Source organism: Cupriavidus sp. GW821-FHT02F09 (genome assembly GCF_059421605.1).
The window spans coordinates 1-56,926 of the sequence record NZ_JBWKVH010000024.1 but is presented as its reverse complement, the minus strand read 5'-3'; the positions used below and the strand labels follow the sequence as shown (position 1 = coordinate 56,926).

52 protein-coding genes and 2 pseudogenes (1 of these 54 cut by a window edge) are annotated in these 56,926 nt (G+C 64.5%); 22 read left to right on the top strand and 32 right to left on the bottom strand.

Annotation, left to right across the window (positions count from 1 at the left end):
* The 4 genes in view from pqqB to pqqE are tightly spaced (at most 23 nt apart) and all read left to right on the top strand, a layout consistent with a single transcriptional unit that may run on beyond the window.
* Window positions 1-331, top strand: the 3' portion of a protein-coding gene (gene pqqB, locus AC07XB_RS24035) for a pyrroloquinoline quinone biosynthesis protein PqqB (protein WP_492830120.1). Its footprint begins 584 nt before the window's first position; 331 of the gene's 915 nt are visible here — the last part of the coding sequence; its start codon lies off the left edge, out of view; the stop codon is at window positions 329-331.
* Window positions 332-354: 23 nt separating this feature from the next.
* Complete coding sequence (gene pqqC / locus AC07XB_RS24030) at window positions 355-1,053, top strand: pyrroloquinoline-quinone synthase PqqC (protein ID WP_492830199.1); 699 nt, start codon at window positions 355-357, stop codon at window positions 1,051-1,053.
* Complete coding sequence (gene pqqD, locus AC07XB_RS24025) at window positions 1,050-1,331, top strand: pyrroloquinoline quinone biosynthesis peptide chaperone PqqD (RefSeq protein ID WP_253932673.1); 282 nt, start codon at window positions 1,050-1,052, stop codon at window positions 1,329-1,331. The genes pqqC and pqqD overlap by 4 nt, the downstream gene beginning before the upstream one ends.
* Window positions 1,303-2,484 (top strand): pyrroloquinoline quinone biosynthesis protein PqqE, encoded by a 1,182-nt coding sequence (gene pqqE / locus AC07XB_RS24020; protein ID WP_492830197.1) that lies wholly within the window; start codon window positions 1,303-1,305, stop codon window positions 2,482-2,484. The genes pqqD and pqqE overlap by 29 nt, the downstream gene beginning before the upstream one ends.
* On the opposite strand, the gene AC07XB_RS24015 is transcribed toward pqqE, so the two are convergent.
* The 9 genes from AC07XB_RS24015 to AC07XB_RS23975 form a co-directional block, all read right to left on the bottom strand.
* Entirely contained in the window at window positions 2,465-3,289 is an 825-nt protein-coding gene (locus tag AC07XB_RS24015) for an ABC transporter permease (RefSeq protein WP_492830118.1), read from the bottom strand. The two genes, pqqE and AC07XB_RS24015, sit on opposite strands and share 20 nt — an antisense overlap.
* Before the next feature lie 19 nt (window positions 3,290-3,308).
* On the bottom strand, window positions 3,309-4,502 hold the full coding sequence (locus AC07XB_RS24010) for an ABC transporter substrate-binding protein (RefSeq protein WP_492830116.1): 1,194 nt from the start codon (window positions 4,500-4,502) through the stop codon (window positions 3,309-3,311).
* Between the two features lie 14 nt (window positions 4,503-4,516).
* Window positions 4,517-5,473: a PQQ-dependent catabolism-associated beta-propeller protein gene (locus tag AC07XB_RS24005; RefSeq protein WP_309408508.1), complete on the bottom strand. Its 957-nt coding sequence runs from the start codon at window positions 5,471-5,473 to the stop codon at window positions 4,517-4,519.
* A gap of 35 nt (window positions 5,474-5,508) precedes the next feature.
* A complete protein-coding gene (locus AC07XB_RS24000) occupies window positions 5,509-6,282 on the bottom strand; it encodes an ABC transporter ATP-binding protein (RefSeq protein WP_492830114.1) in 774 nt (257 codons plus the stop codon).
* Window positions 6,279-7,226 (bottom strand): tripartite tricarboxylate transporter substrate binding protein, encoded by a 948-nt coding sequence (locus AC07XB_RS23995; protein WP_493688098.1) that lies wholly within the window; start codon window positions 7,224-7,226, stop codon window positions 6,279-6,281. The genes AC07XB_RS24000 and AC07XB_RS23995 overlap by 4 nt, the downstream gene beginning before the upstream one ends.
* Window positions 7,227-7,324: 98 nt before the next feature.
* On the bottom strand, window positions 7,325-7,975 hold the full coding sequence (locus AC07XB_RS23990; RefSeq protein ID WP_492830110.1) for a hypothetical protein: 651 nt from the start codon (window positions 7,973-7,975) through the stop codon (window positions 7,325-7,327).
* A 34-nt stretch (window positions 7,976-8,009) separates the two neighbouring features.
* Window positions 8,010-8,903, bottom strand: coding sequence for a substrate-binding domain-containing protein (locus AC07XB_RS23985; RefSeq protein ID WP_492830108.1), 894 nt, complete (start codon window positions 8,901-8,903; stop codon window positions 8,010-8,012).
* A gap of 29 nt (window positions 8,904-8,932) precedes the next feature.
* On the bottom strand, window positions 8,933-9,340 hold the full coding sequence (locus tag AC07XB_RS23980; protein ID WP_492830106.1) for a c-type cytochrome: 408 nt from the start codon (window positions 9,338-9,340) through the stop codon (window positions 8,933-8,935).
* A gap of 102 nt (window positions 9,341-9,442) precedes the next feature.
* Entirely contained in the window at window positions 9,443-11,251 is a 1,809-nt protein-coding gene (locus tag AC07XB_RS23975; RefSeq protein ID WP_492830103.1) for a methanol/ethanol family PQQ-dependent dehydrogenase, read from the bottom strand.
* Between the two features lie 427 nt (window positions 11,252-11,678).
* On the opposite strand from AC07XB_RS23975, the gene AC07XB_RS23970 reads away from it, so the two are divergent.
* From AC07XB_RS23970 to fae, 4 genes are all read left to right on the top strand, one after another.
* On the top strand, window positions 11,679-12,077 hold the full coding sequence (locus AC07XB_RS23970) for a hypothetical protein (protein ID WP_309408468.1): 399 nt from the start codon (window positions 11,679-11,681) through the stop codon (window positions 12,075-12,077).
* 226 nt (window positions 12,078-12,303) lie between these two features.
* Entirely contained in the window at window positions 12,304-14,343 is a 2,040-nt protein-coding gene (locus AC07XB_RS23965; protein WP_492830101.1) for a sigma-54-dependent Fis family transcriptional regulator, read from the top strand.
* Between the two features lie 268 nt (window positions 14,344-14,611).
* On the top strand, window positions 14,612-15,880 hold the full coding sequence (locus AC07XB_RS23960) for an ATP-grasp domain-containing protein (RefSeq protein ID WP_492830100.1): 1,269 nt from the start codon (window positions 14,612-14,614) through the stop codon (window positions 15,878-15,880).
* 390 nt (window positions 15,881-16,270) lie between these two features.
* Window positions 16,271-16,783, top strand: coding sequence for a formaldehyde-activating enzyme (gene fae, locus AC07XB_RS23955; RefSeq protein WP_253932662.1), 513 nt, complete (start codon window positions 16,271-16,273; stop codon window positions 16,781-16,783).
* 60 nt (window positions 16,784-16,843) lie between these two features.
* Here fae and AC07XB_RS23950 read toward each other — a convergent pair whose 3' ends face one another.
* The 13 genes and pseudogenes from AC07XB_RS23950 to AC07XB_RS23890 all read right to left on the bottom strand — a co-directional run bounded on the left by AC07XB_RS23950 (window position 16,844) and on the right by AC07XB_RS23890 (window position 29,551).
* A complete protein-coding gene (locus AC07XB_RS23950; RefSeq protein ID WP_253932661.1) occupies window positions 16,844-17,443 on the bottom strand; it encodes an amino acid kinase family protein in 600 nt (199 codons plus the stop codon).
* Between the two features lie 240 nt (window positions 17,444-17,683).
* Window positions 17,684-18,721 carry a class II fructose-bisphosphate aldolase gene (fba, locus tag AC07XB_RS23945; RefSeq protein ID WP_492830097.1) on the bottom strand — a complete coding sequence of 346 codons (1,038 nt, stop codon included), beginning with the start codon at window positions 18,719-18,721 and terminating at the stop codon, window positions 17,684-17,686.
* Window positions 18,722-18,795: 74 nt separating this feature from the next.
* Window positions 18,796-20,004, bottom strand: coding sequence for a phosphoglycerate kinase (locus tag AC07XB_RS23940; protein ID WP_492830095.1), 1,209 nt, complete (start codon window positions 20,002-20,004; stop codon window positions 18,796-18,798).
* A 10-nt stretch (window positions 20,005-20,014) separates the two neighbouring features.
* Window positions 20,015-20,158 (bottom strand): annotated as a pseudogene (locus AC07XB_RS23935) (erythrose-4-phosphate dehydrogenase); the annotation flags it as partial.
* A 248-nt stretch (window positions 20,159-20,406) separates the two neighbouring features.
* Window positions 20,407-21,099, bottom strand: a complete 693-nt coding sequence (gene gph / locus AC07XB_RS23930; protein ID WP_492830194.1) for a phosphoglycolate phosphatase — start codon at window positions 21,097-21,099, stop codon at window positions 20,407-20,409.
* Complete coding sequence (tkt, locus tag AC07XB_RS23925) at window positions 21,099-23,111, bottom strand: transketolase (protein WP_492830093.1); 2,013 nt, start codon at window positions 23,109-23,111, stop codon at window positions 21,099-21,101. The genes gph and tkt overlap by 1 nt, the downstream gene beginning before the upstream one ends.
* 10 nt (window positions 23,112-23,121) lie before the next feature.
* Complete coding sequence (locus AC07XB_RS23920) at window positions 23,122-24,000, bottom strand: phosphoribulokinase (RefSeq protein ID WP_492830092.1); 879 nt, start codon at window positions 23,998-24,000, stop codon at window positions 23,122-23,124.
* Between the two features lie 11 nt (window positions 24,001-24,011).
* The gene (locus tag AC07XB_RS23915) at window positions 24,012-25,097 is read right to left on the bottom strand and encodes a class 1 fructose-bisphosphatase (protein WP_492830090.1); all 1,086 of its coding nucleotides are present in this window, start codon (window positions 25,095-25,097) and stop codon (window positions 24,012-24,014) included.
* Between the two features lie 51 nt (window positions 25,098-25,148).
* Window positions 25,149-25,865 carry a ribulose-phosphate 3-epimerase gene (gene rpe / locus AC07XB_RS23910; protein WP_416048521.1) on the bottom strand — a complete coding sequence of 239 codons (717 nt, stop codon included), beginning with the start codon at window positions 25,863-25,865 and terminating at the stop codon, window positions 25,149-25,151.
* A gap of 1 nt (window position 25,866) precedes the next feature.
* Window positions 25,867-26,631, bottom strand: coding sequence for an HAD-IA family hydrolase (locus AC07XB_RS23905; protein ID WP_492830087.1), 765 nt, complete (start codon window positions 26,629-26,631; stop codon window positions 25,867-25,869).
* Window positions 26,632-26,634: 3 nt separating this feature from the next.
* Window positions 26,635-27,546: a CbbX protein gene (cbbX, locus tag AC07XB_RS23900; protein ID WP_492830085.1), complete on the bottom strand. Its 912-nt coding sequence runs from the start codon at window positions 27,544-27,546 to the stop codon at window positions 26,635-26,637.
* A gap of 59 nt (window positions 27,547-27,605) precedes the next feature.
* Window positions 27,606-28,025, bottom strand: a complete 420-nt coding sequence (locus tag AC07XB_RS23895; protein WP_416048518.1) for a ribulose bisphosphate carboxylase small subunit — start codon at window positions 28,023-28,025, stop codon at window positions 27,606-27,608.
* A gap of 59 nt (window positions 28,026-28,084) precedes the next feature.
* The gene (locus tag AC07XB_RS23890; protein WP_416048517.1) at window positions 28,085-29,551 is read right to left on the bottom strand and encodes a form I ribulose bisphosphate carboxylase large subunit; all 1,467 of its coding nucleotides are present in this window, start codon (window positions 29,549-29,551) and stop codon (window positions 28,085-28,087) included.
* Between the two features lie 164 nt (window positions 29,552-29,715).
* Between AC07XB_RS23890 and AC07XB_RS23885 the strand changes: the two genes are divergently transcribed.
* Window positions 29,716-30,666: a LysR family transcriptional regulator gene (locus tag AC07XB_RS23885; RefSeq protein WP_492830083.1), complete on the top strand. Its 951-nt coding sequence runs from the start codon at window positions 29,716-29,718 to the stop codon at window positions 30,664-30,666.
* Window positions 30,667-31,200: 534 nt separating this feature from the next.
* Here the strand turns inward: AC07XB_RS23885 and AC07XB_RS23880 are convergent.
* The 3 genes from AC07XB_RS23880 to AC07XB_RS23870 all read right to left on the bottom strand — a co-directional run bounded on the left by AC07XB_RS23880 (window position 31,201) and on the right by AC07XB_RS23870 (window position 33,459).
* Window positions 31,201-31,749: a plasmid pRiA4b ORF-3 family protein gene (locus AC07XB_RS23880; RefSeq protein ID WP_492830081.1), complete on the bottom strand. Its 549-nt coding sequence runs from the start codon at window positions 31,747-31,749 to the stop codon at window positions 31,201-31,203.
* A gap of 135 nt (window positions 31,750-31,884) precedes the next feature.
* Window positions 31,885-32,133, bottom strand: a complete 249-nt coding sequence (locus AC07XB_RS23875; RefSeq protein WP_492830079.1) for an H-NS histone family protein — start codon at window positions 32,131-32,133, stop codon at window positions 31,885-31,887.
* A gap of 258 nt (window positions 32,134-32,391) precedes the next feature.
* Window positions 32,392-33,459: a DNA-binding protein gene (locus AC07XB_RS23870; RefSeq protein ID WP_492830077.1), complete on the bottom strand. Its 1,068-nt coding sequence runs from the start codon at window positions 33,457-33,459 to the stop codon at window positions 32,392-32,394.
* Window positions 33,460-33,603: 144 nt separating this feature from the next.
* On the opposite strand from AC07XB_RS23870, the gene AC07XB_RS23865 reads away from it, so the two are divergent.
* Together AC07XB_RS23865 and AC07XB_RS23860 are read left to right on the top strand one after the other, a co-directional pair.
* On the top strand, window positions 33,604-34,815 hold the full coding sequence (locus AC07XB_RS23865) for a tyrosine-type recombinase/integrase (protein ID WP_492830075.1): 1,212 nt from the start codon (window positions 33,604-33,606) through the stop codon (window positions 34,813-34,815).
* A 109-nt stretch (window positions 34,816-34,924) separates the two neighbouring features.
* Entirely contained in the window at window positions 34,925-35,413 is a 489-nt protein-coding gene (locus AC07XB_RS23860; protein ID WP_492830073.1) for a ProQ/FinO family protein, read from the top strand.
* A 730-nt stretch (window positions 35,414-36,143) separates the two neighbouring features.
* Here AC07XB_RS23860 and AC07XB_RS23855 read toward each other — a convergent pair.
* The 5 genes and pseudogenes from AC07XB_RS23855 to AC07XB_RS23835 all read right to left on the bottom strand — a co-directional run.
* Window positions 36,144-36,254, bottom strand: a pseudogene (locus tag AC07XB_RS23855) (LysR family transcriptional regulator); the annotation flags it as partial.
* A 455-nt stretch (window positions 36,255-36,709) separates the two neighbouring features.
* Entirely contained in the window at window positions 36,710-37,459 is a 750-nt protein-coding gene (locus AC07XB_RS23850) for a Fic/DOC family protein (RefSeq protein WP_492830071.1), read from the bottom strand.
* Entirely contained in the window at window positions 37,407-38,111 is a 705-nt protein-coding gene (locus AC07XB_RS23845) for a hypothetical protein (RefSeq protein WP_492830070.1), read from the bottom strand. The genes AC07XB_RS23850 and AC07XB_RS23845 overlap by 53 nt, the downstream gene beginning before the upstream one ends.
* 160 nt (window positions 38,112-38,271) lie before the next feature.
* A complete protein-coding gene (locus tag AC07XB_RS23840) occupies window positions 38,272-38,592 on the bottom strand; it encodes a hypothetical protein (RefSeq protein WP_492830068.1) in 321 nt (106 codons plus the stop codon).
* Window positions 38,593-38,944: 352 nt separating this feature from the next.
* Window positions 38,945-39,937: a LacI family DNA-binding transcriptional regulator gene (locus AC07XB_RS23835; protein WP_492830066.1), complete on the bottom strand. Its 993-nt coding sequence runs from the start codon at window positions 39,935-39,937 to the stop codon at window positions 38,945-38,947.
* 228 nt (window positions 39,938-40,165) lie between these two features.
* On the opposite strand from AC07XB_RS23835, the gene araD reads away from it, so the two are divergent.
* From araD to AC07XB_RS23780, 11 genes are all read left to right on the top strand, one after another.
* Complete coding sequence (gene araD, locus AC07XB_RS23830; protein ID WP_492830064.1) at window positions 40,166-41,902, top strand: L-arabinonate dehydratase; 1,737 nt, start codon at window positions 40,166-40,168, stop codon at window positions 41,900-41,902.
* A gap of 115 nt (window positions 41,903-42,017) precedes the next feature.
* A complete protein-coding gene (locus AC07XB_RS23825) occupies window positions 42,018-42,749 on the top strand; it encodes an HpcH/HpaI aldolase family protein (RefSeq protein ID WP_492830062.1) in 732 nt (243 codons plus the stop codon).
* A gap of 6 nt (window positions 42,750-42,755) precedes the next feature.
* Window positions 42,756-43,658 (top strand): aldose 1-epimerase, encoded by a 903-nt coding sequence (locus AC07XB_RS23820; RefSeq protein ID WP_492830060.1) that lies wholly within the window; start codon window positions 42,756-42,758, stop codon window positions 43,656-43,658.
* Entirely contained in the window at window positions 43,655-44,554 is a 900-nt protein-coding gene (locus tag AC07XB_RS23815) for an SMP-30/gluconolactonase/LRE family protein (RefSeq protein ID WP_492830058.1), read from the top strand. The genes AC07XB_RS23820 and AC07XB_RS23815 overlap by 4 nt, the downstream gene beginning before the upstream one ends.
* 8 nt (window positions 44,555-44,562) lie before the next feature.
* Window positions 44,563-46,026: an NAD-dependent succinate-semialdehyde dehydrogenase gene (locus AC07XB_RS23810; RefSeq protein WP_492830056.1), complete on the top strand. Its 1,464-nt coding sequence runs from the start codon at window positions 44,563-44,565 to the stop codon at window positions 46,024-46,026.
* Window positions 45,983-47,197, top strand: a complete 1,215-nt coding sequence (locus tag AC07XB_RS23805) for a porin (RefSeq protein ID WP_492830054.1) — start codon at window positions 45,983-45,985, stop codon at window positions 47,195-47,197. Before AC07XB_RS23810 ends, AC07XB_RS23805 begins: the two co-directional genes overlap by 44 nt.
* Before the next feature lie 106 nt (window positions 47,198-47,303).
* A complete protein-coding gene (locus AC07XB_RS23800) occupies window positions 47,304-48,233 on the top strand; it encodes an NAD(P)-dependent oxidoreductase (protein WP_492830052.1) in 930 nt (309 codons plus the stop codon).
* Between the two features lie 67 nt (window positions 48,234-48,300).
* Window positions 48,301-49,068 (top strand): SDR family NAD(P)-dependent oxidoreductase, encoded by a 768-nt coding sequence (locus tag AC07XB_RS23795; RefSeq protein WP_492830050.1) that lies wholly within the window; start codon window positions 48,301-48,303, stop codon window positions 49,066-49,068.
* Between the two features lie 13 nt (window positions 49,069-49,081).
* A complete protein-coding gene (locus tag AC07XB_RS23790; protein ID WP_492830048.1) occupies window positions 49,082-49,972 on the top strand; it encodes a sulfite exporter TauE/SafE family protein in 891 nt (296 codons plus the stop codon).
* A gap of 167 nt (window positions 49,973-50,139) precedes the next feature.
* The gene (locus tag AC07XB_RS23785) at window positions 50,140-51,144 is read left to right on the top strand and encodes a Bug family tripartite tricarboxylate transporter substrate binding protein (protein WP_492830046.1); all 1,005 of its coding nucleotides are present in this window, start codon (window positions 50,140-50,142) and stop codon (window positions 51,142-51,144) included.
* 69 nt (window positions 51,145-51,213) lie between these two features.
* On the top strand, window positions 51,214-52,200 hold the full coding sequence (locus AC07XB_RS23780) for a tripartite tricarboxylate transporter substrate binding protein (RefSeq protein ID WP_492830044.1): 987 nt from the start codon (window positions 51,214-51,216) through the stop codon (window positions 52,198-52,200).
* Window positions 52,201-52,251: 51 nt separating this feature from the next.
* On the opposite strand, the gene AC07XB_RS23775 is transcribed toward AC07XB_RS23780, so the two are convergent.
* Together AC07XB_RS23775 and AC07XB_RS23770 are read right to left on the bottom strand one after the other, a co-directional pair.
* Entirely contained in the window at window positions 52,252-52,992 is a 741-nt protein-coding gene (locus AC07XB_RS23775; RefSeq protein ID WP_492830042.1) for a GntR family transcriptional regulator, read from the bottom strand.
* Between the two features lie 167 nt (window positions 52,993-53,159).
* Window positions 53,160-56,669 carry a pyruvate carboxylase gene (locus AC07XB_RS23770; RefSeq protein WP_492830040.1) on the bottom strand — a complete coding sequence of 1,170 codons (3,510 nt, stop codon included), beginning with the start codon at window positions 56,667-56,669 and terminating at the stop codon, window positions 53,160-53,162.
* Window positions 56,670-56,926 lie beyond the last annotated feature (257 nt).

Sequence of the window (56,926 nt, the reverse complement as noted above, 5' to 3'; positions counted from 1 at the left end):
GTTCTACGCGCCCGGGCTGGGCAGCATCGAGCCGCACGTGCGCGCGGAACTCGCCCAGGCCGATGTGATCCTGGTCGACGGCACTTTCTGGACCGACGATGAAATGCGGCGGCTCGGCCTGTCGTCCAAGCTGGCCCGCGATATGGGCCACCTGGCGCAGTCCGGCCCGCTCGGCATGATTGCCGCGCTGGACGAAGCGCCGGCGGCACGCAAGATCCTGATTCATATCAACAATACCAACCCGATCCTGGTAGAGGACTCGCCGGCACGCCGCGAACTGGCCGCGCACGGGATCGAGGTGGCCTATGACGGCATGGAGATCGCCCTGTGACGCCCGCACCACACCCCCAACCCATCCCGCAAGCGATCCCCGACGCCGAGCGCACGGCCTTCGAAGCGCGGTTGCGCGCGCTGGAATCGCGCTACCACATCCATCACCCCTTCAACCGGCGCATGGCGAGCGGCCAATGCTCACGCGAACAGATCCAGGGCTGGGTAGCCAACCGCTTCTACTACCAGATCAATATCCCGCTCAAGGATGCCGCCATCCTCTCGAATTGCCCCGAGCGCGAAACGCGGCGCGAGTGGGTGATACGCATCCTCGACCACGATGGCACCGCCACCGAGCCCGGCGGCATCGAAGCCTGGAGCCGCCTAGGCGAAGCCGTGGGGCTGACGCGCGAGGCGCTGTGGTCCCAACAGCTGGTGCTGCCCGGGGTGCGCTTCGCGGTGGACGCCTACGTCAATTTCGCGCGGCGCGCGCCGTGGCAGGAAGCGGTGTGCTCATCGCTCACCGAGATGTTCGCGCCCGCCATCCACAAGGAACGGCTGGCCGGCTGGCCGCAGCATTACCCGTGGATCGAAGCCGAGGGACTCAGCTATTTCCGTTCGCGCATCCCGCTGGCGCAGCGCGATGTCGACCATGGCCTGCGCGTCACGCTGGACTATTTCCGCACGCCGACCGAACAGCAGCGCGCCACGGAAATCCTGCAGTTCAAGCTCGACATCCTGTGGTCGATGCTGGACGCCATCGAAAAGGCGTATCCCATATGAACTCCCCCGCCAAGCCCGACACCGTTGCCGCCACCCCGCGGCTGGACCCGCTCTACCGCCTGCAGTGGGAAGAGGCCCAGAAAGCCTGGGTGCTGCTCTATCCTGAAGGCATGGTCAAGCTGAACGACAGCGCGGCCGCCATCCTGCAGCGCTGTGACGGCGCCCATACGCTCGACATGCTGATCGACGAACTCCAGACGTCCTTCGGCGTGCAGGGCATTGCCACCGAGGTACACACCTTTGTCAAACATGCCTGCGAACGCGGCTGGCTCGTCTGAGCCGGGCGGACCCGCCACCACGGTGGGTCCGCCTCTGTGGCTGCTGGCGGAGCTGACCTATCGCTGCCCGCTGCACTGCGCCTTTTGCTACAACCCGGTCGACTACGTGCGCCATGGGCAGGAACTGGACACGGCGAAGTGGCGCCGGGTGCTGGAGGAAGCGCGCGCGCTCGGCGCCGCCCAGCTTGGTTTTTCCGGAGGCGAGCCGCTGCTGCGCGACGACCTCGAAGACCTGGTGGGCCATGCCCGGCAACTGGGCTTCTACACCAACCTGATCACCTCCGGCGTGGGCCTGACCGATGCGCGCCTGGGCGCGCTGCGCGTGGCGGGGCTTGACCATGTCCAGCTCTCGTTCCAAGACTCCACGCGGGAGATGAACGACTTCCTGTCGAGCACCCGCACCTTCGACCTGAAGCAACGGGTGGCGAAGCTGATCAAGGCGCACGGCTACCCGATGGTGCTCAACTGCGTGCTGCACCGGCACAACCTGGCCCATGTCGGCACCATCATCGAGATGGCGCTGGAGATGGGCGCCGAATACCTGGAGCTGACCAATACGCAGTACTACGGCTGGGCATGGGAGAACCGGCTGGCCCTGATGCCGACCGAGGAGCAGTTGCGCGAGGCCGAGTCGGTGGTGGAGTCCTACCGCGCCAGGATCGGCAAGCGCTGCCGCATCCTGTTCGTGGTGCCGGACTATTTCGAGAAGCGGCCCAAGAAATGCATGAATGGCTGGGGCTCGGTGTTTCTCGGAATTGCGCCCGACGGCGCCGCCCTGCCCTGCCACGCCGCGCGCATGCTGCCCGGCCTCGTCCTGCCCAACGTGCGCACGCAATCGCTGCGCGATATCTGGTACCACAGCGATGCCTTCCAGCGCTTTCGCGGCACGGCATGGATGCCCGAGCCGTGCCGCTCATGCGACGAAAAGGAAATCGATCTCGGCGGCTGCCGCTGCCAAGCCTGGCTGCTAACCGGCGATGCCAGCCGAACAGACCCTGTTTGCGACAAGTCGCCGGATCATGCCACCGTGCGCAACGTAGTCATGCGTGGACGCCTTGCCGCCCATACCGGGCCGCCAGCGACGCCGCACGAGGTGCCGCTGGTGTTTCGCGCCGACGCGGCATCGCGCCGCTTCAGCGGGCCGGACCGCTAGCTCGCGCGGCCCGCGCCACGCCGCGCTGCGGATCGTAGCCCAGCAGCGCGAGCGTGAAGAATGCCACCGCGCAGCCCGCCACCACCGCCAGGCTGGTCCACTGCGCCTGACCGTACAGCGCGAAGCGGATGGACTCGACCGCGTGCGTGAACGGATTGAAGCGCGCCAGCTGGTACACGATGGTGGCGCCGGATTCCTCCAGCTTCCAGAGCGGATATAGCGCCGAGCTGATAAAGAACATCGGGAAGATCACGAAATTCATAGTGCCGGCGAAGTTCTCCAACTGGCGCACATGCACCGACAGCAGCAAGCCGAGCGCGCCCAGCATCAGCGCCGCCAGCGCCATCGCCACGAACGCCCCCGGCAGGTCCTGCCACGCGAACGTCACGCCGAAGCAGATCGCCACCAGCAGGAAAGCCACCATCTGCAGCAAGGACAGCAGCATGCCGCCCAACAGCTTGCAGGCCAGCAGCCAGCCGCGCGGCAACGGCGCTGTCAGCAGCAGCCGCATCACGCCCATCTCGCGGTCGTACACCATCGCCAGCGAGGACTGCATGCCGTTGAATAGCGCGATCATGGCGATCAGCCCGGGCGCCATGTAGACCTTGTATTCAATATAGGTCTCGTATGGCGGGATGATGGCCACCCCGAAGACATTCTGGAAGCCGGCGGCAAACACCAGGAACCACAGCAAGGGCCGCACCAGCGACGAGAACAGCCGGCCCGGCTGGTGGAAGAACTTGCGGATCTCCCGGCCGGCCACCGCCCGCAGCGCGCGCATTCCATGCATTACGGGATGAGTCATCGTGTCTCCCAGCGCACGCTCAGCGCGTCATGCGGCACGCTGAATCCGGGGCATCCGCGCCGAGCGTGTCGAGATTGTTCTTAGGGTGCAGGAAGCCCTCCACCGGCGCCGTGGCAATCACGCCATCGGGGTGGGACAGAAACAGCGGCTGGCGCAACTGGCCATCCCAGGGGCGGAAGCTCAGGCGCGGCCCCTTGAAGCCGTCGACCACCACCTCGCCTGAGACCAGCGCGTCACGCTGCCTGGCGAAGCCGGCTTTCGGCAAGCGCGCCACCGATGCCGCCACCGCCTTCACGGCGGCCCATGCGGCCCAGTCGAAGCTGGTCATGGGCCGGCCGGCTGCCTTGCTGAAGCGCCGGTTGAGCTGCGGCCCGCCGTTGCGCTCCCAGGCCCAGTGCCAAGCTTGTGCGGTCAGGCCATTGGCGCCAGCCACCGGGCGCGGGAGCTGGGTGGCATAAGGCAGCGAGCGGGCAAACTCGCCGTCGCTATCCGCTACCACGACGGCGTCGTAGTCAACCCCGGTGGTCAACAGGTTCACGTTGGACAGATCGCGCTCGCGCGGATCGTTCGACAATTTGAAGGGGCGCTGCGCGGCCCAACCAATCCCGAAGCGTTTGGCCGATTGCAGGAAAGCGGTCTGCTGCTCCCGGTCGGCCGGCAGCGGCCCGTACAGCAGCAGGGCCTTGCGCCATTTGCGCGCGGCCAGGTATTGCATCAGCGCGTCCGTGCGCATGCGCAGGCTTGGCAAGGTATGCAGCAGGTTGGGCGCGCAGCCGGCGCCGCGCAGGCTGTCGTCCGCGGCGGATATGTTGAACAGCAGCGCGTCCCCCGGTTTGACCGTATTTGCGGCCAGAGCGACGGCAGGCGCCGGCAGGTCCAGCACGACATACTTCACGTTCCTGCGGACCAGCCCGCTCACGGCCGCGGCGACTTCGGCTTCGCCGCGGACTTCAACCGGCTCCAGCACCAGTGTCGCGCCAACCACATCGAGCGCGAAGCGCGATTCGGCCGCGGCCACCTTCGCGCCCTCCAGCGGACGCCCTTCGGGATGCCCGGGATAGCGCTTCTCCAGTTGCCGGCTGTCGTAGCGCGGATCGTCGGCAAGCGACACCACCGCTATGTGCACTTCCTCCGCGGCGGCGGCCCACGACAACAGCAGGCATGCCAGCGGCAATGCCTGCCGGCGCCAGGATAGGGAAGCGTTTCCCCGCATGATGTCTCCCTCCTTCAATCGTCGATCACCACGGAATGCGGCACCCGCCCGACCCGGATGGCGGTGATCGCCTTGTTGCGTGCCGTGTCGACCACGCTGACATCGTCGGACAAGCCATTGGTGACATAGAGCAGGCTGTTGTCGCGGTTCAGCCCCAGTCCCCAGGCGCGCCTGCCGACCAGGATGTAGTCCGTCACGCGCTTGCCGGCGGCATCCACCACCGCCACGTGGTTGGCGCGGCCAAGCCCCACGTAGGCGCGCTTGCCGTCGCTGGACAGGGTCATGCCGACCGGGGTGATGTCGTCGGCGCGCAAACCCTTGGGATCGAACCGGATGGTGTGCGCCACCGTCAGATCGTCGGTGCGGATCACGCTGACGCTGGCACCGAGTTCATTGCTTACCCACAATTCCTTGCCGTCCGGCGTCAGGATGAAGCGGCGGGGCCGGTTTCCGACCTGGATGTTCTTGACCACCTTGCGCGCCGCGACATCGATGACATGGACCATGTTCGCCACTTCGGAGGAGACATAGACGCGTTTGCCGTCCGCACTGGCCTTGACGCCTTCCGGCTCTTCGCCGACCTTGACCTCGAAGAGCTTCCTGCCGGATGCCACGTCGAAGGCCGACAGCAAGGCGTCTTCCTCGTTCGACACATAAAGGGACTTGCCGTCGGGGCTGAGGTCGAACATTTCCGGATCCTCGCCCACGCGCAGCGCGCCGACCGTCTTGCGGCTGGCCACGTCGATCACGTCGATACGGTGGTCGTCGCTGCAGGCAACGTACAGGCGGGTACGATCCGGCGAGAACTGCAGGTGGCGCGGCCGCTTGCACTGCGCCAGGGTGGCAGTCACCTGGCGCGTGTCCGCCCGGATCACGGTGAGGCTGCCGTCTTTCTCGTTCGAGACGAAGAGCTGGCCGGTGCCCGCGCTCCAGCCCGGCCCCGGTGCCAGGCAAAGCCCGGCCAGCAACATCGCCCGCAAGCGGGCCAGCACCGCATGGCGGTTCGTCATGTCCGCACCTCCTGTTCAGATGTCCCGGTCAGGGACAGGAATGCCGCTTCCAGGCTCCCGCCACCTGCCGCGCGCATCAGATCCGCCGGCGGGCCGGCGAAGCGCACCAGGCCACGATGCAGCACCACGACGCGGTCGCTCGCCTCGACTTCCTGCACCAGATGCGTCGCCCATAGCACGCCCACCCGGCTTTGCGTCGCCAGACGCCGCGCCTCGGTGACGATCTGCATGCGCGAGGCCGGGTCGAGGCCGACCGTGGCTTCATCCATGAGTAGCAGGTCGGGCTGGTGGAGCAGCGCGCGCACCAGCTCCACCTTGCGCCGGTTGCCGCCGGACAGCTCACGCACCAGGGTACCGCGCCACTCCGCCAGGCCCAGGTGGTCGAGCAACGGCGCCATCCGGGCCGCCGATTCCCGGCGCGGCAGGCCATGCAGATCAGCATGGAACCGCAGGTTGGCCTCGACCGACAGATCGAGATCGATGGCCGGTTGCTGGAACACGATGCCGATGTGGGCCAGAGCCTGGACCGGCGCCTCACGCATATCGGCGCCCATCACTTCAACCTGGCCCTCGTCCTGGACGAAGAGCCCGGCGAGGATCTGGAACAGCGTGGTCTTGCCGGCGCCGTTGGGACCCAGCAAGGCGACAAACTCGCCGCGCCGCACGCGCAACGACACGCCATCGAGGGCTGCCCGACCGCCAAACCGCTTGCGCACGCCTTCGCAGGCCAGCGCGTCGGCGAATAAAGCCGCCTCCGGGGCACGCATCATGACGATGTCTCCTGCTTGATCCCGAGGCCAAGGCGTTCGGCAAATTCACGCTCCTTGACCCAGGCCCGCTCCAGGTAGGCCTGGTATCGCGCCGTGTTCAGGTAGGTAAGTTCCTGGTCGTACTTGGCAAGCTCGGAGATATGACGAGGCTGGAACATCGCGTGATGAAACGCATCGTGCAGGCGTTTGACGATGCGCGGGTCGGTTCCATGCGGCACGCCGATGCCATACGGCGAGTTATAGACGGCATCCGGATAGCCAAGCTCCTTCACGGTCGGCACCTCGGGCCAGCGCGCCGACCGCTTCTCGCTGAACACCGCCAGCAGGCGCAGCTGCCCGGACGCCACGAACGGCGCGAAGCCGGTGGAATTGACGCCGGCCATCAGCGAATGATTGGCCACCGCCAGCATCTGGTCGGCAGTGCCGCGATACGGCACATGCACATAGGAGATGCCGTTGCGCGAGAGGACGTCTTCCATGCCGAGATGCGCCGTGGTACCTATCCCCGTGGAACCCACCGTCAGTTCGCCCGGGTGTGCGCGGCCCCAGTCAAGCAGGTCGCCCAGGCTGCGCAGTGGGCTGTCGGCCGGGACCAGGATGCCGAAGGTAACGCCCGAGATCATCAGCACCGGCTGGATATCGCGCAGTGGCTGCCAGTTGGTTTTCTGCTGGTGCGGCAGGCGATAAAGCGTCAACGGCAACTGGCCGATAACGTAGCCGTCCGGCTTTGCCGCAGCCAGCGCGGGCCCCACCAGGGTGCCACCTACGCCGGGCTTGTTCTCGACCACGATCGGCTGGCCAAGCGTCGGGCTGGCAAGTTCGGCGAGGATCCGCATCGTGATGTCGGTCGCGCCGCCCGCCGGCCAGGGAACGATGAGCGTGATCGGCCGCGACGGATACCTGTCGGCCATGCTGCCCGTGCTGGCCGGGACTCGGCCCGCCATGCCAGCAAGCAGCGGCGCGGCAAGCGCGCCCAGTCCGGCCCGCAGGAACCTGCGACGCTCGCTTGCGTGCTTCCCATGCATTCGATTCACACGATTCATCATGGTTTGGTGCCGCGAAAGCGCAAAGTCTCGGTTTGCACCGGACGCGCGAAGTCCCGCGCCTGGTCCGGTGTTTCTCCCGACACCTTGCCCGGCACCTCGCTCTTGAGCAGCAGCACCTGGCCGGGCACGCGGTCGGACAACACGAAGGTGTAGCGCTTGCCGACCAGGTTTTCGAAGCGGGCGTGGTTGGGGTCGTCCAGGTAGGGCTGGATCACGATCTGCCGAGCCGGCACCGGCTTGCCATCCAGCTCCGCCGTCACCTGGGTGATGGCCGGGCCCTGCGCCAGCGCGAGCCGGATCCGCTTCTGGAAATAACGCGGCTGGCCGCCGGTCAGCTGGCGCATTTCGCCGATATCCTTCTCCAGGAAATAGAGGATGACCGGATTGCCCCGCAGCGGCGCTTCGACCGCGAATGGCATGGTGCCGGAGGCATCGCTGACGATCGCGCTCACGCCCTTGCCGCCGCGCGACAACCTGACGTGCACCTCATCGCTGCCTGCCGGCACCAGGCTGCCCCCCTTGTCGAAGCGGTAGACGAGATCGGCGGGAACCCGCACGGTCTTCAAGTGGTCGGCCATGAACAGCAACTGCTCGGCCGGCTTGATGGGATCGTCGGCGGCGCCGGCGGGCGCCGCCACGGCACCCATGATGCCGCACAGCAGCGCAGCAACAACACGGTGCCTAGCGCCCGTTGGGGGACGGGGACGGGAACGGACCCGCGACCGGATTGCCTTTGTCGTCCACCAGGGGAATCCGGTAACTGGCGAGAATCGCATTGATCTTCTCCTGGTTGCCGGCAATCCAGCGATCCACTTCATCTTTCCACGCCTTTTCGCCAAAGCGCACGCCCATGGCGATCTCGTAATCGAACTTGAGTTGCGGGTCGGGCCGGAACGGCACCATCACCCATTCGGCAGCGCCGGCATGCTGGCGAGCCAGGTAGCCGGCGATGGGTCCCCACAGGATGGCGATGTCGATCTTGTCGGCCAGCAGATCGCGCTCGACCACGCCGCCCGGCACCTCGTCAGGATCGCCGCTCTGCTGCTGGTAGACCACCGCCTGCTCGAACAGCTTGTTACGCAGCAGCCAGTCCACCGATGGCGCGCGCGAGAAGATGCCGAAGCGCAGCTTGCCCAGGGTTTCGGGCGGCAGCTTCAGCAGATCCTCCGGCGTGACCACCCCGCGCAGCGCATCGCGCTGGCGGAACACCAGCGCATAGGTCGAATGCATATACGGCCGCGTGTTCGCCGTCAGCTCGTAGTCCTTGGGCACGCCAACGATCAAGTCACATTTCCAGCTTCCGGTATCGGGATCCTTCGCCCGCAGCGTATTGCGCACGAAGCCCATGCGCTGCGGGAAGAAGGTGTATGCGACCTCCTTGCCCATGTCCTTGGCCATGGCCTGGGCGATCCTATTCTCGTAGCCTTCGCCGCGCTGGTTCGACGACGGCAGGCTGTTCGGGTCGGCGCAGACTCGCAACAACTTGTCCGGTGGCGGCGCCTGCGCCCCGGCGGGCAGGGCCGCCAGGGCGCCCGCCAGCATCATTGCCTTCAGTGCCAGTTTCGTATCGCGCATCCGTCGACTCCTGTCCGCCGGCCCTGTTATCACTTGTCGGCCGGATAGACGTGGCCCGGCTGGATCTTGCCGTCCGAGCGGCCCTTGAGATACCCATACAGGTTCTGCCAGTTCTTCTGCATCATGTCGGAGCCGCCGAAATTCGGCATGCCTTTGTCGATCCGGCCTTCCATCATGATCTTGTGGAAATCGTCCATCGACAGCTTCTTCAGCGACTCGACCAGCGAGGGACCGACCATGCCCTCCTGCTGCGCGCCGTGGCAGCGCTCGCACGCCATGGCCCGCCAGGTCTTCCAGCCTTGCAGGGTATTGGTGTCCACCTTGTTGCCTTCGCTTACCTTATAGGGCGCCGCGGATTGCGCCGTGTCGCTCTTGCTTTGTGCGTCGCACACGGTGCAGGCCAGCAGAGCAAAAATCACCATTGAGGAACGGAACATCTCTTCACTCCTTGTGGGGGCGCGAGGCAGGCGGCCGCGCCGGGCCGCCCCCCTCACTTACTTATTCCAGATTATGTGTCGTGGGGATGGAGAAGCCTGGCATCAGGTGGTGGGCAGCGCGAAGACGAACAGCGTGCCGCCGAGATCGGTGTACTTCGCCAGATCCTTGTAGCCGCCTACCGCGCCCAGGCCTTCGTTCGACTTCTCCAGCCCGGCCGCCATGCCAATGCCGGCCCATCCACCGATGCCCGAATAAACGCCGACATACTGCTTGCCCTCGAACTGATAAGTGAAGACGTTGCCGATGATGCCGGAGGGGGTCTTGAACTTCCACAGCTCCTTCCCGTCCTTGATATTGACGGCCTTCACATAGCCTTCAAGCGTGCCATAGAAGGCGATATCGCCCGCCGTCGCCAGCGCGCCGGACCAGACCGAGAAGCGCTCCGGCTTGGACCACAGGATCTTGCCGGCAGCGGCATCCCAGGCAATGAAGTTGCCCATGCCGCCATGGCTCTTCGGCGTCGCGTACATCGACAGGGTCGCCCCCACATAGGGCTGGCCCGCTGTGTACTCGACCTGGAAAGGTTCATAGTCCATGCAGACGTGGTTGGTCGGCACCAGGAAAATGCCCGACTTGCGGTCGTAGCTCATCGGCTGCTGGTCCTTGGTGCCGAGCGCCGACGGGCAGATGCCCTTGACGTTGACATCCGGGCCCGTGGTGGCGGGCGAGTACTTGGCATTGACGACCGGGCGCCCGCTCTTCATGTCGATCTTGGATGCCCAGTTGATGGTCGGGTCGTATTTCTCCGCCACCAGCAGTTCGCCGGTCTCGCGATTGAGCGTGTAGCCGAAACCGTTGCGGTCCAGGTGCACCAGCGTGGGTACCTTCTTGCCCTTGATGTTCAGGTCGGCCAGCACATTCTCGTTGACACCGTCGTAGTCCCACTCGTCGTGCGGCGTCATCTGGTAGACCCACTTGGCCTTGCCGGTATCCAGGTCCCGCGCGAACAGCGTCATCGACCACTTGTTGTCGCCGGGACGCTGCGCCGGATTCCACGTGCCCGGATTGCCGCTGCCATAGTAGACCAGGTTCAGCTTGGGATCGTAGGCATACCAGCCCCAGGTGGTGCCACCGCCCAGCTTCCACTGGTCGCCCTTCCAGGTCTTGACCGAGGAGTCCTTGCCGACCGGCGCCATCTTGCCGTCGGTCCAGGTCATGGTGGTGGCGGGATCGAACAGCAGCTCGTTGTCGGGACCGGTGCTAAAAGCGGTCCAGATTTTCTTGCCGGTCTTCAGGTCATAGGCGAGCAGGCGGCCGCGCACGCCGAACTCGCCGCCGGAGATGCCGGTGATGACCTTGTCCCTGAAGACGTGCGGGGCGTTGGTATTGGTCTCGCCCACCTTGGGATCGCCATTCTTGACGGTCCACATGACCTTGCCGGTCTTGGCATCGAGCGCCACCAGGGTGGTGTCGGCCTGCTGCAGCAGGATCTTGCCGTCGCCGTAGGCCAGGCCGCGGTTGACGGTGTCGCAGCACATCACCGGCACCACGTTGTTTTCCTGCTTGGGCTCGTACTTCCACTTGAAGGACTGGTCCTTCAGGTTGATCGCGATCACCTTGTTCGGAAACGGCGAGTGGATGAACATCGTGTCGCCGATCACCAGCGGCGAGCCTTCGTGGCCTCGCAGCACGCCGGTGGACACCGTCCACGCGACCTGCAGGTTTTTCACGTTGCCGGCGTTGACTTGCTTGAGCTCGCTGTAGCGATGGTTGGCATAGTCGCCAGCCTGCGCTGCCCAGTTGGCCGGATTGGCCACCAGCTTGTCCAGCTCGGCATCCGCGCGTACGGTAAATGACGCGGTGGTTGTGGCAAGCATCGCCATCCCCACCATCATGGTCCGGAATATCATGTCTCCTCCGTCTTTCTTTACGTGACAAAGTCTGGATCCCGCTTCCTGCGCGCCGCCTTTGGCTCTTCAACTGAAACTGATTGCGCGGGTTGCGAACCTGGCAGCCGTCGGAAAGGTGCCGCGCAGGCTTCTGCACGATCCATGCCCGAGCCGCGCGGTCGCCGCTTGCGAAGCGAGTGTGCGGTTGGTCTTGAACGCTTCGTCCCAGGCGGGCATTCGCGCTGCGTGGCCCGGCCGGTGCAATGCGCTCGCATTCGTTCCAGGCTGAGGCGCGAGGCCGGGACAATATGTGTCAGGACTGGACCAGAAAGCCGGCGTAGCGGGTTCGCGTGCCGCCGTGGCGGGATGGCGCGCGACTTGCATCGTTATTGGGACAAGATTGCACAAGACGTTGCAAAGAAAGCGCACATAACGAGGAGATCCCCACATGCAGCCCTCCATCTTCGGCCTCCGGCAGCTCGCCTGCGTGCTAGCGGCTTTGACCGTGGTTCCTGTCGCCGCGCAAACCGCTCAAGACCTGCCCGCCAACAACTACCCCACCACCGCCCGCGTCGAATATGTGGGCGAGTGCATGGCAAGGAACGGCGGTGCCTACGTGTATCTGCACAAGTGTTCGTGCGCGATCGACCGGATCGCGGCGCAGCTGCCATACGACGAGTATGTCGAATCGTCTACCTTCGCAAAGTACGCCACGCTCGGCGGTGAAGGGGGCGCGATATTCCGCGATCCGGAATACGGCAAGCACGCAGCCAAACGCTATCGCGGCGTCCAGGACGATGCGCTGCGCGCCTGCGGCGTTTCGTTGGCGACGCGCGCTGCGCGCTGAATTCGGCGCAGCCGGGGCATCTGAGGGTTTCCGCCCCGTTGATGCGATCGGAAGTCCGGCCTATAGTGTCACCTCTTGACAAAAGATCGGCTTCCATCAGCAGAACTACAGGCGCCGATTTCCTTATTGCATCGCAGCGATTGCACTGCGGCTATGGCATCGCAACAGTTCGCGCCACGCCAGATTGCACCGCACAAAAGAGCCCGCAGGCTAAAGGAGGAGCTCGGTGACAACACTTCAGTCCGCCAGTCACCATGTCGCGCAGATTCTCAATGTCGTCAATGGACAATTGTGCGGCACGCAGAACAGCTCCGTGGTGACACGCTCCTGGGCGCGCTGCCTGCGGGACTTCCAGCTCGACCCTGCGCAGCAGCGCATGCCTCCGATCCTGACCCAGCCGGAGTTCAATGAGCGGCGCGACCGCATGAGCGACCTGATCGCCTGCGCCAAGCTGGAGATGACCACGCTCTACCAGCAGCTCGCCGATCCCGAGCTGGCCGTGGTGCTGACCGATGTGGATGGCGTCATCGTGCATATGGTGTCGTCGGTCGGGTTCTCGCAGGACGTGGAGCCCCTGGGCTTCCGCACCGGTGCGGTCTGGAGCGAGCGCGAGGCCGGTACCAACGGCATGGGCACTTGCCTGATCGAAGCCGAGCCGGTCGCGGTGCGTCAGAATGAACACTATTTCGCGCAGTACACCTCGCTGACGTGCTCGGCCTCGCCGATCTTCAACGACCGTGGCGAACTGACCGCCGTGCTCGATGTCACCAGCCGCTCGCCGTTGCTGCAGCAGCATTCTCTGGTGCTGGTCGGCATGTCCCGCCAGATGATTGAGAACCGGTTGATGGATGAGCGTTTCAAGCACGCACACCAGATCCATTTCCACAGCCGCCCCGAACTCGTCAACACCCTGCACGAAGGCAAGCTCGCGGTCGACGACAGCGGAAGGGTGCTGGCAGCCAATCGCAGCGCGCTGTTTCAGCTGGATTTTCGCTCGCTGTCCGCCCTGCTCGGCAAACAGATCGACGAATTTTTCAAGACCTCGCTCGACGAGATCCTGGCGCGGTGCGCGCGCAACTCCTTCCATCCGGTGCCGGTCTATCGCGCGAGCGCGTCGAACCGCTTCTTCATGGTGGCCCAGCAGCCGAACCTCGGCACCGGTGGCGGCGCGAGAGCGGCCAGCGCCCAAGCTGCGCCGCGAGCGGCCAGCGAGGCCCCCCTGGCGGCCGTCCCGCGCGACCCGGCCACGGTGGCACCGTCCACCAGGCTGGCCTTTGGCGACCCGCAGATGGAAGCACAGGTCCGGCTGGCGCAGCGCGTGATCACCCGGCGCATCCCCATCCTGCTGCACGGGGAGACCGGCAGCGGCAAGGAGGTCTTCGCCAATGCCCTGCACCAGATGAGCCCGGCGCGCGAGCGCGCCTTTGTCGCCATCAACTGTGCTTCGCTGCCGGAGAACCTGATCGAAAGCGAATTGTTCGGCTACCGCGCCGGCGCGTTTACCGGCGCCCAGCGCGAAGGCCGGCGCGGCAAGATCATCCAGGCCAACGGCGGCACGCTGTTCCTGGACGAGATCGGCGACATGCCCATGACTTTACAGTCCCGTCTGCTGCGCGTGCTGGAAGAACGCCAGGTCTCGCCGCTCGGCTCGGAGACGGTGGTCAAGGTCGACTTCCAACTGGTCAGCGCAAGCCACCGCAACCTGGCCGGACTGGTGCAGAGCGGCCAGTTCCGCGAAGACCTGTTCTACCGGCTCAACGGCATCGAGTTGCGCCTGCCGCCGCTGCGCGAGCGCACCGACCGGCTCACGCTGATGCAGCACATCCTCGCCGAGGAGGCGGAGCCGGACCAGGCACCGACGCTGTCGCCGGACGCCGTGCAAGCGCTGCTGCGCTACCCCTGGCCCGGTAATCTCCGGCAGTTGCGCCATGTGCTGCGCACCGCCCTGGCACTGTGCGACGGCGAAACCATCGCTTGCCAGCACCTGCCGGCGGAAATTGTGCAAGGCGCGGGAGAAGCCAGCGTGCCCCGCGAGCCGGCCATGGCGGCACAGCCCGAAATGCCAGACGATGAGGCCAAGGCGCTGGCGCAGTTCAATGCCATCCAGCTCAACGAACGCGACACCATCCTCGGCCTGCTCCACAAGCACCGCTGGAACGTCAGCACTGTAGCCCGCTCGCTCTCCATCAGCCGGAACACGCTGTACCGCAAGATACATCGGCTGCATATCAACCTGGCGCAGGCCGAAACGTCCGAGCAGTCGTAGCGTCGCCGCCCTGCGCGTGCCGCACCGAGGGGGGCTGGCAGCCCCCTCGTATCCGTTACCCATCCCACTGATCACGCCGTTGTCCAATAGCGCCGCCGGACGCGTGACAGCCTGTGTGAAAAGCAGAACAAAGACCGTGACAGTGCAAGGCCTTACCGCTTGCAACAGGCCCGATTCGCCCCAAACCCCACGCGCGTGGCTCGCCTGGCATGCCGATTGCTCTTGTAGCGAATGCGAGCACCTCTTCGAGCTCAGCATCGCAGCCGAGATGCCGAAGCCCGCCCGCGAAATGCGCTCCGATCTACCCTGGCCCACCATGCCCTCCCAGACCCTCATCGTCGCCGCCCTGTCATCGCGGATGATGGCCGAGTCCGCAGCGCAAGCCGGCTTGCGCGTGGCCGCCCTGGACCTGTTCGGCGATGCCGACACGCGGCATGTCGCGGCGCGCTGGGAGCCGATCGGCGCCACCGGGTCGATGGCGGTCGACGGCGAGCACGTGCTCGCCGCGCTGCGCCGGCTGCGCGACACGGAGCATCCGTTTGGCTGGGTTGCCGGCAGCGGCTTCGAACAACTGCCCGAGTTGCTCGAAGCCGGCCACGCGCTGGTGCCGCTGCTCGGCAACAGCGCCGCCACTGTGCGCGGCGTCAAGCAGCCCAGTGCCTTCTTCCGGCTGCTGGCCGCGCTCGGCATTCCACATCCGGAAACCACCATGGAGATGCCGCGCGATCCGGCAGGCTGGCTGTGCAAAGCTGTCGGCGGCACCGGCGGCTGGCATATCCGCCAGCTGGCCGGCACGGATGCCTGCGCTGCAGACGCCGCCCAAGCCACCCGGTATTTCCAGCGGCAAAGCCCCGGCCTGCCGATGTCCGTGCTATTTGTTGCTCACCGCCGCGGCGTTCAGCTAGTCGGCATCAGCCTGCAGCGCATCAGCTCACACCACGACTGCCCCTATCTGTTCCACGGCGCTGCCGGCCCGGCGATGCTGCCGGCAAGCACCACCGCGCGCCTCGTCGAGATCATCCACTGCGTCGCGCGCGAAACCAGCCTGGTCGGCCTGAACAGCATCGACTTCCTGTTCGAGGCGCCGGACATCATGGTGCTCGAAGTCAACCCGCGGCCGCCGGCCAGCATGGCGCTCTATGCCGATGCCTATCCGCTCGGCCTGATGCACGCGCACCTGCAGGCCTGCCGCGGCGAGACGCCCGAGCTGCCGGTGGCGCGGCGGGCCGGCGTGCGCGGCTTCCAGCTGGTCTTCGCGCAAGACCCCGCGCAGATCAACGCCACGCTCACTGCCGCGCTGATGCGCACTGGCTGGTGCCACGACATTCCCGCTCCCGGCAGCTATGTGGCTGCCGGCCACCCCTTCTGCTCGGTTTCCGCCACCGGTCTGACGGAGGCCGCAACCGAAGTCGAGCTGCACCGGCGCTGCGAGCAAATCCAGTCCTTGCTGATGGCGCGCAACGATGAACTCCGCCGCACCAGCGGCATCCCCACGGCGCTTGCCGGCGGCCCTCACAGCCTGCACCAGCACGCTTAGCCAGCCCCTGCCGGGCTCCCAACCCGACCGTCGGATCCCCAAGTGCTGCCGCACGGAAGCTTGCGCGCCTGCCAGGTGCGTAAGCACTCTCCGTCTCGACCCGCTTCTGCCTCTCACGCCGCATGTGCAAGCACGACTTGCCGTTCGCACAGAGTGTCACCCATCAGGCACGCGTCTGGCACAGACGCCTGTGCGGCGGCCATCCATCTGCGCCGCTCTCACCGCCGCCAGCGCAATGACCGCAGCCCCTATCGCCCTTGGGCTCTGTCCTGCCGACCCGCCTTTCGCGCCGCGCCGCGGCTTGGCATGGAACGTGTTAGGTAAAGCCCGGGGGGACACATTGCGCCTTCTTTTCTTTTCCTGAACATCCTCTATCCGGGAGACTCGCAAATGGCAAAAATTGATCGTGTTCGTGTTGGAGAATCGCTGGTCGGCGACGGCAACGAGGTCGCGCATATCGACCTGATCCTTGGGCCGCGCGGCTCGGCTGCGGAGACCGCCTTCTGCAACGCGCTGACCAACAACAAGGACGGCTTCACCTCCTTGCTCGCCGTGGTGGCGCCGAACCTGCAGGCCAAGCCCAATACCGTGCTATTCAACAAGGTCACCATCAAGGGCGCCAAGCAGGCCGTGCAGATGTTCGGCCCGGCCCAGCGCGGCGTTGCAATGGCGGTGGCCGATAGCGTGGAAGACGGCACCATTCCCGCCGCCGAAGCCGACGACTTGTTTATCAGCGTGGGCGTGTTCATCCACTGGCAGGCCGAGGACGACACCAAGATCCAGGACTACAATTACCAGGCCACGCGCGAAGCCATCCAACGCGCCGTGGGGGGCTGGCCGAGCGCCGCCGAAGTGGTAGCGAAGAAGCAGAGTTCGGCACATCCATTCGCGGCGCATAGCTGATCGGCGGACATGCGCAGGCCGACCTCGGCCGGCCTGCGCATCAAGCATCGCACACCGTAGCTAGTAGCTGCATCCGGCTGCCGGATGCAGCAGCAGTTCGCGCATGCGTGCCAGTTCGCTCTTGTGCAGAAATTCGATAGGATATGGCGCGCCGTGCGTGAAATGCGCGAAGCGCCGGTCCACCAGCCCTTGCGCGGCATATTGCTCCACCGCCTGGCCGGCATCGGCCGGCGTGGATTTGACCAGCAGCAGCATCTCGGCGTTGAGGCGGTTCGACAGCCACGCGGCCATGCTGTCCGAACCGACGCCCGGGTGCGTCATCTCGTCGGCCTGTTCGCGCAACAGCGAAAACGGCGCCCACACCGCCACGCCGGCGTTGCGCAGCACGCCCTGAATGTCTTTCTCGTGCACCGCCAGCGACATGCCGGGGCACATGCCCTGCATCATCAGCCCATACTGGGCCATGGCCAGCACCGCCATATTGTGCGCCACCACATGGTCGAATGCCCACTGCGCCCGGTGCTCGCGAACCTGCTCCGCGAAGCCGCCGCCGCCCGGCACCACCACGATGCGGCCGCCGCCGAGTTCGCTCAACTCCTGCAACCACTCGCGCAACAACGGGTCGCGGCCAAGGCTGCCGCCGAGTTTTACTACCCACATAGCCACTCCAAGGCTGCAGAATCCGCCTTGGCACACTCACGTTCCGTGCCAGCGCGGCGCGACCAATAACGGGGTGCCGGCACTTGCGCCATGGTGACAGTCTGCGACAGGCATGGCACACAAGCTGTCCCGCGCCGCGCTTCGATCCGTGCAAAGAGATAAAGCGCCAGACCGCGCCCGCGCTCCATAGTGCGGGGACGGTCTGGCGCTTTGCCGGGCACGCGGGACTGCTCGCCTCGCCTAGCGGTAGCGCGGCACCATCTTCTCCAGCGGTACCGGCTTGATCCTCGCCGCCTGCCCGGCACAGCCGAACGCCTCGAAGCGCAGGCGTACCACGCCCTTGGCGCCTTGCTTGGCCGCCAGCAGTGCCTTGCGCGGATCGAACTCGCTGCGGTCATCGGCGAGGGACTTGCGGATGGCGCCGGTCATGGCCAGGCGGATATCGGTATCGATATTCACCTTGCGCACGCCGGTTTTGATGCCGCGCAGGATTTCCTCGACCGGCACGCCATAGGTTTCCTTGATCTCACCACCGTACTGGCGAATGATCTCCAGCCACTCCTGCGGCACCGAGCTGGAACCATGCATGACCAGGTGGGTGCTGGGAATCTTCTGATGGATCTCGCGGATGCGGTCCATCGCCAGGATGTCGCCGGTCGGCTTGCGCGAGAACTTGTAGGCGCCGTGGCTGGTGCCGATGGCAATGGCCAGCGCATCCACGCCAGTGCGGGCGACGAAGTCGCGCGCCTGGTCCGGGTCGGTCAACATCATGTCGTGCGACAGGATGCCAGCGGCGCCGACGCCATCCTCCTCGCCGGCTTGCCCGGTTTCGAGCGAGCCCAGGCAACCCAGTTCGCCCTCGACCGATACCCCTACGGCGTGCGCCATCTCGCAGACGCGGCGGGTCACGTCGACGTTGTAGTCGTAGTCCGACGGCGTCTTCATGTCTTCGCGCAGCGAACCGTCCATCATCACGCTGGTAAAGCCCGAGCGGATCGAGGCCTGGCACACCGCCGGGCTGGAGCCGTGATCCTGGTGCAGCACGATGGGAATATCCGGATGCGTCTCCGCCGCGGCCTGCACCATATGGCGCAGGTAGGCCTCGCCGGCATACTTGCGCGCGCCGGCCGAGGCCTGCAGGATGACTGGGCTGCCGGTCTCTTCGGCGGCTTCCATGATGGCGTGGATCTGCTCGAGGTTGTTGACGTTGAAAGCCGGCACGCCGTAGCCGAACTCTCCCGCGTGGTCCAGCAACTGGCGCAGGGATACGAGTGACATGATGCAACTCCTTAAGTTGACTCAGATTCGTTGACTCAGATTCGGTAGGATCGGCAATCCAGAGCGGACGCGCCTCACGCTGCGGCACGCTGCTCCAACACATCGAAGGCCGGCAGCTTCCTGCCCTCCAGGAATTCCAGGAAGGCGCCGCCACCGCTCGAGATATAGCCAAGCTGCGCGGCAATGCCGTACTTGGCGATGGCGGCCAGCGTGTCGCCGCCACCGGCAATCGAGAACGCCTTCGAAGCGGCGATGGCTTGCGCCAGCACCCTGGTGCCGTTTCCGAACTGGTCGAACTCGAACACGCCCACCGGCCCGTTCCAAACGATGGTGCCGGCCGCCATGAGCTGCCCGGCCAGTAGCGCTGCTGTGTCCGGCCCGAGGTCCAGGATCATGTCGTCGCCGGCCACATCGTCGGCGCGCTTCACTGTGGCGGCGGCGGTGGCGCTGAACGCCTTGGCGCACACCACGTCCACGGGGATGGTCACCGCGGCACCGCGCGCGGCCATCATCTCGATGATGGCGCGGGCCTGCGCCACCAGGCCTGACTCGGCCAGGGAGCCGCCGATCTTCAGGCCGGCCGCCAGCATGAAGGTATTGGCGATGCCGCCACCCACGATAAGCTGGTCGACCTTGGCAGCCAGCGATTTCAGGATGGAGAGCTTGGTCGATACCTTGGAGCCCGCCACGATGGCAACCAGCGGACGCGCCGGCTGGCCCAGCGCACGGCCCAGCGCTTCGATCTCGGCGGTCAGCAGCGGGCCCGCGCAGGCCACCGGCGCGTATTTGGCGATGCCGTGGGTGGTCGCCTCGGCGCGGTGTGCCGTGCCGAATGCGTCGTTGATGTAGATGTCGCACAGCCTGGCCATCTTCTGCGCGAGTTCATCGCTGTTGGACTTCTCGCCCTTGTTCTCGCGGCAGTTCTCCAGCAGCACCGCATGGCCCGGAGGAACGTCGAAGCCGCCGTTGACCCAGCCGGCCAGCAACGGCACCTCGCGCCCCAGCAGCGCAGAAAGGCGGCGGCGCACCGGCGCCAGGCTGTGGCGCGGATCCGGCTCGCCCTCCACGGGCCGCCCCAGGTGCGAGGTCACCATGACCGCCGCGCCGGCTTGCAGGCAGGCTTCGATGGCAGGCACCGAGGCGCGGATGCGGGTGTCGTCGGTGATGTCCCCGGCGGCATCCCGCGGCACATTGAGGTCCGCGCGGATAAAGACGCGCTTGCCGGCGACTTCGCCGCTGGCCAGCAGCGCCGCTAGCGTGTGTACTGCCCCGATGGTCGGCATGGCACGGCTCCTAGTGGGCGCTGGCGAACGCCACCGCGGTATCCAGCATGTGCTTGGAGAAGCCCCATTCGTTGTCGTACCAGCTGCAAACCTTGACCAGCGCACCGGAGACCTTGGTCAGGGTCGCGTCGAAGCTGGACGAAGCCGGGTTGTGGCGGGCCAGCACGCGGATCCCGTCGCGGCCCTTGCCGGCCTCGATGTCATGGTGCTTGCCGCTTTCGTAGTGCGCGCGCAGCACGTTGCGGCCAATGCGGCCGTAGCCGTTGATGGCAACCTTGATGCTCATGGCTCCCTGTCTCCGTATGGTTGTTTTGTGTGGTTCACAAGTGGTTCAAAAGTGGTTCGTCGAACTTCTGAACAAGGCTGATTGCCCGCCTGTTCGCTCCCCTCGCCCTGTCCGGTTCAAGCCCGCATCCGGCGCGCGGGTGCGAGCAGCGCCGGCAGGTCCTCCAGCGAGTCGATCACCGCGTCGGCACCCAGCGCGGCAATGCCGCCGGGCCCGGCATAGCCGTAGCGCACCAGGAAGACTGGCATGCCTGCGGCGCGCGCCGCCGCCACGTCGACCGCCGAGTCGCCCACCAGCACGCTGTGCGCGGCCTCGGCCTGCAGCAGCCGGCACGCATGGCGCAGCGGCTCGGGGTCCGGCTTCATCTGCGCGATCGAGTCGCCGCCGACCAGGACCTCCAGGTACCTGGCCAGGCCGGTCATGGCCAGCAGCGGCGCCGCCAGCGCCCTGGGCTTGTTGGTTACGCACGCGAGCCGGCAGCCCTGGCGCTGCAATGCAGCCAGTCCGGCCTGCACGCCGGGGAAGACGCGGCCCAGGTGTCCGTTGACTTCGGCATAGTGGCGGTGGAACAGCGCCTCGGCGGACTCCGCCCCGCCCTGCCCGACTCCCGCGGTCTCCAGCACGCGCCGCACCAGGTTGGACACGCCCTTGCCGATAAAGCCGCTGATGGTGTCGAAGGGCAATGGCGCGCGGCCCAGCTCGTCCAGCATGCGGTTGGCGGCCTCCACAATGTCGTGCGCGGTATCGACCAGGGTGCCGTCGAGGTCGATCAGCACCGCGGCGCAAGGCGTGTCCGGTGCGCTGCGCATCACGGCCCCCCCAGCAGCGCGCGCGCCGCGTCCGCGACCCGGGCCGGCGTCAGGCCAAAGTGCTGGTACAGCGCTTCGGCCGGTGCCGAGGCACCGAAGGTATCGATTCCCACAGTGGCGCCCTGCTCGCCCACCACCGCGCGCCAGAACCAGGTGACGCCGGCTTCCACGCTGATGCGTGGCACACCGGCCGGCAGCACCGCTTCCCGGTAGGCCGCGTCCTGCGCATGGAAGCGCTCCACGCAGGGCATCGACACCACGCGCGCGCGGATCCCTTCTTCGGCCAGGTGGGCAGCGGCACGCACCGCAATCTCCACTTCCGAACCGGTGGCGATCAGCACCGCCTGCGGCGCCTCCGCGTCTTGCAGCACATAGCCGCCGCGCCGAATGCCGGCAAGTTGCCCGCCATCGCGCGCGAACGGCGTCAGCGCCTGGCGCGACAGCAGCAGGCAGGTCGGTCCGTCGCCGCGCTGCACCGCATCCAGCCAGGCGAGCGCGGTTTCCACGCCGTCGCAAGGGCGCCAGACCTGGTTGTTCGGGATCAGCCGCAAGCTGGCCGCGTGCTCGACCGGCTGGTGGGTGGGACCGTCCTCGCCCAGACCGATCGAATCATGGGTGAGCACATGGATCACGCGTTGCCGCATCAGCGCGGCCATGCGGATGGCGTTCCGGGCGTAGTCGGAAAACACCATGAACGTGCCACCGTACGGAATCAGCCCGCCGTGCAGGGCCATGCCGTTCATCACCGCCGCCATGCCGAACTCGCGCACGCCGTAGCTGACATAGTTGCCCTGGCCGGCATGGTTGACCCAGATGGAGGATTTCACGTCGGTCAGGTTGGAGTCGGTCAGGTCGGCCGAGCCGCCCAGCAGTTCGGGCAAGGCGGCGGTCAGCGCTTCCAGCGTGAGCTGCGATGCCTTGCGCGTGGCGATCTTGCCGTGCAGGGCCGATGGCGTCTCCAGCAAGGCCATCAACCCGGCCTCGAATCCTTCCGGCAACCTGCCCTGATCGCGGCGCAGGAACTCCGCGGCCAGCTCCGGATACGCCGTGCTGTACCAGGCGAAGCGTGCATTCCAGTCTGCCTCGCGCTCGGCGCCCAGCGCACGCGCGTCCCAGGCGGCAGCCACGTCGGGCGGCACCGTGAACGGTTCGGCGTCCCAGGCGAGCGTTTCGCGCATGGCGGCGATCTCCTGCGCGCCCAGCGGCGCGCCATGCACGTCGTGCCCGCCGGCCTTGGCCGGCGCGCCCTTGCCGATCACCGTCTTGCAGCAGATCAGCGTGGGCCGCTCGCCCTGCGCCTTGGCCTGGCGGACGGCAGCATCGATGGCATGCGCATCGTGGCCGTCGACGTTCGGAATCACATGCCAGCCATAGGCTTCAAAGCGCCGCGGCGTATCGTCGGCAAACCAGCCCGACACATCGCCGTCGATGGAGATGCCGTTATCGTCGTAAAGGCAGATCAGCTTGCCGAGCTTAAGCGTGCCCGCCAGCGAGCAAGCCTCGTGGCTGATGCCCTCCATCAAACAGCCGTCACCAAGGAACACATAGGTGTGATGATCGACGATGGTATGGCCAGCCCGATTGAAATGGACGGCCAGCAACTTCTCCGACAGCGCCATGCCAACCGCGTTGGCCAGACCCTGCCCGAGCGGGCCGGTGGTGGTCTCAATGCCCGGTGTGTGGCCGACTTCCGGATGCCCCGGCGTGGCCGAATGCAACTGGCGAAACTGGCGCAGCTGCGCCATCGGCAGCGCGTAGCCACTCAGGTGGAGCAACCCATACAGCAGCATGGAAGCATGGCCGTTGGAGAGCACGAAGCGGTCGCGGTCGGGCCATGCCGGGTTGGCGGGGTTATGGCGCAGGTGATGCCGCCACAGCACTTCTGCCATCTCGGCCATGCCCATGGGCGCGCCCGGATGGCCAGACCTGGCCTGCTCCACCGCGTCGGCTGCGAGAAAGCGCAGTGCGTTGGCGCAGCGCGCCGCCGAATCGATACGTTCTGGTGCGTTCATGGTCGGGTTCTCACAAGTCGGCGCGCTTGCGGCGCTCCATCATGCGCAGCACGAAGGGGGTGAAGATCAACTGCATGGCCAACTCCATCTTGCCGCCGGGCACCACGATGGTATTGGCGCGCGACATGAAGGAGTCATGCACCATGCTCAGCAGGTATTGGAAGTCGATGCCCTTAGGGTTGGCGAAGCGGATCACCACCATGCTTTCGTCCGGCGCCGGAATCTCGCGGGCGATAAACGGGTTGGAGGTATCCACGCACGGCACGCGCTGGAAATTCACGTGGGTGCGCGAGAACTGCGGGCAGATGTAATTGACGTAGTCCGGCATGCGCCGCAGGATGGTGTCGGTCACCGCCTCGCTCGAGTAGCCACGCTGCTTCTGGTCGCGCCACAGCTTCTGGATCCATTCCAGGTTGATCACTGGCACCACGCCGATCAGTAGGTCGGGATAGCGGGCCACGTTGACCTCATCAGTCACCACACCGCCGTGCAGGCCCTCGTAGAACAGCAGCTCGGCGTCCTCCGGCAGCGGCTCCCAGGCGGTAAAGGTGCCGGGCTCCTGCTGGAAGACGGCGGCCTCGTCGGCGTTGTGCAGGTAGCGTCGCCGCATGCCGGTGCCGGACTCGGCATAGGTGCGGAACAGGTTTTCCAGCTCGCCAAAGAGATTGGTGCCGGGGCCAAAGTGGCTGAAGTTCATATTGCCGCTCTGCTCCGCCTCGGTCATCCGGACCTTCATCTCGGCGCGGTTGTAGCGGTGGAAGCTGTCGCCCTCGATCACCACGGATTTCACGTCTTCGCGGCGGAAGATGTTCTCGAAGGTGCGGGTGACGGAGGTGGTGCCGGCGCCTGAGGAGCCGGTAATGGCGATGATGGGATAGCGTTCGGACATGACCATGCACCTCAGGCGGGGACGCGGAACAGGCTGCGTTCGTTGAACAGGGGATTAGGAAGCTCGGCGCCGGGCGGATCGCTGTGATAGCGCTCGATCCGTTCCACCTCGTTGCGCGAGCCGAAGACCACGCCGATGCGCTGGTGCAGCGCGCCCGGCTGGACCGACATCAACGGCTGCCGGCCGGTGCTGGCGCGCCCGCCGGCCTGCTCCATCAGGAAGGCGATGGGGTTAGCCTCGTACAGCAGGCGCAGGCGACCGGCCTTGGCCGGGTCCTTGCTGTCGCGTGGATACATGAAGACGCCGCCGCGCATCAGGATGCGGTGCGCTTCGGCCACCATCGAGGCAATCCAGCGCATATTGAAATCCTTGCCGCGCGGCCCGGTCTTGCCCGCCACGCACTCGGCAATGTACTGCCGCACCGGCGCCTCCCAGAAGCGGCTGTTGGAGGTGTTGATGGCAAACTCGTGCGTGTCCGGCGGCACCATCAGGTTGGCGTGGGTGAGGAAGAATTCACCCAGGTTGGGATCCAGCGTGAAGCCGTTGACGCCATTGCCCACGGTGAGCACCAGCATGGTGGTGGGACCATAGATGGCGTAGCCGGCCGCGACCTGGGCCGTGCCGGGTTGCAGGAAATGCTGGTCGGCCACCGCATCCACGCCCTCCGGTGCGCGCAGCACGGAGAAAATGCTGCCCACCGAGACGTTGACATCGATATTGGATGAGCCATCGAGCGGATCGAACACCAGCAGGTACTTGCCGCGCGGATATTGCGACGGGATCTGGTAAGGCGCCTCCATTTCCTCCGACGCCATGCCGGCCAGGTAGCCGCCCCACTCGTTGACGCGCAGGAAGGCAGCATTGCTTAGCACATCGAGCTTTTGCTGCATCTCGCCCTGTACGTTAACGGCGCCGTCGGCGCTGCCATGCAGGCCGCCCAGCGCGCCAAGCGCGACGGCACGTGCGATTTCCTTGCAGGCCATGGCGACGTTGAGTATCAGGCCGTTGAAACCGCCGCTGGCCTGCGGATAGCGGCGGCGCTCCTCGATCAGGAACTGCGTCAAGGTCATTCGGTGTGGCTGGTTTTGCTGTGGCATGGCAGGTCTCCTCTTTTTATCTGTCTTTGCATTGCGTGCCGGAGCGCGGCGCTAAGCCAGCGCCGCCTCTCGCAAACGCCGAAGAACGGCGCGGTAGCCGCCGTCCGGATCCGGCGCGCCGAATACCGCGCTGCCGGCGACGAACGTATCCGCGCCCGCACGAACGATCTCGGCAATGTTGTCGCCCTTCACGCCGCCGTCGATCTCCAGCCAGACGGGCTGGCCGCCGCCCTCAACGTGCCGGTCGATGCGGGCACGCGCCTCGCGCAGCTTGGCGAGCGTGCCTGGAATGAACTTTTGCCCACCGAAGCCCGGATTCACGCTCATCAGCAACACCATGTCGAGCTTGTCCAGCGTGTGGGCCAGGTAGTCCAGCGGCGTGGCCGGATTGAATACCAGGCCGGCCTTGCAGCCGTGCTCGCGAATCAGCCCGATAGTGCGGTCGACATGGCGGCTCGCTTCCGGATGAAAGGTGATGATCGAGGCGCCAGCCTTGGCGAACATCGGGATCAGCGCATCGACCGGCTCCACCATCAGGTGCACGTCGATGGGGATGGAGACATGCGGGCGGATCGCCTCGCACACCAGGGGGCCGATGGTCAGGTTGGGCACGTAGTGGTTGTCCATCACGTCGAAATGCACCAGGTCCGCACCCGCCGCCTCGATCGCGCGCACTTCCTCGCCCAGCCGCGCGAAATCGGCGGACAGGATCGAGGGCGCGAGGCGAATCGTGCGGCTATTGCCGCCTTCATGGTCATGGGTACGCATATCAGGCGGCCTCGAACAAGGTGCCGCGATGCCAGCGGCGCAGCGCGGCCAGATCGGCCCAGCGGTGGTCCGCGCCAGGCAGGTGCTGCGGCATTGGCTCCGCGGGATCGCCAAGATGCGGCAGCACCAGCAGCGCGCCGTCGAAGCGTTCCTGCGCGGTATAGGCGGTTGGCGTGATCACGACGGGAATGCCGGCCGCCTGCGCGGCGCGCAGGCCATTCTCGGAATCCTCCAGCGCCAGGCAATCGGCCGCTTCCAGGCCGAGCCGCGCCAGCACCGCCAGGTAGACATCCGGCGCGGGCTTCTTCACCGCGGTGGTGCCGGCGTCGCAGATGGCGGCAAAGCGCTGGCGCCAGCCCGCGCCCAATGGCGCGCGCAGCAACGCATCGAGGTTGCCCGGCGTGGTGGTGGTGGCGATCGCGATGGGCGTGCTGGATTGGCCGGCGTCCTCGATCAGCCGCAAAATACCGGGGCGCAGCAGCAGCGCGCCGCCGCCAACGCGCTCGGCATAGTGGCGGGACTTGATGGCGTGCACCGCCGCGATGGTTTCAGCCACCTTGCTGCCGCGCGCTTCCTCTGGGTCCACCATGCGCCAGTAGTGCAGCAGTCGCTCCTTGCCGCCGGCCACCTTGAGCAGGCGTGTGTAGAGCGCCGTATCCCAGCACCAGTCGAGACCGACTTCGGCAAACGCCGCATTGAAGGCATGGAGATGGGCGGACTCGGTATCGGCCAGGGTGCCATCGACATCGAAGATCAGGGCTTGCATGGCTCACTCCTTGTCGGGTGCCGGCGCGAACACGCGGCTGGCGAGCAGATCGGGGGCGGTAATGGTGGTCAGCGCCAGGTCATCGGCGACCGCACCGGGGTCGCGCAGCAGGCGCGAAGCGTGCCGCAGCCGCGCGCGGTCGAGCGCGTTGCGCACGCTGCGGGCATTGGCAAAGTGCGGCTGCGCCATGCGGCGTACCAGGTAGTCGGAAAAGACGCGGCGGCTCTGCTCGTCGAAGCGGTACTGCATCGCATCCAGCATCAGGTTGGCGATCTGGCCCAGTTCGTCGACCTGGTAGTCGGGAAAATCGATGTGATGGGCAATTCGCGAGGACATGCCCGGATTGGATTCGAAGAACCGGTCCATGCGGTCCTTGTAGCCGGCCAGGATCACCACCAGGTCGTCCCGGTTGTTCTCCATCACCTGCAGCAGGATCTCGATGGCCTCCTGGCCGTAGTCGCGCTCGTTCTCGGGCCGGTAGAGGTAATAGGCCTCGTCGATAAACAGCACGCCACCCATCGCCTTCTTCAGGATTTCCTTGGTCTTGGGCGCGGTATGGCCGATGTACTGGCCGACCAGGTCGTCGCGCGTGACCGCCACCAGGTGCCCCCGGCGCACATAGCCGAGCTGGTGGAGTATCTGCGCCATGCGCATGGCCACGGTGGTCTTGCCGGTGCCGGGGTTCCCGGTGAAGCACATGTGCAGGCTGGGCGCGCCGGCGCTGAACCCGCGCGCCGCCCGCAGCTTGTCAACCTGCAGCAGCGCCGCGATATCGCGGATACGCGATTTCACCGGGGCCAGGCCGATCAGTTCGCGGTCGAGCTGGTCCAGCAAGCCGGCGATGCCCGAGCTGGCAAGCACGTCCGCCAGCGTGCCGGGCTGCCGCAGGTGCGAGGGGGATTCTGGCGCGGACATGGCGTCCTCCGTAAAGGTCGGCAAAGGGTCGGCGAAAGGTCGGCGACGTGCCGGCTGGCTTAGTAACGGCTGCCTTCGGGGCGAGCCTGCACGGCGTAGCTCTCGATCGAATAGCGCACCGTGCGGCCTGGCTCTTCCTGACGCACCAGGCGGAAGCCCGGCTCGTCCGCGGGACGGTTGACGATGAAGGACATCACCACCGACTCCACCGTATGGGTCGCGTCGAAGGCCATCACGCGGATATAGTGGTTGGGGAAGGTCTTGCGCGCGTTGTTGACCTCCAGCAGGATGCCGGCGGCATCGCGCAGGTCGAACATCGGCAGGCCGAACATCTCCCAGTAAGTGTTGCGCGGATGCGGGTCGTCGGTGTATTCGATGCCGACTGCCCAGCCTTTGCCCAGGCAGTACTCGACCTGGCTGGTGATCTGTGCGTCGGTGAGCTCGGGCAGGAAGGAGAAAGTGCCTTGTGTAATGCGCATGATGTCCTCGTCTCTGGTTCGTTGGTGTCGGATGGCCTCGATCAGGGCGCGCGGCGCGCTCAGGCCACCGATGCGGTGGGCACGAAATCCGAGGTGTCGGTCGGCGTGTAGTTGAAGCTGATGTCGCCCCAGGTATCGAGGGCGGCCCGCAGCGGCGAGCACCACTTGGCGGCGTCGCGCAGGATGTCCGGTCCCTCGTTGGCAATGTCGCGCCCTTCGTTGCGTGCCAGCACCATCGCTTCCAGTGCCACACGGTTGGCCGTCGCCCCGGCCTGGATGCCTTGCGGATGGCCGATGGTGCCGCCGCCGAACTGCAGCACGACGTCGTCGCCGAACAGGTCGAGCAACTGGTGCATCTGGCCGGCGTGGATGCCGCCCGAGGCCACCGGCATCACCTTGCGCAACGAGGCCCAGTCCTGGTCGAAGAACAGCCCGCGCGTCAGGTCTGTCTTCGTATGGGCGTCGCGGCAGACGTTGTAATAGCCCTGTACGGTGAGGGGATCGCCTTCAAGCTTGCCCACCGCAGTGCCCGTATGCATATGATCGACCCCGGCCAGGCGCAGCCATTTGGCGATCACGCGGAAGGACACGCCATGGTTCTTCTGGCGGGTGTAGGTGCCATGGCCGGCACGGTGCAGATGCAGCACCATGTCGTTCTGGCGGCACCAGTTGCTCATCGACTGGATGCAGGTCCATCCCACGATCAGGTCGATCATGACGATCACCGAGCCGAGCGATTTGGCAAACTCGGCGCGCCGGTACATCTCCTCCATGGTGCCGGCGGTCACGTTGAGGTAGCTGCCCTTGACCTCGCCGGTCGCCGCGGATGCCTTGTTGACCGCATCCATCACGAACAGGAAGCGGTCACGCCAATGCATGAAGGGTTGCGAATTGATGTTCTCGTCGTCCTTCATGAAATCCAGCCCGCCCTTCAGGCCTTCATAGACCACGCGGCCGTAGTTGCGCCCAGACAGGCCCAGCTTGGGCTTGGTGGTGGCGCCCAGCAGCGGGCGGCCGAACTTGTCAAGACGCTCGCGCTCGACGATGATGCCGGTGGGTGGGCCGGCGAAGGTTTTCACATAGGCCACCGGGAAGCGCATGTCTTCCAGGCGGGCCGCCTTGATCGGCTTGAAGCTGAACACGTTGCCGATGATGGAGGCGGTCAGGTTGGCGATCGAGCCTTCCTCGAACAGCGACAGGTCGTACGCCACGTAGCAGAAAAACTGCTCGGGATTGTTCGGCACCGGATCCACGCGATAGGCCTTGGCCCGGTACATATCGCAGGCGGTCAGGCGATCGGTCCACACCACCGTCCAGGTAGCGGTGGACGATTCGCCGGCTACCGCGGCGGCAGCCTCGACCGGATCCACGCCCGCCTGCGGCGTGATGCGGAACAGTGCGAGCAGATCGGTGTCCTTGGGCTCGTAGCCCTCGTCCCAATAGCCCATCTCCTTGTACTTCATCACGCCGGCGTCGTAGCGCTTGCGTGGCTTGGCGGCGGCTTGGATCGTCTCAGGTGCGTTCATGATGTATTCCTTCCCGTGGGTTGGCGGCTTGGCTGCCTGGCTGCCTGGCTGCGTTGCTGCGTTGCTGCGTCTTGAGGGAGAAGATATCCAGCTATCCCCATAAGGTAAATTCAGATATTCTTAGCCCGCATATAAGGGATCCCTTAAGGTGGTGCGTTCCAGCCATGTCCTTCCTCCGCTCCCTCACCCTTCGCCAGCTGCAGATCTTCGTCACCGTTGCCCGGCACGCCAGCTTCGTGCGGGCGGCCGAGGAACTGCACCTGACCCAGCCGGCGGTCTCAATGCAGGTCAAGCAGCTCGAGTCCGTGGTCGGCTTGTCGCTGTTCGAGCGCGTCAGCCGCCAGCTCACCCTGACCGAGGCCGGCGACCGCCTCCTGCATCACGCCTCGCGCATCCTGGGCGAGGTGAGAGACGCCGAGGACGGGCTGCAGGCGGTCAAGGGCATCGACCAGGGCTCGATCTCGATCGGGCTGATCAGCACCGCCAAGTATTTCGCACCAAGGCTGCTCGCTGGCTACTCAGCGCGCTACCCGAACGTGGACGTGCGCTTTGCCGAAGGCAACCGCGAGACGCTGCTGCGCCTGCTGCAGGACAACGAAATCGACCTCGCGCTGATGGGCCGGCCTCCACGCGAGCTGATTGCCGTCTCGGAACCCATCGCCACGCACCCGCACGTGATCGTGGCCTCGCCGCGGCATCCGCTGCGCGAGGCAGAGGGCTTCGATCTGCAAGAACTGCGCCACGAAACCTTCCTGCTGCGCGAGCCCGGCTCCGGCACCCGCACGGTGGCCGAGGAAATGTTCAAACACCACCTGTTCGCGCCGGCCAAAGTGGTCACCCTGGGCAGCAACGAAACGATCAAGCAGGCCGTGATGGCCGGCATGGGCATCAGCCTGTTGTCACTGCACACTCTGTCACTGGAATTGCGCACCAACGAGATTGCACTGCTGGATGTGTCCGGCACGCCGATCGAACGCGTCTGGCATATCGCGCACATGGCGAGCAAGCGGCTGATGCCCGCGAGCGAAGGTTGCCGCGCGTTCCTGCTAGAACATACGGCGGCGTACCTAGGGCGGGAATACGCCGGGCTGTTGCCCGGGCGGCGCGCGGGCTAGCGGTGGGAGGGGTGCACGGGCGCGTAGCGTGTCCAGATTTGGACGATGCGCGGCAACCTGCTCAGTTCCCGCGCGCTGGCTCGCATGCATGCGCTGTTGCTGCAGGCCGTGGCGATGTCCGCCTTGCGCAACCTGGTGCGACGCCATACGGGCCAGACGCCGGGCGCATTCGGTGCGGGCGGAATTGCGGGCGGGCTGAGGGGGGCTGGGTTCGCGAGATGGCCGGGCGTCTGAGACGCTTTGGCTGACATCGGCGGAATCCTTGAAGTGTTGCGTGGCGTGAAGGGGGGCGGGTAAGGCAAACACGGCGCGTTACGCCGTGCGCAATGGTGGCTGACCGAAGCAGCCTCGGATCCTGACAGTCAGGGTCAGGTCTTGATGTCGAGCTTGGTGATCAGCTGCTTGAAGTGTATTAGCTGGGACCCGATCTGACAGATAGTCGGGCGGTTGAATTGAGAAGCGCGACTCAATGCGGGGGCTGACCGTGGCTTCCGCTTTGGTGCGCTCTCGCCTAACACAGAGGGCCAGCAGACGTCACCGAATCACCCGCAGCCTCGCATTGACCGCATTCACATCAAAGCCAACTGGGTCGAATACGCCGCCAACCCACGACCGGAAGTCATTGTGCTGTTCGTGGGTCTTGTCCCGGAGCGCTACAAGGAATTCCGCATAACCGTGTGGCCCACCAACGTCCTCCGGAGGGCAAGCGTTTTCGCCAGCCAGGCAAACCGGCAGAGCCAGCGCCAGGTCAGGGTAGCCAACTGATTCGACAATCACACGGTGCTGCCAGTCATCGCCAAAGTCATAGTGGTACTCGAATTCGGTGGCCGAGCCGAGCGCATGGTTCAGCCGGACGCCCTTCTCCGACCGCAGGCCTTCATCCGAGACGTCCTTATCCTGCACGCCGAACCGCTCGCCGTTGATGTCGAATTCATGCAGGTGAGTGTCCTCCCAGCCCATCACGGAATGGATCACCTTGTGGAGCTTGGGGAGCTGAATATCGGCCGGGACAACAAAGCGACGCCAGACCAGAGGCTTGACGTGGAGCAGTTCGATACGAAGGATTGCGGCTAGTTTGAGCATAGGCGGAAGAAATCATACATGGGTCCAGAGACCAAGCTAACTGGCTTGCACGGTGAAACTTCTCAGCCACGACCGAGCGGCTCCCTATGGGGCACGAGAAAGAAATCGAAGGGGTAGTCCTCTACTCGCCACCCGCTAGACGCGGAAATGTTCCACCGTCTGTCCGGCGTGGATCGCCCGCTGCAGCCAGTCCGGCATGGCGCCGCGGCCATCCCAGCCCTGCCCGTGCGCGTTGCGATAGCGCACCGCACCAGGCGTTGAGGGCGGAGGCGGCTCGGCAAAACAGCCGGCGGCCTGCAAGTCGGCCAGGGTCAGGCCGTGCTGGGCCATCTGGATGCGGATCCAGGTGATCGCTTCGGCGCGCTCGATTTCGATCGACTTCATTTTAGGTGCACAGATTTGAGGAAGCTGCGGGGCAGGATCCTGCGTTGTCGTCTCAAAGACCGTTGAGCCTCCACATTGTGCCGGCGGCTCGCTGGCGTAAAGCAACCCGGTCGCTTGCGGATTGTGGATCACTTGGTCACCCCGCCGCTCAAAAATGAATCAGACCCGGGGAGCCCGCCGGGCATCTGGTCCTCGCGCGGTTTGTCCACAGGTTTATCCCGCGGCGCGGTGGACAAATCCTACTGCCGCCCACGCCCTTCAGGCCGGCCCCGCCTTGAACTTCAGTTTGGTCTTGGTCGCTGGCACCTGGCGCCGGGTCGCTGCCAGGCGGCGCGACGCGGTGGCTTCAGCTTGTGCGCGCTCGGCCTGCCGCAGCGCCGCTTCCAGTTCGGCCCGCAGCCCGTCTTGTGCCGCCAGCCCAAGTCCGAGCGCCTGCTCGGCCGCCGCCAGTTGCCGGCTAAGCGTATCGCGCTCGGCTTGCAGTCGCACCCGCACCTCCGCGGCAGCCACGGCGGCGTCCTGCGCCCTCGCCTGCATGGCCGCCAGCTCGGTGCGCAGCTCCGCGGCCGCCTGCTCGGCCTTCTGCCGCAGCGTGCGCTCCTGGTCGATTTCGCGCAGCGCGCGGCGCTCGGTGGCGCTGGCGCGCTCCTGTGCCACCACCACCTGCTCGCGCGTGCGCTCCAGGTCCGCCGAGAACTGCGTATGCATCTCGCCCAGTTGCCGCTCCAGCGCCTCGACCTGGCGCTTGCTCTCGTCGTGACGCGCCTGCGCGGCCGCGTGAGCCTGGCGCTCGGCGTCCAGTTCCCCTTGTAGCGCCGCGCGCGCGCGCTGGACGGCATCGCGCTCGGCCTGCATAGCGGCTGTCTCCTGCTCGGCCGCCACCACCGCGGCCTGCGCCTGGTCGCGCTGCGCCTCCGCCTCGCTCGCCTGCAGCCGCGCCTCCGCCTGCAGGGCGGCCAGCTCGCTGCTAGCGGCCTCGTTGGCGGCCTGCCAGATCGACTGCACGGCGTCGGCCGCGATCGCCTTGAGCGCGTCCGGCAGCCCGGGCTGGTCAATGGTCACGCGCATCTTGCCGCGCAAATCCTGCCAGAACTGCGCCAGCACCTCGGTCGGCGTGCCCATGCTGCCCTTGCGCACCAGGCCGTAGAGCTTGTTGGCGGTGGGGGTGATGCCATAGCGGAAGAACAGCAGGGCGCAGACCTCGCGGTAGAGCGCGCGGGTCTCGGGGAACTGCGCACGCAGCGCGGCCACGTCGGCGGCGAGCTGGGCCTCTGGCGCGGCGTCGCCAGGCGTGGGCGGCGGGTGATCGAGCGGGCTGGCGGTCATGTTCTGCGTGGAACGTTCGTGGAGTTTCTTAAAATATTACTACGTAATACGTTAATTTACTGAATAAAATTGCAAATCTTTAGACATAAGTAGGATTCTGTCTAGAATTACGTCTACACTCACGCCATGACGCCCGCTGCACCGATGGAACCCCTCCCCCTCACCGCCCTGCCCGCCACCCCGATCGAGCGCCTGCGCCTGCCCGCCGAACTCTCCGGCGCCGCCGGCAGCAACCGGGCGCGCGGCGGCACCCCGCAGATCTCGGCCGCCGACGATCTGGCGGCAGTGACGGCCTGGCTCGCCCGCTACGCCGACACCCCCGCCACCCTGCAGACCTATCGGCGCGAGGTGGAGCGGCTGCTGCTGTGGGCCGTGATGCAGCACGGCAAGCCGCTGTCGTCGCTCACCCATGAGGATCTGCTGCTGTACGAGCGCTTCCTGGCCGATCCGCAGCCGGCCTGGCGCTGGGTCATGGCGTCGCGCAAGAAGCTGGCGCGCGACGCGCCCGCGTGGCGGCCGTTCGCCGGGCCGCTTTCCCCGGTCAGCGCGCGCCACACCCTGGTGATCCTCAATGGCCTGTTCGCCTGGCTGGTCGACGCCGGCTATCTGGCCGGCAACCCGCTCTCGCTGGCCCGCAGCCGGCGCGGCGCGCCCAAGCCGCGCATCACGCGCTACCTGAGTCACGACATGTGGCAGGCGGTCAAGGACGCCATCGACGCCATGCCGGGCACGCTCGAAAGTGCGACCGAGCGCGACCGCCTGCACGCGGCGCGCTGCCGCTGGCTGCTGACCGTGCTGTATCTCGGCGGCTTGCGGGCGGCGGAGGTGGTCAGCACGCGCATGGGGGCGTTTTTCTGCCGCCGTGACAGCCACGGCCTGGAGCGTTGGTGGCTGGAGGTGACGGGCAAGGGCGACAAGACGCGGCTGGTGCCGGCCACGGACGAAATGATGGTGGAGCTGGCGCGCTATCGCAGCGCCCACGGCCTGCCGCCGATGCCATTGCCAGGCGAGGACCGCCCCATCGTGCTACCGGTCATTGGCAAGGAAAAACCCTTGTCGCGCGGCGCGCTGCACCTGGTGCTCAAGGAGATCTTCGCGCTGGCGGCCGAGCGCCTGCGCGCGCGCGGACCGGATTGGGCAAGCCGGGCCGAGGTGCTGGCCAGCGCCTCGGCGCACTGGCTGCGCCATACGGCGGGGTCGCATATGACGGACCAGCAGGTGGACCTGCGCTTTGTGCGGGACAATTTCGGGCACGCTTCCATCGCCACGACCAGCGCTTATCTGCATACGGAAGACGATGCGCGCCACAAGGCCACGCAGGAACGCCATCGGATCGGGTGGACGCGTGAAGGGTGACCGGCGCCAGTCTTGGTGCCAGAATTCAGCCAATGCTTCGCCGCGGCATGAGCGGCAACGCGAATCACGACGGATTGCTACAATCGCAGCAAGTTTTTAATGGCTGAGCATGATGGGCTTCGAACAACTGGCGGCACTGAAGGAACAACTGGCGAAGCAGGCCAAGGCCGAGTCACGGGCCAAGACGCGTCGCGTACCCCCGAAGGCTTCGGCCCGCCCGGCTAAACCCGTGAATGAGCCCGTTAAGCCCGTCGATCCGGTGTTGCAGGCCATCGTGAAGTTGCAGAAACGCTTCCCGGTAACCTTTCCGAAGAATCCTGCGCCCAAGGTACCGCTCAAGATCGGCATCTTCGTGGATCTCGTCCAGCACGCGCAGGATCTTGGCCTGACGGAGCCGGTATTGCGCGCCGCGATCCGGACCTGGTGCCGCGGCACCCGCTACTGGACTTGCCTGGTGGAAGGTGCCCCGCGCGTGGATCTGGCGGGGCAGGCGGCGGGACACGTTGCACTGGCCGATGCGAACCGGGCGCAGGGACAACAAGCCCAACGTGCGGCGCGCGCGTTATCTCGAACCGCGACGGCGCCGAAACCCAACTGATTTGTCGTGGGGGTGCGCGCACCGGCGCGGGTGTCGTGCGCCGACGAAGCGCGATCCGGCATTGCATCCCTGCGCTCGATGACTGGAATCCATTGCTCCCTGTTGAGCGGCCGCGGACATCACCCCAGCCACCATCGGCGCGCCCTGCGCTGCCTGCTCCAGGTCTTGCCCTGCGCTCCTCAAATTCACCTGGACGCTGGCACTCGGAAGTTGCCCCCCCGCCCGGAAACACATTACCCAAAATATCCGTGCAAAGCGGGATGACATCACGCTGGCGTACTACCGGATCGGCGGGAAGCCCGCCACCTTGGAGCAAGCCCAGGATGTCATTCCGTAGGACTGCGGTGCCGCCACCCCCGGGAAATATTCACGTTCGTGAAAGAATTCGCTTCCGCGACGCCCGGCGATCGCGGTTTAGTCCCTGCTGGTATGGCGGGCGGACAGGACGACGTTCGCCACGCGAGAGGGTATGGGTTTCGGCGCCGCCCGCGCCGCTTTGCGCAGCGAACACGCTGCGCGGCGCGAATCCACGCAGGCACGTCGGTGGCTGGAATGGGCATTCCGCTGATGCGAAAGGCCCTTTCGTTCGGCCCTCACTCCGCGGTGCTCCGCTGGCAGGTGGCCTGTGCTGCCAAAACCCTGTTTAAGATTGAGGTAGGAATCCTGGCGATTAATTGCATTTTGATCGTCAGGGAGTTGCTGGCCATGGACAGCACCCTCCCGCTACCAAAGTGATCCCGGGATAGCGGCTCGCGAATTCCGCGATCAGGGGCGCCATGTAGGTCGTAGCGAAGTCGACCGGCAGCGACGTGCGCAACGTGCCGCTCGGCTGCGCAAGCATTCGATTGTCAATGGCACCACGGAGAGCGTTATGTGGCAAGGGTTTCGAGTTGGTGCGGGGGAGCTTGATACCGTCAGGGATACCGGCGGATCGACGTACCTTGGAAAAATCAGCCGACGGGCTCCCTGCAGGCCCATGTTGCCCCATCGAGCTGGCTACCCCTTCATTCCCCGCCATTGCCCCCTTTCCAACAGGCTGCGTATCCCTTGAATTCAGGGGATTTGACGGTATCAGAAGAGACTTTCGCCACCAGGCTGACGGTATCAGGCGATGATGTTTCAGAGGGACTGACGGTATCGGTACCGGGGTCGCCATCACGTCCAAACGGTAGCAGGAACTAAAGCGCCTCGAACAGCGCCTCTGATACCGCAAAACCAGTCCCATAGCATGCCATGCGGTACCACCAAAGCCCACCGTCAAGCCACGACGGCAGTCACCGCCGGCGGGCATTCATATCACTTGCCGCTACCGCCCTCTCCTCGCGATCGCTTCATGTCCAGGTAACCTTGGTTGGCCTGCGGATCATCCGCTGCGTAGGCCACATCGAGTTCCAGACCAGCGTCCCCGCCACGACCGTCCAAACCCGGCAAAGCCACCAATTGCTCGAGCAACGTGCGCTTGGCCGGAGCGTTTACCAACAATGGGCGCAAGTACGCATCGAGTGGCTGATCATTAGGTCTGAGCAGTTCCTGAGTCAACGCCTCCAGATAGTCAGCCTTGCGACTGCCGATCCAGTTGATGGAGATGCCTGCCCGGTGGCACAGCTCTGAGTGAACCAGGAGCATGGTGCGCCCATTGCAGTCGAGGAAAGGATGACCCCAGGCGAAGGCACCCATCACCGCCCCCGGACGCTCCCGCATCGTCTTGCGGTCGTTGCCCATACTCAGCCCCCATTCCACAGCGCGCTGACAAAGCTCGGACGCCTCGAACTGCAGCCCCTTGCCCTTGCCAACCAAGCGCCCTACTCCAAGTTGATGCCGATCCTGGCCGGCCCAGGGATAGAACTCTCCGAAGAGAATTCGGTGAACCTGCAGGAAGTTCGCGTAGCCGATGTGGCCCCGGATGCCCGCGAGGTAGTTCAGCGCTTCATCGATGTTCGCCTCGAAGAACACATGCTCCTGGACCTTGACCTCGTCGGGATCCTTCAGTTGCTCAATATTGCGCAGATAGCCCGCGCTTTCGAAGTCCCCGAACGGATCGAACACCTTTCACCTCCCGCATATGATTGGTCATCAAACGAGCAAGTTGTCTACCGTTGATGAGTTCCTTCTTCTTCAAGGCAGCCAGCAACTTGCCTGTGGCATCGAGCACCACATCATCACCTGCAGCCAGAGTGACCGCCTCTGCATAATCATCGAGCCCCGTACGCACGTGTGTGACACCGTGGGCTCGCGCAAAGCGCTCGACAAAGCTGCTCACACCCGTGGTCGGCAGTGCGTCTGGATCCAGAGGCATGGCGTGTGCAGTCTCTTGCAGAGTCCCGCGCTTCAAATACCGCACCGGCGTCCCCGCGATGTCGAGCTTGCGCGCGACGCGCTGCGTCCCTGGATCGATCAGTAGCACGGGGTGACCATCCTCCCTCTCCAGTTTCACCGTGTGCAGGGTCACGCCGAGCTTCTCGAACACCTCGCGCACGAGATCGACCGGAGCGGCCAAGAGCCGGCCCTTGCCTTCGTGGTCTGGTTGAGCCTTGGCATAAAAACCCGAGCCCAGCCGCACTAGCCGACCGGTCTCCACGAGCCGGCTGATGGCTGCGCTCAGGTGGGATGCACTAGCAAGTTCTGCGAGTTCGCGACGCTGGACCACCTGACCGGACCGTTTGCCCAAGGACACCAATAGCTTGCTTTCCAGCTTCATCAGCACACCTCCAGATGGGCCACCTTGATCATCCTACTATTTTACCTTTTTTCTTATGTTTCAATAGCTTAATCAACCTATACATGCCGTTTTTCCGGCATGTTTTGAAACTCCATAGTCCTGGTGACCGGCGTCCGTCTCTGAGTTCCCTCGAACCCCACTAACCGCCCCGCACGCTGTTTGAAGCAGGCAGCCACGCTGCACGAACCTGGTCGTGGACTTTACTCAGCGAGTCCGCCACATCGCGATGCTCGCGTTGCCGAGTGTTCGTATGGAATACGCGCACCTGGCCTTCGGCCTCGGGATCTTCAACGAACTGCTGCAGTTCAGGCCGCATTCGATTGAGGGACTCGACAATAACTTTGACCGACCGGAAGCTGGCCTCCTTGCCGATCTCTGTCACCCTTGGATGCTCCAGCTTTCCGCATCCGCCGCCGTAGATTTTCTGCCAATGGTCGCCGAAGGAATGGTTCGAAGCCAACCGGATAGTGCCCCCGCACCACTACGGCTTGCGCTTCGATCGAAGCTCAATGGCTGGCGAAGGGACCCTGGTGTGCCCGCTTCGCGGCAAAACAGAAAATGTGCAGTACGTTGGATCGGCAACGAACGCAAAAATCCGGGCCCACTTCACTATCCTATCCAACCGCGTCTCTGTCGGATTTTCCTTGTTCACTCTTGCCAACTCCGTAGTACCAGCTCGTTTGCCAAAGCGGCTATTTTGCTGCACCGGCCGATAACGGGCCCACACTCACTGATTCACAGCACAACCGTCCTCGTAGTTGACCCAGGTGACCGTCGCATGAACTTGACAGAGCCCGCCGGCGCGAAACTTGTTATGCGCTGTCGCGCACCACAAGTTCAAAGCCGAGATCCACAATTTGCGGCGCGGTACCGCCAGTCGACGGCGCCTCATCAAGGGCCAGGAGCCGCTGCGTCACCGTAAGGCCAATGGCCTCGCTGGGCGGGCGCACTGTCGTCAGCGGCGGCACGCAAACCTGCGCATACGGCAAGTCGCCAAAGCCGGCAACGGCCAGTTGGTCGGGAATAGAGATGCCCAGTCGCTGCGCTTCGCACAGCAAGCCAAGCGCCATGACATCGTTGGAGCAAAACACGCCGTCCACCTCCGGGTACTGCGCGCGCAACTGACGTAAGCCCTGCGCGCCAGCGGTCGGAGTGGCTAGTTCGGGCAGATTGATCACCCTCGCCTCCTCGGCCCCATGCTGCCGCACCGCCTCCAGGAAGCCCTGTACACGCTGATCAGCCCGCACGTCCTGGTCGAGGTAGGCGCCGATGACAGCCAGGCGATGGCGCCCGCGGCCGAGCATGTGTTTGGCGATCATGGCCCCAACCGCCTGATGCGAGAAGCCGACCTGCATGTCAAAGGGCTTGCCACCAAGCTCCCACATTTCCGCAACCGGCACGTCAGCGCCTTTGAGCATACGACGGCACGCTGCGGTGTGGCGCAGTCCCGTCAACACAATCGCCGCCGGTGACCATGCCAGAAACGTGCGCACGAGGCTCTCTTCCTTGCGCGGATCGTAGCCGCTGTCCGCCAGCAACAACTGGTATCCGCGCGACTCGAGTTCGCGCTGCATGGCGCTGACCGTCGCAGAGAAAAAGGCGTTGACAAGCGACGGCACGATGACTGCGACGGCACGCGTGTGCGCGGCAGCCAAGCTGCCGGCGACGAGATTCGGCACATAGTTCAGCGCCTTGATGGCCGCAGCTATGCGCGGAGCGATGCGCGGGGATACCGCATCGGGCCTGCGCAAGTAAAGCGATACGCTGCTCGCCGAGACCTGAGCGTGGTGCGCGACATCCGCCATCGTGACGCGATTGGTGCTACGCCGGCCACGTATCGGCGAATCGGGCGAGTGATGAGGGTCGAGTATTGGCATAGGGAGCAAAAGTAACATTTAGCAGCATCACTGCATAGTCTATCCATCATCAAACTTCGTTAGCAAATATCTATTGTTCTTTCATTTTTCGCAGCGCTATTATTTCGCAGCGCTACGAAATACATCGTCGCGAACGGACCAAAGCTCCCTATCGCCATGTCTGAACCTCGCCCTCTTGCCTCGCTCCGCAGTCAACGCTGGTTCGCAGCGGACACGATCCGTGCCTTTGCACATCGCCAGCGGCTACAACAGATCGGCTGGCGCCGCGACGACTTCATGGGAAAGCCTATTGTCGCCATCATCAACACCTGGAGCGAGATGTCGCCTTGCCATGCGCATCTGCGCGACCGCGCCGAGGCAGTTAAGCGCGGCGTTTGGCAGGCGGGTGGCTTTCCGGTGGAGCTGCCAGCACTTTCGGTGGGAGAGGTCATGGTCAAGCCGACCACGATGCTGTACCGCAACCTGCTGGCGATGGAAGTGGAAGAGCTGCTGCGTTCCCATCCCGTGGACGGGGCGGTGCTGCTGGGCGGTTGCGACAAATCCACGCCAGGCCTCCTGATGGGCGCCTTTAGCATGGACCTGCCCGCGATCTTCTGCCCTGCAGGACCGATGCTCAATGGACAGTGGCGCGGCGCCAAAACAGGCGCCGGCACCCATACAAAGAAGTATTGGGACGCGCGCCGCCTCGGCGAGATCACGACGGCGGACTGGGTCGAGCTCGAAGGCGCAATGACGCGCTCGGTCGGCACCTGCAACACCATGGGCACCGCATCGACTATGACATCGATCGCCGACGCCCTGGGCATGACACTCCCCGGGGCGAGCAGCATCCCCGCGGCAGACGCCAGCCACATGCGCATGGCGACCGAATGCGGAGTACGCATCGTCGAGGCGATCTGGCAAGACCGCAAACCGTCAACTTTCATCGACGCCGACAGCTTCCATAACGGCCTGATCACCTACATGGCGTTGGGCGGCTCCACCAACGCCGCCATCCATCTGATTGCGATGGCGCGCCGCGTCGGGGTGAACGTGACACTGAGCCAGATGGCTGCGATTGCCAGTGAGGTACCGGTGCTGGCCAACCTGTTTCCCGCAGGCGACGCGCTGATGGAGGACTATCACTTCGCCGGCGGCCTGCATGCCCTGCTGGCACGCGTGCGCCATCTGCTCAAGCTCGATGCGCAGATGGTCGACGGCAGCAGCATGGCCGAGCGCCTCCGGGACGCGGTCTGTCTCGACGACGACATCATCCGTCCGCTCCACAACCCAGTCGTGCCGCTGTCGCAAGGCAATACGTTGACGGTACTGCATGGCAATCTGTGCCCCGACGGGGCTGTGATGAAACCCAGCGCGGCCGACCCGCACCTGCGCAAACACGTGGGACCGGCCCTGGTGTTCGACGACCACGCGGAGCTGAGCGCTCGCATCGATGCGCCGGACCTCGACGTCTCACCCGACACCGTACTGATCCTGCGCAACGCCGGCCCTGTTGGGGCACCGGGCATGCCCGAGTGGGGCAACCTGCCGATCCCTCGCAAGCTGCTCGAGGCGGGTGTGCGAGACATGGTCCGCATCTCCGACAGCCGTATGAGCGGCACCCACTTTGGGAGTTGCGTACTGCATGTCGCACCGGAATCGGCGGTTGGCGGCCCGCTCGCCCTGGTGAAGACCGGTGACCTGATCCGGCTCGATGTAGAGGCCGGCACGCTTGACATGCTCGTCGACGACGAGGAACTCGCTCGCCGCCGCGCCGAATGGAAACCGACACGCAAGCCCTATCCGCGCTCGTATGTGTCGCTGTATCAGAGCCATGTGACGCAGGCCAACGAGGGCTGCGATTTCGACTTCCTCCAAGCACCGGGCCACGTTCCCGAGCCCGATATCTACTGACCGCGCAGCCGCGCCCCTTTTCGAAGAGCTCTCAATGACTTTGCCGACCAATCCTTTCCTGACCCGCATTGCGAAGGTCAAAGACGGTGCAAACGCACCCCTCGGTTCTTGGCTCATGACGGCTAGTCCCCTGGTCAGCGAGGCCATGGGTATCGCCGGCTTCGACTTTCTCGTCGTCGACATGGAGCACGTTCCCATCGACGTGCCCGACATGGTCTCAATCCTGCAAGCGCTGTCCGGCACCCCGGCCGCGCCAGTGGTGCGGCTGCCGTGGAATGACATGGTCACCGTCAAGCGCGTGCTCGATGCCGGCGCGCGCACGGTGATGTTTCCATTCGTGCAGAGCGCCGAGGAAGCCGCGCGCGCCGTGTCCTACACGCGATATCCGCCGCACGGTGTGCGCGGCGTGGCGGCCATGCACCGCGGCAGCCGCTTCGGCACAACGCCGGACTACCTGCGCGAAGCGCACCAGGAACTGGCTGTGATCGTCCAGCTGGAATCGCCCGAAGCCCTGGCCCAACTCGAAGCGATTGCCGCCGTGCCCGGCGTTGACGCCATCTTCGTCGGCCCGGGGGACCTGTCGGCCGCGATGGGCCATCCCGGCGACATCAGCGCCGCACCGGTCCAGGACGCGCTACAAGACGCCGCTCGGCGGTGCCGGGCGGTCGGCATACCGTGCGGCATCGTTGGCGGCAATGTCGAGACGGTACATCGCTACATCGAATGGGGCTATGACTTCGTCGCCATCGCCTCGGATCTGGCCATGGTGATGCGCGAAGCGACCAGTGTGGTCCAGGCGCTCGGTGCAGCCGGCCAGGCGCGCCATGTCGGCGCTGCTCCCTACTGATTCGCCATGTCGGCCACGACTCTCACGCTCGCCAGTGCCGCCACGCGGATGGTGCTCTGCCCCACCGTGGGCGGCGCCATCGTCAGCCTGCACCATGCCAGCCGGCCCGTGCTGCGCGCCGGGGGCGCCGAGGCTGTGGCCAGCGCCAACGTGCGGCAATTGGCTTGCTACCCGCGGGTGCCCTTCTCGAACCGGATCGACTCGGGCCGATTCCAGTGGCGCGGCCAGACCCATGCGCTGGCACGCAATTTTGGCGACCATCCGCATCCGCTGCACGGAAACGGCTGGCAACAGCCGTGGGATGTCGCCGTACACGGCCCAAGCCAAGCGATCTTGACGCTACGCCATGACGCGCGCACACCAGGCCTGTGGCCATTTCCATTCATCGCCGAGCAAACCTTCACGGTTCACGACAACAGCGCGGAAGTCCGCTTGCGCCTAACCAACCTTGCTGACCATGACGTGCCGGCCGGCCTTGGTTGGCACCCGTATTTCGACCGCACCAGCGATGTCGAACTCGGCTTCTTTGCCAAGCGCGTTTGGCTGCAAGGCGACACAGGTCTGCCGACCCTAGCCGTACCGGTGCCGCCGCAGTGGGACTTCGCCTCGGTGCGCAGGCTCGGCACCCAGCCCGATCCCGGGCTGGACAACTGTTTCGCGGACTGGGACGGCGAGGCAGTGATCCGTTACCCCTCCCGGCGTCTCGCCGTGCGCATGCGTGCCCCTGCCCCCCTGCGCCATCTCGTCGTGTTCACGCCGCCCGCGCAGGACTTCTTCGCCGTGGAACCGGTCTCGCATCGCAATGCCGCTCTTAACGCTTCGGATCCTGGCGCGCACGGCGTACTGACGCTCGCTCCGGGCGCGTCCTGCGAAGCCGTATTCCAACTATTTTTTGAGCACCTGTCATGAATTCGCCATTCGATTGCGTGCGCCGGGAGCCGGCACACCTTGGGGAATGTCCGCGCTGGGACGCACGTGCGCAACGCCTGCTGTGGATCGATATCCAGGCCCCGGCCCTCCACTGCTACGACCCTGCCAACGGCACCGACACGACCGTCGCCATGGACGAGCACATTGGCTGCATTGCGCAGCATGAATCGGGCCATCTCGTCGCCGGCATGCGCACCGGACTCTGGTTGCTCGACGCCACGGGACGCAAGCTCGTTCAACTGGCGACCAACCCCGAAGACCACGCTGCCAGCCGCTTCAACGATGGCCGCGCCGACCCCGCCGGCCGCTTCTGGACCGGCACCATCGACGAGCCCCGGGCGGGAGGGCAGGCCCACCTCTACCGCTACGATACGCGCGGCCTGCACGACATGGGCGGCGGTCTCCTGACCTCGAACGGCTTGGCCTTCAGCCCAGACGGCCGCTGGCTCTATCACAGCGACACACCGCGCTTCGTCGTCTATCGCTATCCGTTCGATACCGCCAGCGGAACACTGGGCGCACGCGAGGTTTTTCTGGCGATGGACCGCGTGCTGTACGGCAGCGGACGCCCCGATGGCGCCGCCGTTGATGTGGATGGTTGCTATTGGAGCGCGCTCTATGAAGGCGGCTGCGTCATCCGCGTGGCGCCGGACGGTCGCATCCTCGCGCGCTACGAACTGCCGGTGCGCTGCCCGACCATGTGCGCCTTCGGCGATGCCGACCTGCGCACGCTCTACGTGACTTCAGCCAGTGCCGGCCGCGACGCTGAGGAGCTGGAGTCTCATCCACTTTCCGGCGGCCTGTTCGCGATGCGCGTGCCCGTGGCCGGCCTGCCCGAGCCGCGCTGCACGTTCCCGTTGCCGCCCAACTTCTAAAGAATGCCATGCTCAAACTCAACGACTCGACGCTGCTGCGCACGCAAGCATTCATCAACGGCAACTGGTGCGATGCCAATGACGGAGGCCGTATTAACGTAACCGACCCCGCCACGCTGAGCGTGATCGCCAGCGTGCCGGCGATGGGGACGGCCGAGACGCGGCGCGCCATTGCCGACGCCGAAGCCGCATTGCCGGCCTGGCGGGCGCTGACCGCGCGCGAGCGCGGCCAGCGCCTGCGCAATTGGCACGAGCTGATACTGGCAAATCAGCAGGACCTGGCTGCGCTGATGACCGCCGAGCAAGGTAAGCCCCTGGCGGAGTCCCGCGGCGAAATCGCGTTCGCCGCCAGCTTCCTCGAATGGTTCGCCGAGGAAGCACGCCGCATCGACGGCGAAGTCATCGCCACACCGGCCAATGACCGCCGCTTGCTGACGCTGCGCCAACCTGTGGGCGTTTGTGGCGCGATCACCCCATGGAACTTTCCCGCCGCGATGATCACCCGCAAGGTCGGCCCCGCGCTGGCAGCCGGTTGCACAATGGTGCTCAAACCGGCTTCGCAAACACCGTTGTCCGCGCTAGCGCTGGCCGAGCTGGCAACGCGCGCGGGCATTCCGGCGGGCGTGCTCAATGTCGTCACGGGCACGCCCGAGCCGATTGCCATCGAGCTGACGAGCAACCGCGCGGTGCGCAAGCTGACTTTCACCGGCTCGACGCGAATCGGATCGCTGTTGATGGCGCAAGGCGCCCAACAAATTCAGAAGGCGTCGATGGAACTCGGCGGCAACGCGCCGTTCATCGTCTTCGACGACGCCGACATCGACGCGGCCGTGGATGGCGCGCTGATCGCCAAGTACCGCAACAACGGCCAGACCTGCGTCTGCGCCAACCGCCTGTTCGTGCAGGACGGCATCTACGATGCCTTCATCGAGCGCTTCACGACGCGCGTACAGGCACTCAAGGTCGGTGCCGGCACGGACTCCTCTGTCCAGATCGGGCCGTTCATCGACGAGCGAGCGCTGAAGAAAACTCAGGAGCTCCTTGAAGACGCCCTGGCCAATGGCGCTAGGTTGGCCTGCGGCGGCGAGCACATACATCCGGATGGCCTCCCCGGCCACTTTTTGACGCCGGCAGTGTTGACCGAGGTCCATGCGGATATGCGCGTGATGCGCGAGGAGATCTTTGGTCCCGTGGCGCCGGTCATGCGCTTCACCGATGAGGCCGATGTTATCGCCAAGGCCAACGACACCGAATACGGCCTGGCCAGCTATTTCTACAGCCGGGATCTGGCGCGCGTCTGGCGTGTCGCGGAGGCGCTGGAGTACGGCATGGTCGGCATCAACACCGGCCTGATCTCGACCGCCGAGGCACCGTTCGGTGGCGTCAAGCAATCGGGCCTGGGCCGCGAAGGATCGCGTCACGGCATCGATGAGTACCTGGAAATCAAGTATCTCTGCATGGGAATCGCATGAGCAGCTTGCTCCAGGAGCATCACGCTGCATGCGAAGTAGCGCGTATTTAGACGTTCAGTTCAAAGAAAAACGGAGGAGGAGTATGTCAAGAAAGGGAGCCCTGCGGCGTGCGGCAAAGCAAACGGCAAAGTATGCCGGGGGCGTCGGGTGTATTGTGGGCTGCAGCGCCGTACACGCACAAGTCACCATGTATGGGATAGTCGATTCAGCGATTGAGTACGGCCGTTTCGACAGGGGAGTGCCGGCACTGACTCGACTGCAAAGCGGAGACATCCAGGCCTCGCGCCTGGGCTTGCGCGGCGTCGAGGACTTGGGTGCGGGCCTGCAGGCCCGCTTTCAGCTGGAAATGGGGATATCGATCGATACCGGCAACGGCGGCGGCAATACGCTGTGGAATCGCGGCTCGACAGTCGGGCTTGCCAGCAAGGACTACGGCAGTATCGACCTCGGCAAGATGTATGTGCCGATCTACTGGTCCTACGTGGCCACCGACGTCAGTACCTACGGCCTGGCGAACCTGAGCAGTACGATGAGCCTGCAGCATACGGCCGCGCTCGGCAAGACTGGTACAGGGGGGTTCTACGACAACGCGATCCGTTACCGGATCCCCACACTCGGCGGCCTGAATGCGGAGATTGGCTATTCGTTCGGCAACGAGCGTGTGGACAGCCAACGACAGGACGGTCGCAACTATGGCGCCAGCGTCCAGTACCAAAGCGGGCCAGTGCGGGTCGCGGCGGGATACAACCAGTTTCGCTATTACGCCACGCCCTCAGCGACGGTTGCCTCGCGCCAGACCACATGGCTCAGCGGCGGTGCATACGATGCTGGCTTCGTGGTGATTGGTGCCAACTTTATCCACACCGCGCGTACCGACAACAACTGGCAGGGCAACACGTGGCTGCTGAACGCGAAGATCCCCGTTGGCGCCTCCGATATCAATATCGGGACGGCACGCCTCGTCGAAACCGGTGGTAAAACCTCACAGGCCTTTCACCTTGGCTATGTCTATCACCTTTCCAAGCGCACGGACCTATACGGCTACGGCGCCTATATCGCCAACAACAGCAAGGGCAACCGGGGCTTCGCCGTGTTTGCGCCCAACTATGCCTTCGTGACACCGGGTTACAACCCGATGGCGTTCGCATTGGGTCTGCGCCACGCGTTCTGAGCCCGCCCGGGCGCGTAGCTAAAACATCGCGCTCCGGCACGCGGCAGATCAAAGCGTTTCGTGATCACAGTGAACGGCAAAGGCGACGACATGAAGTCTCTGTCCGGTGCGCTTTTCACCGTGCGCACCGCTATCGCCAGCCTGTGCGAACCGGCCGTCAAAGAGGATTGTGATGAAGAAGATCGGATTTATCGGACTAGGCTTGATGGGCGAAGCCATGGCCAAGAATATCGTCGCCAAATTCCCGGGGGAGGTCTGGGTTTACGACATCAACCCAAGCGCGGTAGCCAAACTGGTCGAAGTCGGCGCCGTCGCCGCGCCCTCCATCGCGGATATCGCCCGGACGGCCGATGCGATCATCAGCATGGTGCCCAAGTCAGAGTACGTCAAGGCTGTGTATGCCGAGATGCTCCCGCACTTGCACGAAGGCCAGATCACCATTGATATGTCGACCATCGATCCGAGTGTTTCCCGTTCGTTGGCGGCACGGGTGCGAGCCAAGGGTGCCGAGATGCTGGATGCCCCGGTGGTCAAGTCAGTTCCGGCTGCCATCAAGGCTGAACTTGGAATCTATGTCGGTGGCGACAAGACAGCTCATGAACGGGTGCGCCATATCCTCGCGATGATGGGTTGTAACCAGATTCATCTCGGGGAAAACGGTAGCGGGCTTGAGATGAAGATGATCCACAACGTCCTGGTTGCTGGTATCCAGAACAGCGTCAACGAAATGTTGGCCGCAGCCGAAGCCTATGGGATCGACAAAGCGAGTTTTAACGAAGCGATTTCCTACGGGGGCGGCGGCAATTTCTATCTCACCAGCAAAATCGCCGGCCTGATCAATGCAGACTACAAACCTGCTTTTTCCATGGTGAACATGGCAAAAGATGTTGACATCATGTACGACATGCTGCAGGAAAAGCGCCTGAACCTACCCGGTGTCGCGCTGGTGAAGAAGATCTATGACCAAGCCATTGCGGCGGGTCTTGGAGCGGAAGACTTCAGCGCCACGTTCGAGCTGGTCAAGCAAAACATCTGATCGAAAAAAGGACCGATCCCCAGAGTCGATCAGATCAAGAGAATACCTAACAAAACAGGAGACTCAGGTGAACTATTTGGAAAACGTGAAGTACGCCTCCTTGGCAGACAAGGTGGTCGCAATTACCGGAGGGGCAACAGGCATCGGCGAAGAGCTGGTCCGCGCTTTTGTCAGCCAAGGTTGCAGGGTCGCATTCCTGGATTTCAATAGCGAAGCCGGTAAAAAACTGGCTGGCGAACTCGACTGCTTCTTCCTGTATAGCGATATCACAAACGTGCCGGAATTCAAGGCATGCTTCAAAGAGATCGAGGGAAAGCTGGGCACGATCGACATATTGGTCAATAACGCTGGCAGTGATGATCACCACAAGATCGAGGATATCACCGAGGAATACTTCGAAGATCGCATCAACGTCAACCTCCGCCACCAGATCTTCGCCATCCAGGCCGTCATCGACGGCATGGCCAAGAAAGGTAGCGGCAGCATCATCAACATGGGTTCGATCAATTGGATGCGCGGCCGCCCTGGCCGGGTGCTGTATTCGCTCTCGAAGGCAGCGATCCACGGCTTCACCCGCACGTTGGCGCAGGAACTGGGCGACCGTAACATCCGTGTCAACAGCCTGGTTCCGGGCGCGATCCGCACGCCGAAGCAGGACGTCATGTGGGCGAAGCTGGATCCGGCCCAGGTCAATCAGTTCATCGAGTTGCAGGCGCTCAAATTTCGTCTTGATGGCACGCATTGCGCCCGTCTGGCCCTGTTCCTGGGCTCCAACGAATCCTGCGGATGCACGGGGCAGGATTTCATCGTTGATGCAGGCCTGACTTTAAACTGAGACGAGCAATATCATGGACTTCTTTCACATTTCCACCCCTGACGGAACCCCGGTCGAATCCACGACCGTGATTACGGTTGTCTGCCTGATGTTCATGTACACCTTCGTTGGCATCTGCGCCGGCTTTGGCGGCGGTTTGACGACCATGCCGCTGGTCTCGATGCTGCTGCCGGTCAAGATGGCGGCGCCCATGGCGGTGATTGTCGGCTCCGCCACGGCGCTTTACGCCACATGGCTGTCCCGCAAGGATACCGACTGGAAGTCCGCTGTGGTCTTGATCGCCTTTTCGATGCTGGGCATCCCGGTTGGCCTCTATGCGCTGTCGAACCTGCCCGACGGCATCATGAAGATCGCCCTCGGCGTGTTCCTCCTCATCTATTCGTTCTACAGCTTGTTCATTCCGCGCTTGCCGACCTACAACAAGCGCTGGATCGCCGCGCCGATGGGCGCCATCGCTGGCGCGATGGGCGCTGCATTCTCGACCAATGGCCCGCCTCTGGTGATCTACGCCATGCTGCGTAACCTCGGTCCGGCGGCTTTCCGAGGCACACTGAATGCTGTCTTCACCGCTAACAACATCATGATCATCGGCGGCCTGTTCACGGGTGGCATTTTGACCATGTCGTCCGTGAAGCTGGTGATCTTCTCGATTCCCACGATGATCCTAGGCTCGCTGGTGGGGCAATTCGTGCATAAGCGCCTACCGCCCCCCGTGTTCCGCAAGCTAGTGTTCTATCTTCTGATTGGTTCCGGCGCCATGCTGATCAAGGGCGCTGCCAAGCTGCCGGCGCTACCGGTGCTGGGTGTCGCCTTTGGCACCCTGCTCATCTTCACGCTGCTCTTTGGCAAGAAGGTCGCCGCGATCCGCGCCGAACAGCAAGGAGCCGCTGCCGCAAGAAAATAAACGGAAGCAGCCACCAGACCCATCCATCGTTGATCGCATCGCAAAAAGCTCAGTCTGCGCGCCATGCGTTCTGAGCACACCAACGTGCCGGATAGGTAGCCGCCATCGCGCCCTGACACGCGGCAACTCAACACTTCGTGATCACAATGAACGACAAAGGAGACAACATGAAGCCGATCCGCCGCCGTACCGCCCTGCTTTCGACCACCGCCTTGTGCATCACGTTGTCCTGTGGCCTCGCGCCGCTTGACGCGCACGCGCAAACTGCGAGATATCCTGACCGTCCCGTGACGCTCGTCGTGCCTTACCCGGCCGGCGGCGCCGCCGACATATTCGCGCGTGCGTTCGCCCAGGCGCTCGGCGCCCGGCTGGGGCAGCCAGTCGTTATCGACAACCGCGGCGGCGCCAATGGCAATATCGGCTCGGCTTACGTGGCGAAGCAGCAACCCGCCGACGGTTACACCCTACTGCTCGGCACGACGAGCACGCTCGCGATCAATCCGCATCTGTATCGCAATATGGGCTACGATCCGCTGAAGGATCTGCAACCGGTTACGCTGTCGCACCAGATGCCAAACGTGCTCGTCGCGAATCCCTCGGCACCGTTCTCGGACGTGGCTTCGCTCGTTGTGCAAGCCAAAGGCAACCCCAATGCCTACAGCTACGCGTCGGCCGGCAACGGCAACACGATGCACATTGCCGGTGAACAGTTCCTCGCGGCCACGGGGGCGAAGCTCATCCACGTGCCGTACCGCGGCGGGGCGCCGGCGATGAACGACGTGCTCGCCGGCCAGGTCCCGCTGATGTTCAACAACCTCCCCGCGGTCGTGCCGTTCGTCAAGGCCGGCAAATTGCGCGCCCTGGCCGTGGCCGATACCAGGCGCGCTCCCATCCTGCCCGACGTGCCGACGATGGCCGAAGCCGGCGTACCCGGCTACACGTCCTTGGTCTGGAACGGCATTCTCGTACGCAAGGACACGCCGCCGGCCATCGTCGCCACGCTTTCGCGCGAAATGAGTGCTGTGCTCAAGGCGCCGGAATTCCGCGCGCCGCTGGAAGCGCAGGGCTTTGACGTTCTTTCCTCCACGCCCGAGGCGTTCGAGGCCAGGATCCGAAAGGAGTATGACATGATGGGAGCGCTCGTGAAGCGCGCCGGCATCCATCTCGACTGACGGCGTATCCCGCGCAAAACATCATCAAGGCGGCAACCCATAGACACGCCCAATCCTGAGGAGATATCGATGAATACCGAGCCCCCGCGCGACTGTGCCAGGATGGGACTTTCCGCGCTCGCCGCGCTATGCGCACTTTGCTCGCTCGCAGCGCCGGCGATACCCGCCCTCGCGCAGGGTTACCCGGCGCGGCCGGTCACGGTGATCGTCCCTTTCGGCCCTGGCGGCACGACCGACATCATGGCGCGGCTGCTACAGAAGTCGCTGGGCGACGAGATCGGCGTCCGCGTGGTGGTAGAGAACCGTGCCGGTGCGAGCGGCACGATAGGCATGTCGGCGCTCGCCCGCGCGACGCCGGACGGCTACACGCTCGGCATGGCGACCGTGGGTCCGGAAGTCATCCAGCCCGCGTTGCGCGATACCGGCTATACGAACGCGAGCTTTGACCATATCTGCGGCACCTATGATGTCCCACTGATGATGATGGTGACCCGCGATTCGCCCTTCCGATCGCTCACCATCGTCGCGAACTACGCGAAAGCGAATCCCGGCAGGCTGAGCTACGGCTCATCAGGCCAGGGCACGTCGCTCCATCTATCGATGGTCATGCTGCTGGATCGCCTGAAGGCCGATGCCCTGCACGTGCCGTACAAGACCTCGGGCGAGATGGTGACGGGGCTCATGGGCAAGCAGATCATGGTGTTCAACGAAACGCCGACGATCTCGACGCAATACCAGCTACGCGGTTTGGCGGTGTTTGCCGACAAACGGCTCGTCAACTATCCCGACGTGCCCACCGCGACAGAACTCGGCTATCCCGTCAAGGCGACCGTCTGGGGCGGCTTGATCGCGCCGCGCGGGCTCCCCGCACCTGTGCGCAGGAAACTCGAAGCCGCCTGCGCGAAGGCCGTCCACAACGACGCTTACAAGCGCCAGGCCGAGCACCTCAACACGCCACTCGTTTATCGGGACGCCGCGGCCTTTGAATCTTTCGCGGCTGCCGAAGCCAAATCGTATGGCACGCTGATCCGCAACGCCGGGCTCGCAGGCCGCTGAGGCGAGTTCCTGCGCCCCGGCTGCGCGCGGGTCGCGTCTCATTGATTCCGCCTACGGTTGGGACAGAGCGAATTCATGACTGGTTGTGTCGAGGCGAGACACGCGATACTCGATGCGTTCGTCATGGAATGAAGACGCAATCCTCAATATCTTGAGTAGTGGACTGCCAACCGGAACCCCCAGCAACGTGTGGTCATCCTCTTCCGCCAGCGCGGACCGCAAATGTTCCTCGATGCGAATGACGTTGATGCCGAAGATGTCCTGGTAGAAGTTGTAGAGTGTATTCGGCCGCTCGCGCAGCTGCTTTTCAGTCAGACCCTTGAAGCGCACCTCGGGGACCGTGATGGCATCGATTATCACGGGCTTCCCTTCCAGCGAGAGAACATTGGTGAACCGGAACACGGGATCCCCGACCGCGATGGCCAAAGCGGTGGCCTCTTCCTTGTCGGCTTTCGCCCGGCGAAACCTTGCCAGGCGTACGCTGGGATACTCGCGATGCCCGTCCTGCCTAACGATCCGGAAGAACCGGAAGAAGTGGTCTTCCTGGCGGTGCGTCGCAACATACGTGCCTCGCCCTTGATGGCGAATCATGATGTTCTCCGCCACCAGTTCGTCAATCGCCTTGCGCAGGGTGCCGATTGAAACACCGAATCGGTCGGTCAGCTTGCGCTCGGACGGAATGGCTTCGCCCGCCTTCCACTCTCCCGCCGCAAGCGCGGCAAGGATTGCATGTTTAACATCTTTGTACAGCACGCCACCAACAGCGCTGCCGGCGTCAAATTGCGTACCCACGTTCAGAGTCCCGTTTGACGATCGCACAAGCCGGGGCAACCGGTTGCACATTTCATCTGATATAGATAAGCAAGATCATAGCAAAGTGTTTGAGTGGCTCACAAACCAGGCATCCCCCAAGCGGCCAGTACATTGGGGTTCATTGACCGCTGGCCACATAGCTTTCGTCAATCCGTGCGCGTCAGTTCGATCAGCAAATCCTTCGCGGCCACACGGTCTCCCTGTTGAACATGCACGGCGGCAATCTCGCAGTCGCGGTCAGCTGCGATGTGGGTTTCCATCTTCATCGCCTCCAGGGCCATCAGCGTCGTGCCTGCTGCGACGCGTTGCCCGGGTTGGACAGCCACGGTAACGATCGCACCCGGCATCGGCGCCGCAATATGCAGCGAATTTTCGGGATCGGCAATCGGACGGCTCTTGCGTGGCGAACCGGCATGTGCGGCACTCCGCTGCGCGACCAGCGCCGTCCGCGATTGTCCATTCAGCTCGAACTGGACTTTGATGATGCCCTCTTCGGTGTCCGGGTGCGTTCCCTGCAGGGCGACCAGCAAGGTCTTACCCGCTGCGATGTCGACAGCCACTTCTTCCTGCGGCTGCAAACCGTACAGGAAAGCCGGGGTCGGCAGCACCGACGTATCGTTATAGACTCGCACGTGCGCGTGGTAGTCGCTCGCCTGCTTCGGATACATCAGGTACGATGCAAGCTGCCGGTCGTCGAGCGGCTGCTCACAGGCGGCCTCTGCCGCAGCGCGCGCCGCCTCAAGATCGACGGCCGGGATCTGGTCACCTGGCCGGTAAGGCGCGGGCGGGTCGCCCCGAAGCACCTTGCGCGAGAGTTCCGCGGGAAAGCCGTCGAGTGGGAAGCCGAGTTCGCCTTTGAACAACGAGATGACCGACTCGGGAAACGCGACTTCCTTTCCTAGATCGCACACATCGACGGCACTCATATCATTGGCCACCATCATCAATGCCAGATCGCCGACCACCTTCGAGGTGGGCGTCACCTTGACGATGTCGCCGAACATCCGGTTGACTTCAGCGTATGCGCGCGACACCTCGGTCCAGCGATGCTCGATACCGAGGGAGCGTGCCTGCTCACGCAGGTTGGTGTACTGGCCGCCCGGCATCTCATGACGATAAACGTCGGCGGTGCCGGCCCGGACCTCGGATTCGAACGGCGCGTAGTAACGACGGACCCCCTCCCAATACATCGACGCTTCGTGCAGCCGCTCCGGGCTGAGCCCAGGATCGCGTTCGCTGCCCGCCAATGCCGCAGCGATGCTCGACAGGTTCGGCTGCGATGTGAGTCCGCTCATTGCATCGAGCGCACCATCAACCGCATCGCAACCCGCATCAATTGCAGCCAATGCGGACGCGGCCGAGATGCCGCTGGTGTCGTGCGTATGGAAATGGACAGGCAAGCCGGTCTCTTCCTTGAGTGCCTTGACGAGCGCGGCGGCAGCCTGCGGACGGCAAATCCCCGCCATGTCCTTAATGCCAAGCACGTGCACACCGGCGCGTTGCAGCTCACGCGCGATACCTATGTAGTAGTTCAGGTCGTATTTTGCACGGGAAGGGTCGAAGATGTCGCCCGTATAGCAGATCGCGCCTTCGCACAGCGCACCGCTCTCACACACGGCATCGATTGAAACTCGCATATTAGACACCCAGTTCAACGAATCAAACACGCGGAACACATCCACGCCGGCGCTGGCGGCCTGGCGGACAAAGAAGCGGACCACGTTGTCCGCATAATTCGTGTAGCCGACAGCGTTCGAGCCGCGCAGCAGCATCTGGAACAGGACGTTCGGGACCCGTTCGCGCAACTGCGCAAGACGTTGCCATGGGTCCTCCTTGAGGAAGCGCAGCGCCACGTCGAACGTCGCGCCGCCCCAGCACTCCAGCGAGAACAGTTGCGACAGCTCGCGTGCGTAGAACGGCGCGATCGGCAGCATGTCTGCGGTGCGCATGCGCGTTGCGAACAGCGACTGGTGCGCGTCGCGCATGGTCGTGTCAGTCAGCAGCACCTGTTTCTGGTTGAGCATCCAGTGCGCGAACTTTTCCGCGCCGAGCTCCCGCAGTCGGTCGCGCGTGCCATAGGGAGGCGCGGCGGTGGTGTCAATGGCGGGCAGCACCGGCTTAGGCAGGGGCAACGACGGCAGCAAGCGGCCGCTCAATTCAGCATATCCATTGACGCTCACCTCGCCGAGATAGCGCAGCAGCTTGGTTGCGCGGTCTAGCCTCTTGGTAAAGGCCAGCAGTTCGGGGGTCAGTTCGATGAAGCGTGTCGTGACATCACCTAACCCGAAGGCGGGATGGTTAATGAGGTTTTCGAGGAACTGAAGGTTTGAAGCGACACCACGAATGCGGAACTCGCGCAGCGCGCGGTCCATCCGCCGAATCGACTCGGCGGCCGTGGGCGCCCAGGTGGTCACCTTGACCAGCAGCGAATCGTAGTACGGCGTGATCACTGCGCCGCCGTAGGCGGTGCCGGCATCGAGACGCACACCAAAGCCCGCCGCGCTGCGGTAGGCGGTGAGCCGCCCATAGTCTGGCAGGAAGCCATTCTCCGGGTCCTCGGTCGTGATCCGGCATTGCAGGGCATGGCCGTTCAGCGGAATCGCCGCCTGGGCTGGCACGCCCGCGGCTCGCACGCTGATGTCGCCGTTCTCAGTGAGCGTGTCTTCGGTCATGCCGATCAAGCCGCCTTCCGTGACACGGATCTGCGCCTTGACGATGTCGATCCCGGTGATCATTTCCGTAACCGTGTGCTCGACCTGGATGCGCGGATTGACCTCGATGAAGTGGAATTGCCCGGAGTCCGCATCCATCAGGAATTCCACTGTGCCGGCATGCGTATAGCCGACCGCGCTCATGAGGCGCAGCGCCGCTTCGCAGAGCGCAGCCCGGCCGACATCATCCAGGTATGGCGCAGGTGCCCGCTCGACGACCTTCTGGTTGCGCCGCTGCACCGTGCAGTCGCGCTCGTAGAGATGCACGAGGTTGCCGTGCGTGTCGCCAAGCACCTGTACCTCGACGTGGCGCGCGTTGCGCACCAGCTTTTCCACATACACCTCGTCGTTACCGAACGCTGCGAGCGCCTCGCGCCGAGCCGCGGCAATCGCAGTGTCGAGATCCTGCTCGCCTTCCAGAACGCGCATGCCCCGTCCACCTCCCCCCCAGCTCGCCTTGAGCATCAGCGGGTAGCCGACTCCAGCAGCAAGACGCTTGCATGTGTCCAGATCATGGGGCAGCGGATCCGTTGCCGGCATGACGGGTACACCGGCCGCGATTGCCGCATTGCGCGCTGCCACCTTGTTGCCGAGCATGCGCATGACCTGCGGCAAGGGGCCGACCCATCGTATCCCGGCGTCGATGACAGCCTGTGCGAACTCGGGATTCTCAGAAAGAAAACCATAGCCCGGATGGATAGCGTCGACCCTCGCTTGTCTTGCAATGCGCAGGATGTCATCGATGTCGAGGTACGCTGCCAAGGGCTTCTTGCCGTCGCCGACCAGGTAGCTCTCATCGGCCTTGAAGCGATGGAGCGCAAGACGGTCTTCCTTCGAATAAATCGCCACCGTCCGGATGTTCATCTCGGCAGCGACCCGCATCACGCGGATCGCGATCTCGGAACGGTTGGCAATTAGCAGGGATGTGATTTGGGCGTAAGCCATAGGGCGCACAAAGAAGAGAACCAGCCATGCGCAGGAGGCACTGCATGGTCAATTGATCAAAGATGCAGTGCTTCAGGTCAGTTCTTCCGCGCTGCGAAAATAGAAAAGTCGCGGCCAAATTCCCTGACCGCCTTACAGGACAATTGCCTTTTGGCTAGTGGCCAAGTCCGGCGCATCAGGCCGCCTTGCCCATGTCTTCCACCACCTTCTTGGCGTCGCCGAACACCATCATGGTCTTGTCCATGTAGAACAGCTCG

Bases quoted from the DNA above. Each gene is read 5' to 3' on its own strand.
- pqqD (WP_253932673.1), top strand. From the start codon at position 1,050: ATGAACTCCCCCGCCAAGCCCGACACCGTTGCCGCCACCCCGCGGCTG.
- pqqE (WP_492830197.1), top strand. From the start codon at position 1,303: ATGCCTGCGAACGCGGCTGGCTCGTCTGAGCCGGGCGGACCCGCCACC.
- AC07XB_RS24015 (WP_492830118.1), bottom strand. From the start codon at position 3,289: ATGACTCATCCCGTAATGCATGGAATGCGCGCGCTGCGGGCGGTGGCC.
- AC07XB_RS24010 (WP_492830116.1), bottom strand. From the start codon at position 4,502: ATGCGGGGAAACGCTTCCCTATCCTGGCGCCGGCAGGCATTGCCGCTG.
- AC07XB_RS24005 (WP_309408508.1), bottom strand. From the start codon at position 5,473: ATGTTGCTGGCCGGGCTTTGCCTGGCACCGGGGCCGGGCTGGAGCGCG.
- AC07XB_RS24000 (WP_492830114.1), bottom strand. From the start codon at position 6,282: ATGATGCGTGCCCCGGAGGCGGCTTTATTCGCCGACGCGCTGGCCTGC.
- AC07XB_RS23995 (WP_493688098.1), bottom strand. From the start codon at position 7,226: ATGGCGGGCCGAGTCCCGGCCAGCACGGGCAGCATGGCCGACAGGTAT.
- AC07XB_RS23990 (WP_492830110.1), bottom strand. From the start codon at position 7,975: ATGGGTGCCGTGGCGGCGCCCGCCGGCGCCGCCGACGATCCCATCAAG.
- AC07XB_RS23985 (WP_492830108.1), bottom strand. From the start codon at position 8,903: ATGCGCGATACGAAACTGGCACTGAAGGCAATGATGCTGGCGGGCGCC.
- AC07XB_RS23980 (WP_492830106.1), bottom strand. From the start codon at position 9,340: ATGTTCCGTTCCTCAATGGTGATTTTTGCTCTGCTGGCCTGCACCGTG.
- AC07XB_RS23975 (WP_492830103.1), bottom strand. From the start codon at position 11,251: ATGATATTCCGGACCATGATGGTGGGGATGGCGATGCTTGCCACAACC.
- AC07XB_RS23970 (WP_309408468.1), top strand. From the start codon at position 11,679: ATGCAGCCCTCCATCTTCGGCCTCCGGCAGCTCGCCTGCGTGCTAGCG.
- AC07XB_RS23960 (WP_492830100.1), top strand. From the start codon at position 14,612: ATGCCGAAGCCCGCCCGCGAAATGCGCTCCGATCTACCCTGGCCCACC.
- fae (WP_253932662.1), top strand. From the start codon at position 16,271: ATGGCAAAAATTGATCGTGTTCGTGTTGGAGAATCGCTGGTCGGCGAC.
- AC07XB_RS23950 (WP_253932661.1), bottom strand. From the start codon at position 17,443: ATGTGGGTAGTAAAACTCGGCGGCAGCCTTGGCCGCGACCCGTTGTTG.
- fba (WP_492830097.1), bottom strand. From the start codon at position 18,721: ATGTCACTCGTATCCCTGCGCCAGTTGCTGGACCACGCGGGAGAGTTC.
- AC07XB_RS23940 (WP_492830095.1), bottom strand. From the start codon at position 20,004: ATGCCGACCATCGGGGCAGTACACACGCTAGCGGCGCTGCTGGCCAGC.
- gph (WP_492830194.1), bottom strand. From the start codon at position 21,099: ATGCGCAGCGCACCGGACACGCCTTGCGCCGCGGTGCTGATCGACCTC.
- tkt (WP_492830093.1), bottom strand. From the start codon at position 23,111: ATGAACGCACCAGAACGTATCGATTCGGCGGCGCGCTGCGCCAACGCA.
- AC07XB_RS23920 (WP_492830092.1), bottom strand. From the start codon at position 24,000: ATGTCCGAACGCTATCCCATCATCGCCATTACCGGCTCCTCAGGCGCC.
- AC07XB_RS23915 (WP_492830090.1), bottom strand. From the start codon at position 25,097: ATGCCACAGCAAAACCAGCCACACCGAATGACCTTGACGCAGTTCCTG.
- rpe (WP_416048521.1), bottom strand. From the start codon at position 25,865: ATGCGTACCCATGACCATGAAGGCGGCAATAGCCGCACGATTCGCCTC.
- AC07XB_RS23905 (WP_492830087.1), bottom strand. From the start codon at position 26,631: ATGCAAGCCCTGATCTTCGATGTCGATGGCACCCTGGCCGATACCGAG.
- cbbX (WP_492830085.1), bottom strand. From the start codon at position 27,546: ATGTCCGCGCCAGAATCCCCCTCGCACCTGCGGCAGCCCGGCACGCTG.
- AC07XB_RS23895 (WP_416048518.1), bottom strand. From the start codon at position 28,025: ATGCGCATTACACAAGGCACTTTCTCCTTCCTGCCCGAGCTCACCGAC.
- AC07XB_RS23890 (WP_416048517.1), bottom strand. From the start codon at position 29,551: ATGAACGCACCTGAGACGATCCAAGCCGCCGCCAAGCCACGCAAGCGC.
- AC07XB_RS23885 (WP_492830083.1), top strand. From the start codon at position 29,716: ATGTCCTTCCTCCGCTCCCTCACCCTTCGCCAGCTGCAGATCTTCGTC.
- AC07XB_RS23880 (WP_492830081.1), bottom strand. From the start codon at position 31,749: ATGCTCAAACTAGCCGCAATCCTTCGTATCGAACTGCTCCACGTCAAG.
- AC07XB_RS23875 (WP_492830079.1), bottom strand. From the start codon at position 32,133: ATGAAGTCGATCGAAATCGAGCGCGCCGAAGCGATCACCTGGATCCGC.
- AC07XB_RS23870 (WP_492830077.1), bottom strand. From the start codon at position 33,459: ATGACCGCCAGCCCGCTCGATCACCCGCCGCCCACGCCTGGCGACGCC.
- AC07XB_RS23865 (WP_492830075.1), top strand. From the start codon at position 33,604: ATGGAACCCCTCCCCCTCACCGCCCTGCCCGCCACCCCGATCGAGCGC.
- AC07XB_RS23860 (WP_492830073.1), top strand. From the start codon at position 34,925: ATGATGGGCTTCGAACAACTGGCGGCACTGAAGGAACAACTGGCGAAG.
- AC07XB_RS23845 (WP_492830070.1), bottom strand. From the start codon at position 38,111: ATGAAGCTGGAAAGCAAGCTATTGGTGTCCTTGGGCAAACGGTCCGGT.
- AC07XB_RS23835 (WP_492830066.1), bottom strand. From the start codon at position 39,937: ATGGCGGATGTCGCGCACCACGCTCAGGTCTCGGCGAGCAGCGTATCG.
- araD (WP_492830064.1), top strand. From the start codon at position 40,166: ATGTCTGAACCTCGCCCTCTTGCCTCGCTCCGCAGTCAACGCTGGTTC.
- AC07XB_RS23825 (WP_492830062.1), top strand. From the start codon at position 42,018: ATGACGGCTAGTCCCCTGGTCAGCGAGGCCATGGGTATCGCCGGCTTC.
- AC07XB_RS23820 (WP_492830060.1), top strand. From the start codon at position 42,756: ATGTCGGCCACGACTCTCACGCTCGCCAGTGCCGCCACGCGGATGGTG.
- AC07XB_RS23815 (WP_492830058.1), top strand. From the start codon at position 43,655: ATGAATTCGCCATTCGATTGCGTGCGCCGGGAGCCGGCACACCTTGGG.
- AC07XB_RS23810 (WP_492830056.1), top strand. From the start codon at position 44,563: ATGCTCAAACTCAACGACTCGACGCTGCTGCGCACGCAAGCATTCATC.
- AC07XB_RS23805 (WP_492830054.1), top strand. From the start codon at position 45,983: ATGAGTACCTGGAAATCAAGTATCTCTGCATGGGAATCGCATGAGCAG.
- AC07XB_RS23790 (WP_492830048.1), top strand. From the start codon at position 49,082: ATGGACTTCTTTCACATTTCCACCCCTGACGGAACCCCGGTCGAATCC.
- AC07XB_RS23785 (WP_492830046.1), top strand. From the start codon at position 50,140: ATGAAGCCGATCCGCCGCCGTACCGCCCTGCTTTCGACCACCGCCTTG.
- AC07XB_RS23780 (WP_492830044.1), top strand. From the start codon at position 51,214: ATGAATACCGAGCCCCCGCGCGACTGTGCCAGGATGGGACTTTCCGCG.
- AC07XB_RS23770 (WP_492830040.1), bottom strand. From the start codon at position 56,669: ATGGCTTACGCCCAAATCACATCCCTGCTAATTGCCAACCGTTCCGAG.